The sequence below is a fragment of the Lutimonas sp. genome, from assembly GCF_051011215.1.
In the GTDB taxonomy this organism is placed as follows: domain Bacteria; phylum Bacteroidota; class Bacteroidia; order Flavobacteriales; family Flavobacteriaceae; genus Lutimonas.
Genome location: NZ_JBPCUJ010000136.1, coordinates 1 through 40971, shown reverse-complemented (window position 1 = coordinate 40971; position 40971 = coordinate 1). Strand labels below are relative to the sequence as shown.

The window sequence follows — 40971 nt, the reverse complement described above, 5'->3', positions numbered from 1 at the left end:
TCTTCATCCTGATCACAGTTCTTCAAAGTAGTCTGCTCGTTTATATCAGGAACTTCCAGAATGGTAGCAACAACAATCCTTCGCTCACCAGTAAGACAATTGTCCTGAGAAGCCAGGACAAAATAATCTTCTGAACTTATTAAATCCGGTGTATAGTTATTGCCGATATGAATCGGCACCTCACTCACTTCTGAGGCAAACCAAAGAATTTCGGCATCGCCAGGTTGATCCTCAATTGTGTTTGCAGTTGCTCTTAATTCTACCTGTCCAGGACCACATCTTACTCCTCCAAAAACACTATCGATGGCATTGGTGAAAATTCTGGAATATGCTGAAAAGTCTGGAGCATCATCAGGCCCTCCATATCCATATTCAACTATATACCCTTTAGGCTGATAATTGCCAGAAGGTTCTCCGGTATTGCTTAAATCATTCCAGGATCCCGGTATGCCAACACCCGGAGCCGTTACATGCGCATAGTCCTCATCACCAAGGTTATTTGGTTCATTATTATTCCAAAAAGCAAACGCACCATTCGGAGCAAATCCATTTTGGGCACCTAACCAAAACACATCACCTGCTTCCGGTCCGGTAACCCATTCCCAGGTTCCTTCTAAAACAGCATCACTACCCCCAATCCAGCCCGCCCCACCAGCTTGCTCACTTGATAGTTTGGCTTCTTCACTTGAAGTAATTGTTGCTAAATACCCTGGTAAGCCATAATAATTAAGGTTTTCTGCAGACACCTTGGCCTGCTGCCAGGTAATACCAACAGCATCTATAAATTCGTAATAATGCCCTGTTGATGGTAAAAAGTTCGCATCACCTATGGTAAAAGAAAAATATCTTTCTCCATTAAAATCCGCATCTCTATTCAGAAATACAACATCTTTTACAGCCGCAATAATGTCATTGATTTCTAAAGGTTCTGCGTTCTTACTTGTTAAGCTTAATTTCCCTGTGATGGCATTCCAGGTATCTCTAATATTGTCCTGTTCCGTGGCTAGTTGTAATACATCAGATCCTCTTACATATCCGGAAGAGACTTGAATATAAAAGGCGTCAATGACGGTATTGTCAGGATTAATTAAATCAAAATCCGTAACAACATTTATCTCCGATAAAGGACAGTAATACTGATCTCCTTCCGCATAAATCTCTGGCGGATTTGATCCGGTTTGGCCAAAACCTGGCAACGAAACCAGGACAAGGAAAAACATAATTGAGGTACGCAAGAGGGGTTGCATTTTCACAGCATTCTATAATAGCTGTTAAAAGTAGTAATTTGAATTAAAACCTCTATTAATATCCAGCAAATTATTATAGCAAAAAGAAAATGAACGAATGGCTGTCTTTATTTTAATCGGATACTTTTGATTTGTAACTCAAAAGTTTCATCGGCCTTATTTCCAATTAAAAAAGATACTTCAGCAAGTGTTTCCCCTTCAAAATTCGGAAGATTCACGTTCCTTCCTCTAAAACGAGCTTCTAAGACATCGAAAGGAATCACGATTTCTTGCCACTCTCCATTAGTTTTGAAAGACTGAACATAGGAATGTCTTTGACTTGCTTCAGATTTTGTTCTGAATTGATAATTCTTACCATCTCCTTTAATATGTAAAACAAAATGCGAATAAGAATCAATGTTTAATTTCTTTAGACCACCTCGAACCATCGCAAAACCACCATTATTGGCGGTGGATACCGCACCTTTAAAAAGAGCATTATTATCATGAATACTCATACTGCCTTCTGATAATCCCCCCATCACACCATCATTTACGACCCACCATTCTATCATATCACGCTGATCTTCATCAAAAAGCACCCGTTGACCATTTACAAGACTAGTCATAGCTATATATATTATAATTACATATTTCATTGTTCATTATACGCTCCAAAAAGATCATACAATTTATTAGTTCGGTACTCAAAAATTTCTTTCAATTTAGGTTTCACCATGGTATTATGAAAAATATTACTGATAAATGAAAATGGCAACTGGTAATGCACAATATCAACCATTTCTGTACCGTTTTTAATCTCTTTTATAAAGTGTTTGTGGTGCCACATGGCATAAGGACCGATTCTTTGCTCATCCACAAAGTATTCCTGGTTTTGAACATAGGTTATTTCTGTTACCCAGTTCATTTTAATACCCAGTAATGGAGATACTTTATACGAAATAATTTGTCCAGGATACATTTTATCATCAGCAGAGGACATAATTTCAAAACCCATATAATCAGGAGTAATTAGTTTCAAATTACCCGGATCGGATAAAAATTCCCAAGCTTCTGAGAGCCCGACAGGAATTTTAATAGTTGCGGAGAGCTGATAGATTTGCCCTTGTTTCTCGAATTTCATAGTTGTGTTTTACCAATCAAACGGCTTGGAACTATCTCAAATGCCTGAGAATTCTTTTTCCCGTTCAGTGAATTTGTAGTCAACCTATTCACAATCAGTATTTTTTTCCCTTCACGCTATTCCAATCAAAAACACCCCCAAGGAGGGTGCTTAAATTAATATCAAATAAATTTTGGGAATTTAAATCGCCGATTACCATTTAAATGGTAACATGCATTTTTAATCTTGACTCAACTTTTTTCTTAATCGCAGTCAATCTTTTCATAAGATCCATCAAATTTTGATCTTTATTCACTTTGTAAATCTCATTGAGATTTAATATGAGGGATTTAGCTTCTCTCGATGCTAAAATTCTGTCATTTGTTGATTTTAAAGAAAGTTTTCTACTTTCAAATTCTAGGGCTTGTGCTACAACTTCCATAATTCGGGGGGATTAAAAATTATACCTTGTTATTATTATTTCTTTTAATGTCGTTTTAATTCTGTCATCCTTTCAAAAAAAATGCCAAAATTTTCAACTTTGTGTAATAAAGATACAAGAATGTATAGAACTATTTCTTAAAAAATTGATTGTAATAACTTATGACTTAATAGAATTTATCTATATCAGATCCAAATCCCTCTTCAATCGAAGAGCCCACGCACTTTTCAGCGAATGGGCTCTTAACCAAATTAACAAAAAACTCTCAATTGATGATTCATATATATAGACTGATCAAAACAGGTAATGTTAACTAGAAACCAAGTATTTAACAATTATTTAACCATTCAAGGCACATGACACAAATTCCAATGATCATAGGAAAGATGCCCTAAATTGCTGCATCTATCAAAAATAAAAGTTAAGCTTACATTGATAAAAACTATAAATGTTTGAATTCGAACCTTTTTTCCAGGTCCTACATGCTAGTATTTGATTTAATATCCTTTAAAGGTATATATGTAGCGAATTCTCAAAATATCGGTTGACCTGGGGTCAGCGGTATTAATCTCTTTTTCATAGCGATAATAAACACCAATTTTTCCAGCTTTTTTGAATTTGTAATCCGTTCCGAAGGTAATTCTGAATTTATTAAATTCATTTTCTTCGTTCTTTTCAGAATGGTGAAAGATCTCTGCGGACAATTGAGGGTCCAGCTTCCATTTTTTAAAATCGTATTCAGTACCCACTTTCAACCTGATATATTGATCAGCAAAATCTCCATTCTCGTTAGAAACTCCCAATTCATCCTTGTTCTGATACCTCAACCGATATCCCAGAGCTAAGCGGTTAATTTTATGCTTATAACTGGCATCTGCATGAATTCTTCCATGATTCTCGTAGCCTTGAACGGCACCGGTATTATCATTTTTTCTAATAAAACGTAGGCCTAATCCCACATCAAAATTTTTAAAAATTTCATACCCCCCTGTTAATTCAGCAAAATAGCCATCAATTTCAGAAGAGTTCTCTTTAAGCCTCATCTGGAGTTCCATGCCAGTTTTCCAGCGTTTGGTCGGTTTATAGCGAAGTTCTGCGGATGTCCAGGATTCAAAATCTCTTCGGTCCTCCTGGGCCCAACTTACCTGTCCCCAAAAAATAAGTGCCAGGATAATGCCCCCTATCTGATTTGCATGATTCCTTTTCTGAGTTTGTCTATAAAGCTTACTTTTCATTATAATAGTATATAGTAATGAGCGCAACATCTTTTAAGAAATCTACTTTACCTACTTTGATCTTGTTAATTTTCAATCCCGTTCGTAGTTCCAGATCTGACATTAATTCATTATTTCTGTCTGGTTTAATATTTTCAATTTTCTCATAAATTATTTCTTTTGTCAACTCATGTCTCAAAAACATGACCCTTTCAATAATTGTCAAAGAAGTTGCAACAATTAAGTTTGCTCCGATTATTTCCGCATAACTCATTTTTTTGTTGGCCAGAGAGTTTATTACCGACACTCCAATGACTACAAAAAGATAGGTCATTTCCTTAATGGCAATCGGATCGGTTCGATACCTTATGATGCCAAATATAGCAAACAGCCCCAGCGCCATTCCAATGTCCAGTTCATATTTCTTTAGGGTAAAGCAAAGAAAGAACACAATGATGCTTATCATAAAATATGTAAACAAATAATCTTTTCGTTTACTGGTTTCATAATAGAGATACCTGATAATATAAATCAGAAAGACCATGTTTATGATAAACCTGAAGATCATTTTATAAAAATCATCATCAAAAAGCGGGATATTTAAAAAATCCATAGTTATGCGGTTATTTTGTTAATATTCAATAGTTTTTGTTTAAATCGATTGTACTTTATATCCTTATAGGTACTGATCATTCCAATGCAATACTTACTTATTCTATATGGCAAAACACCTCTTTGTTTAAGGTTTTTGAAAACGGGAGAATCTCTATTCAGCCTTTTTTGTTTTAACTCAATAATTACCAAATCCTTAAACTTTATATCGCCACCTTCCTTGTTAAATGATAAATTTAGATCGATCGTTACACGCTCTTTTAAGGCCTTGTTCACCAAAGTGATTCTTTTAAAATGATTCTTTACAGTAGGTTCAAGAAAGAATTCTTTGTTTAAAATCTTTTTTATAAACCTATCATGATCAAAACCTGTATCCAAGCTCATGCTATCGAGCGCTTTTCTTTTTTTGATCGTATTCCCTTTTGCATCTTTTTGTTTTATTTCAAAAAAGAAACTGTTGCTGTCTATATAATTTCTAATTCTTATTTTGACACGTCTTATTTTTCTATTGTGATGGTCTTTGTAAAATTTCCTTTCAGGCGTGTCATAATATTGAGATTCATACCGCATCATTCTTTGACCATCAATTTCTAAAACCTGATAAAAATTAGTAAGGCCAGATAAAAAAGAATCCAGTTTTGACTCATTCATAATGAATTTAGTATCCATTCTTTTTAACAGAGAAACACTGTCCATTTCCTCCAATGATATTGGATGAAACCTTTCTATAGAACTAAGTATTTTCATATGTCAATTCTGAATTTAATCACTTTAAATAATTCTTTTATGACCTTGCTAATTGATAACCATAAAACAGTCATATTATTGTTTAATTAAAGGGTTTTCATGCAATTAAAAATGTCTACATTATTATCACTATTTTCAATGAGTCATTTCTATAAAATCATCTTTTGGAGTTCAAATATGACAAAAAAATAGTATCCTAAAACAAGTATTCAGAAAAAAGCATAAAATATTCTTTCAAATCCCTTTGAAGGACTTGACAAACTTCCATCCTGAAATAAAAACAAGAATCGATAAGGATCCTCTTAAATGATTAATTAATCTGATGTAAGAGAAAATCATAAATGAATATTACCTATTTTTGCCTGATAAAAAATAAAATTGACATGAATGACACAATGAATGGCGTGAAGAAGATTTTACTAACAGCTTTATTGATGCTTAGTTTTTCTATCAATGCCCAGACTCTTTCAGAATTATATCAAAAGGTAAACCCCGCTGTAGTAGTTATACTTACAGAGCAAAAAGAACTCGTAAGCTCAGGCAAAACAACTCAAACGGTAACTGCTGGTGGATTAGGCTCCGGGTTTATGATTTCAGACACCCAAATAATAACTGCTGCCCACGTTGTGCAGGTAGCAGAAAAAGTAAATGTTCAATTTTTGGATGGTGAAACCATACCGGCTAAAGTGATTTCAGCGTATGCCACGGCAGATGTTGCCTTACTCGAATTAATCTGGCCAAAAAAAAATGCGGTTTCTTTAAAACTTGCAGATTCTAATTTGGCAAAAATTGGAGAAAAAGTATTTGTAGTTGGTGCTCCTTACGGACTGGGACATTCACTTTCTTCGGGTTATATCAGTGGTATTATAAAAGATAAACACAGCAAAAATCCATTTACCAATTCAGAATATATTCAAACCGATGCCGCAATTAACACTGGTAATTCAGGAGGCCCCATGATCAATATGAAAGGTGAAGTTATTGGTGTTGTAAGTAATATCCTAACACAGTCCGGAGGATTTCAGGGAATAGGATTTGCCTCTTCCTCGAATATTACAAAAGAATTATTGTTCGAGAAAAAAATTCTTTGGAATGGAACTGACCTCATCCCATTAACGGGTAAAATGGCTCAGATTTTTAATCTACCTCAAGAGAGTGGTTTGTTGGTTCAGCGTGTTGTTAAACTATCACCTTTCGGAGTCCTCGGCGTTGAAGATGGGGATATTGAAATGACAGTGAATGGAGAAAAGTTAATTGCAGGAGGAGATATCATCTTATCCATTAATGGCGTGAAATTTGAAAGTACAGATGAATCACTTTTAAACATTGCCAAGGTTATGGAAATTAAAGGCGAAAATCAACCCTTGGAAATAGTAGTATTCAGGGCCGGTAAAAAGGTAACATTAGGACGCAAATAAGCATCCTTATCAAGGATATCAAATAAAGAAGAGGTTTGTCACAACCTCTTTTTTATTGCCCTAAAAACAAGGTCACTTCTTCTGCGAACGTTTCCGTATTTTTCGTGTTATTATGATCTCCGGAAACAATTTTAAGTTGCGCTTCTGGAATAAGATCAGCCAACGCTTTTGGATCCCCGTTGTCTTTATCCTGATCCCCGGCGATCACCAGCGTTTTAACTTTTATTCTGCTTAATTCCTCTTCACTGGTAACTGGTTGAAATTCTTGCAGAAAACCCAACACTTTCAAATCTGCACCAATTGATTGTGCATATTCAATGGCGCCTTGAGTCATCTCATTTGGCGGTTCTTTTCCACTAAAGGCTTTTTCAAATAAAATACGTCTCGACCAATCCGGATTTGTAAAATCCTTGCCCATACCACCTAATACTGCTTTTGTAATTCTCGATTCATCGACCAGTAATTTGGATAATACAATGGCGCCTCTTGAATAGCCGATCGCCATATACGAACTTAGATTCAAATGATCTGCCAGGGCTTTTAAATCTTTAATTTCAGCATCATCTGCATAAAACGAAGCGACTTGAGGACGGTCTGAATTCCCATTACCTCTTAAATCCGGAATAATCACCCGATACCCTTTTTTTACTAATTCTTTTTTCAAAACAGCATTATTCCATGAATTTCCTGAAGAAATAAAACCATGAATCAGTAGTACAGCCTGACCAGAACCTGAATCTTCATATGCAATATTGGTTTGATCAAAACTTTTAAAGTATTCTTGAGCCTGACAATGTATACCCATAAACAGAAAATACACAGCGAATATCTTAATTTTCATTGTTCAATAATTTTTCCATTTGAAATTCGGGATGGGCACTATTTCTAAATCCTCTTTTTTTATAAAACTCATGTGCGTCATGCGTGCCAAGTTTAAAAGTTTCTATATCAATCAAATCTTTATGACTCAGGATGTAATCCAATAATTCCATGCCATACCCTAAGCCATTGAATTCTTCAAGAATAAAAACATCCATTAAATAAGCAAAAACGGAGCAGTCTGTCACAACCCGAGCAAAACCAATTTGTGATTTGTTTAAATAAACACCAAAGCATATTGAATTATCAATACTGATTTTAATTGTTTCAGAACTTCGTTTATTCGCCCAATAGGTTTTTTGCAGATAGTTAATGATTATATCGAGGTTTAATAAGTCCTTATCTGTACTTATAGTAATTTTATCCATTCCTATTGATTCTTTTACTTGCCGGGCAATTCCTTGCAACCTTCTTTTTTTCTCGTATCCATCAAATGCATTATTTTCCATTTCCCGGAAGCATCTTTTGCCAAATGGAATGCATCCACACCACAATGACTAAAATCACTCCCTAGGTAAAACGCATATTCGGTCCAGACCTGAGCAATTCCCATAGACAGTTCAATAGTTGTATCCCATATTTTTTCATCCCAAATTTTATCATGAGGGCTTCCGACCGCTTTTAAAAAAGGAGCAAGTGCACCTTTTTTTAAAACTAATTCACCATCCTTATCCGTATAGGATGTATACATCTGCACGTCTTTCCCAAATAGAGCTCCTACCTTTGCGCTATCTCCTTCTCTCATCCCATCAAACAAATCGATGATCACTTGTTTCACTTCCTTTTTTTCTTGCGTCAATAGCTCTTGTGCATATACATTTCCCAACAAGAATATTGCCATCACAGTAAATAATGCTTGTAACTGTTTCATTATCCTCAAATTATAGTTTAAATTAGTACTTGTTCAAAGTTAACCAAATATATACATGATAAAATTATTAATGGCAGTATGCTCTTTCTTGATATTTTCCAATGCACAACTGTACTGCCAAACACCTGAATATTTAAAAGAGAAATCTGAAAAAATTGAAGCGGGTTCTCCCTTTACAAAAATTATCAATCGTGAATTACCAGCTGATATCGTATACGAAGATGAGAGTATTATCGCGTTTGTTCCTTTAAGCAAACAAGCTAAGGTGCACTTATTGATTGTGCCTAAAAAGGAAATTGAAACACTGAATGAAGCTCGACAGGAAGATGCGTTATTGTTGGGCAACATGTTGTTGATTGCTGCTAAACTGGCAAAAGAGAATGGCATCGAAAATTCAGGATATCGCATCTCTTTAAACCTGAATGAAGATGCCGGTCAATCAGTTTTCCATATTCATATGCATCTATTGGGTGGCAATACCCTTGGTCCTATGGTTGATCGCATAGATTGATGTCATTAGGTATCCTTATAAACTTTAACACCTCACTTTATGATGAAATCAAAACTTATTTTAATAATTGTTTTTTTCTTATTACTTACAACAACCCAAAATGCGCAGACGGATCAACCTGTCAGTGAAGGCCCCTTTGATCAGTTAATTATAAGAGGAGTTACACTGATCAACGGCAACGGAGCTCCGCCAACCGGACCTGTAGATATCGTGGTTGAAAAGAATGTAATCAAAAAAATAAGAACTGTAGGCTACCCAGGTATTCCCATCAAGGATGAGAATCGTCCCCAATTAAAAAAGGGAGGAAAAGAATTGCATGCTGAAGGAATGTACCTGTTACCCGGTTTTATTGATATGCATGGTCATATCGGCGGCAAATCACAAGGTGCAGATCCTGACTATGTTTTTAAACTTTGGATGGCACATGGCATTACGACCATAAGAGAACCCAGTGGACGTGGGTTAGAGTTCACCTTAGCGCTAAAAGAACAGAGTCAGAAGAATGATATTATAGCGCCTCGAATAATCTCATATACTGCTTTTGGACATAAGAGTGAAAACTTCAACCCATTGAATGATCAGGAAATTAGCAGCCCGGAACTGGCCAGAAAATGGGTCAGAGCAAATGCAGAGGCTGGTGCCGACGGAATCAAATTTTTTGGTGCAGCGCCGGAAATCATGGAAGCGGCCCTTGATGAAAATAAAAAACTAGGATTAGGTTCAGCCTGTCATCATGCTCAGATGAGTGTAGCCCGCTGGAATGTTTTGCATTCTGCCCGGGCAGGATTAACTTCTATGGAACATTGGTATGGGCTACCTGAGGCTCTTTTTGAAGATAAAACAGTACAAAACTACCCCTTGGATTATAATTACAACAATGAACAAGATCGTTTTGAAGAAGCCGGAAAGTTATGGGAACAAGCAGCAGCTCCTTTTTCCGATCACTGGAATAATGTGATGAACGAACTCCTTAGCTTAGATTTCACGCTGGATCCTACCTTTAATATTTATGAAGCCAGCAGAGACTTACACAGAGCCAGAAGAGCTGAATGGCATGAAACCTATACCCTGCCAGAACTGTGGCAGTTTTATCAACCCAGTAAAATTTCACATGGATCTTATTGGCATTATTGGGGAACTGAACAAGAAATAGCCTGGAAAAAGAACTATCAATTATGGATGACTTTTGTTAATGAATATAAAAACAGAGGTGGCCGGGTAACCACAGGGTCCGATTCAGGTTTTATTTTCCAATTATATGGTTTTGCGTATATCAGAGAATTGGAATTACTCAGGGAAGCAGGTTTTCATCCTTTGGAGGTTATACGAGCTGCAACTTTAAATGGTGCTGAGGCTTTAAATATGGATCAAAAAATAGGTTCTGTTGAAATTGGAAAAATGGCTGATTTTGTAATCGTAGAAGAAAACCCGTTGGAAAATTTAAAAGTATTGTACGGAACCGGAGCAATAAAACTGACAGATGACAATGAGGTCGTGCGCGTTGGGGGTGTCTTATATACAATAAAAGATGGAATTATCTATCATTCGAAAGCGCTCTTAAACCAGGTTAAGATGATGGTTGATGAGGCGAAAACAAACACAGACTTTAAGATCCTACAACCAGGAATGAACCAATAAACGTTTCTCTTATTTTTTTTTAATGATTTTTTTTAATACCACTACTCTATTAGAAATTAAGCACTTATAGTTAAATATTTGTTAATATAGTACTTTGTTTAACATAGTACTGTAACAAAACATTAGTTTTAGGCGTCTATATAGTAGAAACCAATTAAAAACAATTTATTATGAAAACTTTTTTAAGCACCCCCACAGAATCCGAATCAAGAAAATATGTTACATTTTCAAACTTTCGCAATACGAAGAGAATCAAATGGTCAGAATATAGAAATTTTGCACATTAGATGAAATTAAGTATCACTATACAAACAACCTATCATGACAACAACTATTAATATTTCGACAACACAGGCCAGAGAGCATTTGTATTTTACGGATCATAAGTATACAAAGCGAGTCAAATGGTCAGAAAACAGACATTATGGATTATAGAGATTATATACCACCCTAGTAAAACCTATTCAACAATTTGAGTAGGTTTTTTTTTGTAATAAACTGAACATTTGATTTCTACTTTACTCATTTTAAAAGAATTACCTATCTTTAATATCAATTAACTTAATTCATTACCTATGTCTGACTCAAAAAAGAAACCTGAAATTGCCTTTTGGATCATTGGCATCATCGCATTGATATGGAACTTAATGGGTGTTGCTGCCTATCTCATGCAGGCATATATGACAGAAGAAGACCTACTAGCTTTACCCCTGGAAGAACAGGCATTGTACGCCGATATTCCCGCCTGGGTAACTGGAGCCTATGCATTGGCAGTATTTGGAGGTGCACTCGGTTGTATATTGTTATTGCTTCGCAAAAAATTGGCTACCGTTGTATTTATAATATCATTTGTAAGTATTGTGGCTCAAGCATCCTATAATATTTTTATGTCGAGCGCTTCTGAGGTTTATGGCCCTGCCGCATTTATCATGCCTGTCATGGTCATTATCATAGCCGCCTTTTTAATTTGGTATTCAAAAAAGAAAGAGTCACAAGGAATTTTAAGCTAGTATCCTTTAAAAAAAATCGCAAAAACTTATCCAATACTATGGATAAGTTTTTTTTTATTCTGCTATTTTAATCTAAAAAATTACATCCATTTTTATATTTTGCACAGCGATTAATTAGTTGAAATGAAAGTTTGTATTGCTGAAAAACCTAGCGTTGCAAGAGAGATTGCCAAAATCTTACAAGCCAATACCAAAAGAGATGGATATTTTGAAGGTAATGGCTATGCCGTTACTTATACATTTGGACATCTATGCACACTTTTTGAGCCAAACGATTATAAGCCATATTGGAAAAGATGGGATTTAAATAACCTGCCGATGCTTCCTGAGAAATTCAATATCAAAGTCAATTCTGATGCCGGAATTCAAAAGCAATTTGGAATTATAAAAGGCTTATTTGAAAAAGCGGATGTTGTCATTAATTGTGGTGATGCTGGTCAGGAAGGTGAATTGATTCAACGCTGGGTGATGATGGAGTCTGGTTATACGGGTAAATCACAACGACTTTGGATTTCTTCACTGACTGAAGAAGCCATTAAAGATGGATTTAAAAACCTTCAACCGGCAAGTGATTACGATCAGTTGTTTTATGCAGGTTATTCCCGAGCGATTGGGGATTGGCTCTTAGGAATGAATGCCACGAGATTATACACTTTAAAATACGGAAAAGACCGACAGGTATTATCGGTAGGGCGTGTACAGACTCCTACCCTTGCCATGGTGGTGGATCGCTATCGAAGCATACAAAATTTCAAACCTGAGCCCTATTGGGAATTGCAGACTAGCTATCGAGAAACCCTTTTCAGATATGAAGAAGGACGGTTTTTAAATCAAGAAGAAGGAGCTTCTATAGCTTCCAAAGTGAAAGAAGATGCATTTGAAATTACCAAAATTCAAAAAAAGAAAGGAAAGGAATATGCCCCAAAACTGTTTGACCTGACCGGTCTTCAGGTATACTGTAACACTAAGTTTGGATTCACTGCGGATCAAACTCTTAAAATTGCTCAGAAACTTTACGAGCAAAAACTTGTTACCTATCCACGAGTGGATACAAGCTTTTTACCGAATGATATGTATCCAAAAATTTCAGGAATACTAGGTAAACTATCTAAATATAAAGAACTAACATCCCCGTTATTGGGTAAAAAGATAAAAAAATCAGCCAAGGTTTTTAATGATAAAAAGGTAACCGATCATCACGCCATTGTTCCTACAGGGATTGAATCATATCTTTCTCAGGATCATCAAAAAGTGTATGATATAATTTGCAGAAGATTTATAGCCGCTTTCTATCCTGATTGTGATGTGGCCCATACCCATGTTCAAGGGGAGGCAGCTGCTATATCATTTAAAACAAGTGGAAAGCAAATTGTAAACATGGGATGGCGAATAGTTTTTGAAACTGTTACAACAGAGCCTGGAGCTGAAAAATCTTTGTTACCCGCTTTTGTTACAGGTGAAAAAGGTCCTCATGAGCCTTCTTTTTTAGAAAAAGAAACAAAACCTCCAAGTCAATATTCCGAGGCGAGTTTACTGAGATCCATGGAGACAGCCGGTAAAGACATTGATGATGACGCCATGCGCGACTTGATGAAAGAAAATGGAATTGGAAGACCATCGACCCGTGCCAGTATTATTGAGACCTTATTTCGAAGAAATTATATTGTCAGAAACAAAAAACAGATTCTGCCAACCGCCACCGGAATTGACCTGATAGATACCATTCAAAACGAATTATTGAAATCTGCTGAACTGACGGGAAGCTGGGAAGGGAAACTCAAAGAAATAGAAAAAGGAAGCTATAAGGCCGGCTCATTTATCAGACAGATGAAACAAATGGTTGATCAACTGGTATATGAAGTAAGGTCAGATAACAGCAGCAGAACCATCTCTTCCGTTTCAAATGAAACAAAACCAATTGCGAAAAAATCAAAAGTAGTTTCCAGGCAACTTGTTGGACAGATTTGCCCTGTGTGTAAAAAAGGGCAGCTGGTAAAAGGTTCAAATGCTTATGGTTGCAGTGAATTTAAAGAAGGCTGTACATTATTATTACCCTTTTCTTTTATGGAAAAGAAAATGTCTGAAAATCAGTATATTCGATTAATATCAAAAGGTGAAACCGTTCAATTGAAAGGTTTTTTGCAGTCCGGAAGTAAGGTGAATGGCAAATTGAAACTGAATGAGCTGGGGCAATTGGTTTTTATGGAAAAGGAGCTGAAACAAAAAGTTGAAAAAGAAAACGCTTGTCCAAAGTGTCAAAAAGGACGCCTCTTAAAGGGTAGCAAGGCCTATGGTTGTAGTGAATTTAAAAATGGCTGTGATTTTCTTTTTCCCTTCGATACCTTAAGAATGCTTGCCAATGGTCAGGAGTTAACAAAAACAAAGGCTTTGGAAATACTGTCTAACCCCAATAACTGGGCTAATTAATCTATTAAGGAAGCGCCGTTAAGATCAGTTGTTAAAACCTCGCTCATATAATCAAAATATGGACGCAGCGCCAGAAAGGAATCTTTAACTTCATTCAAAAAATTTGTATCCAACACTTGCTTGTCGGAGAATTTTCTAACTGCCACAAAGCCTTTTTTACGAATTAAGTCAATGGCAGGATCATCTTTTTGAAACCCTTTAGGAGCCGTTTTTAACTCATCTCCTACCAATTCACCATTAAAATATTTTTTGAAATTTTCTTCTGATAATATGGATCGGATTTCTTCATCTCCAAATTCGAATTCTTTTCTGATTCGAAACAGATCTTCTTTATTGGGTGCCCAAAAACCTCCTGCCAGAAAAGATTCTCCAGGTCTGATTCTCAGGTAATAACCGCCTCTTAACCTGTTTGTTTTCCTGCTAAAAGAGCCCGCAAAATGAGGATTATAAGGTGTTTTATCTTTAGAAAATCTAACATCTCTATAAATTCTGAATAACTTAAAATTGTCAATTTCATCCTCTTCTTCCAGTCCTTGACGAACTTGATCATAAAAAGACTTGGCCTCAAGTTGAAGGGCTTTAAATTCATTCTTGTGCTCTGAAAACCACTCCCTGTTATTGTTTTTTTTCAATAATTTTAAAAAGTCCAATATTTCTTTCATCAATACTTTATTTAAGTCGCTTAAAATTAAGGAATTATTTTAAAATCAATTTTGTTTTTGAAGCAGCCTTTCAAAGTCTTTATTTCTAAAAATGGAAACAAGACTGATCATAATCAAAATAGCGACCGTTACATATACAAAATTGGGAATGGGTACCGGATCACCCGTGGCATAAGAATGAAGACCTGTTAGATAATAATTCACGCCAAAAGAAGTCATTGCAATAGAAGAAAATGCAAAGGTACTTGCTATACTAAGTATCAGTTCGGAATTCAACTTAGGAATTAATCTCATATGAAGCACAATGGCATAAACAATAATACTAATAAGTGCCCATGTCTCTTTCGGATCCCAGGCCCAATAACGTCCCCAGGATTCATTGGCCCATACACCTCCCAAAAACGTTCCAATGCTCAGAATAAATAAACCAAGCGTCATGGACATTTCATTGATATAAGTGAGTTCTTTTATTTTAATATCCAACACTTTTGCGTTAGAAGGCCTTTTAAAAATAATCAAAACCTGCGCCATTATGCCTAACAAAGCAGATAAGGCAAGAGGTGCATAACTGCTAATGATTGTTGCCACATGAATCTTTAACCAGTAAGACTTTAATACTGGCATTAAATTGGTGATTTCAGGACTTAACCAATCAAGGTAACTAACAAACAGCAAGGTTCCTGTAAAAATACTTGCCAAGGGTAAGGTGAAATCAGATTTTCTGAAAAATACTAGTCCAAAAAACAACAATGACCAGGCGACAAACACAAGCATTTCATAGCCATTACTCCAGGGCGGATGACCCGCTATATACCACCGAAGAATGAGATTAAAGGAATGAATTAGAAAAACGATGAGTGTCAGTAAAATCAACAAGTTCATGAACATCTGCAAACCTTTGGATTTCATAAATATCTTTGTGATGGCTACCAATAATAAAAGCAGGCCTATGCAGAAATATGCCTGAAACAACCAGAAGTTCAAATTCAATTCATTATACCATAATTCGGCTGAAATCTGGCCCTCAGAGGGAATAATATCCGCCGCCAAAACATCTTGATACTTTTTTATGTATGCAAGTTTATCTTCCGCCTGAGACCAATCTCCGGTGGTTTTGGCCTCCTGGATATTTATAAAATATAAAGGAATAATCCCTTGAGCAAATCTGGCATCATCTTCATTAAAATCTGTGAAATCATGGTTGGGGTTGTACCAGGTTTTAGATGGGTCATCCTTTTTAGGGAAAATTTTCAAATAATTACCAGAGAGCACATTAAACAATAGATTAAATCGCTCATCAACCTTTAAAATCTCTTTGTCATATTCGCTGCGTTCCCCGGGCTTTTTCTCATTTGCCTTTAAAACTTCCTGTTCTAAAATATAATCCCGATTATCATCCAGTAACTGGTTGAAAGAAATTAGATTATTTTTATTTGTAGTCAGATTCTGAAACGTAACGCCACCTTTCTTTTTATCTATTTTGATCAGTGGGATTTCATACCATTTTCCAGGGTCCAAATGAATCGCTAAAAAAACTTGATTCGCATCCAGTTTCAACTCATCTCCTTTATAATAATTCTTTCTGGAAACCTTTCTCAGAAATTCTGAAGCCAGTGTGTTCAAAGGTTTTATTCTTCCATCCAGATCCTGTACCATTAATGTTCCAAAAAGAGCTGCATGAGATCTCTCTACTTTTTGAATACCCAATATACTATCAATAGGTAGCGGAACCTGTCCATTTTGAGCTTGTGACAAAAAGGAAAAACTAGAACATAAAATGACGAGTATGATTGTTTTTGACTTCAGTTTTGCCAGGCGTTTACTGATCAAATTAAATCTCGATCCTCTAGAAAAAAGAGTCAAAAACATACCTAACCCCATTAAAACATATCCTATATAGGTAATTACAGTCCCAGGCAGATCTTTATTAATTGCCAATACTGTTCCTTTTTCATCACTGTCATAGGATGCTTGAAAAAAACGATGTCCCTTATAATCCAACACATGATTCATATAGATACGAAAGTCTTCTTCTGTATCGCCATCAAGAATGGTTACTTCACTGGCATAGGATGACGGACTTGTTGAACCTGGATATTTTTCCATTTGAAAATCACGAAGCTTTAAACTGAAATCACTAGGAACAGCCAAAGCTCCATAGCCAAATTCAACCTCCTTGTCACCAATGGTAAGTCTTTTAAAAATCGGTAAATACCCGTGTTTATAAACCACGGCAACTTCTTGGTGATCCCCGTTTGATTCTAGATCAAATAGGATGATATCATCAATCCTTTCATCATTATCCTTTGGTTTCTTGGCTGCGGATTTCCATACCAAAGATCCATTTTTTTCATGTTTGACAGCTACAAAGGAAAAATCATGAAAACGATATAAGGTATTCATTTTCAAATCATACCATTGTTCAGCATCGAGCATGCCTGCGGTCTCGGTTGCCATGGTAAAAAAGTCGATCGACTCAGAAGATTTGATTCTTAAACTGTCATTGACCTCCCGTATCTCTATTCCGTTTGAAACTTCGCTCTGAAAACCAATTTTATGGGCATGTGTACCAATAGATGTAGCACTTCCCTTTGGAATATAGATAGATTCTCTGCCATTTCCGGCTGAGAGAACCAATTCTAAAAACGCCTGACCTTTTGCATCTTCTGAGCTGATTAATTGCTCTCTCGCATCTGCTATAAATTCTTTGAAAGCGATACTTAATTCAGTACCTCCAATATCCTGTTTGATACTAACATTATTATCTTTTATCGGCGAAAAATAAAGCTCTTTTTGTAATAGTTGATTTGGTTCTACACCTAGTTGGTTTATCTGCAGGTAATTCTTATCAGAAATCATGGTATTACTTGAAGCTCCTTCTCTAATCCTCATGATTCCTTCGAAGCCTGTATAACGACTCACTCCTGCTCCAATTAAAATAATGATAAAGGCCAGATGAAACAGCAACACCGGCCATTTTTGTTTGCGATATAACTTATACCTAAAAATATTGGCAATAAAATTACCCCCTAACAAAACCATCACCATTTCAAACCACCAGGCGTTGTATATGACGGTTCTTGCGGTTTGTGTTCCGAAATCATTCTCCACAAAAGTAGCCGTCGCCATTGCAGCCGCAAACACAAACAAGAGCGTTAGCGCCATTTTAGGTGAAAATAGAAATGCAAAAATTGATTTCATTCTTTATATACATTAAAAACCTCATAGATATATACCTATGAGGTTTGATAGTTATGTGTTGTAAAAATTATTCTGAACCAGCCGGGACAGCATCCATTTTGGCTTCTCTTGCCTTGGCCTCTTCCAGCCAAACTGGTATTACCTCTTTTTGAAACTTTTCTTTTTCGGCTTGTAACTTATCCATATCTAAGCCAACATATTTCTGGGCTTTCGCTTTGGTGCCAATATCCGGCATATCAATGGCCTTATTATGCCCCAACGAAGCCAATAATCGTGTCAATTTTATTCTGGCTTCCTGAACTTTAGTCATTCCTGTTGCATACACTCTGGCAATCTCTACAGGTGAATGAAAGGAACCACCATGAGAAGCTGCTCCATAATCCCATCTCCATTGTGCATGTCTGATATCCTGTAAAATCTCAGCCATTTGTTCTTCAGTTGCACCTAATTCCCAAGCTTTTTCAGCTTCCAAATGAGCCAGTACCAAATCATCTTCTAGCGCAAGTCTTGTTTCTGCCGATTTCTTTTGCCTTGAATATACATTTTCAATCAATTTATTTGTTTCCTGTCTGTGACATACCTGACAGGAATTCGCTACATTGTTTAAAGGCGACTGAATATGGTGATCAGTAAATTTCTGACCGCCCTCACTTTTATAAGGCATATGACAATCCGCACAGGAAACTCCTCTGTCCGCGTGAACTCCGGTGAGATAGGTTTCATACCCTGGGTGCTGTGCTTTTAGCATTGGAGCCTTACTTAAGGCATGGGTCCAGTCACTGAAATTAATGTCGTCATAATACTTCTCCATATCCTCAGCAGAAGTTCCGTTTTTCCATGGAAATACCAAATAAGGAATGCCTTCTTTTCCTGGAATATTTTTATTAAAATAGTACTCAACGTGACATTGTGCACAAACTAAAGATCTCATTTCCTGATGTGTTGCATGCGTAATATCTTCACCCATGGCCTCAAAAGCTTCGACCAGAGCAGGTCTTGAAATTTGAAGGCTCATGTCATTTGGATTATGACAATCCGCACACCCTATGTTATTTACTACTTCACTTCCTTTTGATGCCCATTTTCCTGAATAAAATTCGTCAATTCCCTTTTCATTCATTAACCTTGGTACATCAGGACTTTTACAGGCCCAGCACGTACTTGGCATTGGTCCGTCATTTGGTCCGGTCGGCCCACCTGTTCTTAAGGTATTCCTTAAATCATCGATCGCGTAATAATGTCCTCTTCCCTGGTTGTAATCCTTGGCGAAACCATATCCTGCCCAAAGAATTACCAAATTCGGATCTTCTTCCAAAAGGTCAATCATATGACTCCCGCCCTGATAAGAGGCAAAGTTTGTATCCAATGTTTGCAAATATGATTGGTATTCTTTTGGGAAATTCTTACCCCATACATCGTTTCGAGGTTCATTTTCGCTTATCTCTACCTTAGGCGTATAAGCAAACTTGGCTTCATTTTTTCTGTTTATTACGCTTGAAGCAAGCATTCCTAAAAGGAATACAACTACAGCGGTCACGATAAATAAGATCCAATTCTTCATATTAGTGATATTTTTATTTATTCATTTCATTTTGCAACCAACCTGGAATTACATCCTTTTCCGGATCCGTTGGTATAGGCGCGATTGTATATTTAGTACTTGCCAAACCATGTACCTTGCCGTGTGGCACCTCACGATGACAGTCCCAGCATTGCCTTTTAGTTCTGTTTTCTGCGTGATTATCTAGCCAGCTTGACAATTTTACATCGGTCACTTGATTGCTATGACATCTTATACAATTATTGTGTACCACTTCCTGCGACGCCTCTTTCATTTTAATCACCTGAGGTTCCTGACGAAGTGTAAAAACTGTAGCGTGGTATAACCCATCCTTTGCCTTAAAAAAATATTTATTAGCTATATTGTTATGAGGAACGTGGCAATCATTACAGGAAGTTGCCTCTCTGTGGGAACTGTGCATCCAGCTATTGTATTCTGAAGTCATTACGTGACAATTGACGCAGGTCTTTGGATCATCTCCCATATAAGAGATAACTTCTGATTCTTTGGCTAAAAAAGTGGAAAGTCCAACAATAGTACCAAATATAACAATGGCATACGGAAGCCAACGAGATTGATATGGAAGGAAATTAAAAGCCAATTATTTTAGTTAGTTTTGAAGTGTAAATATAATCAAATCCTTTAAAGCAAGGCAATTCAGATAATATTTATTTTGAATTTGTTCCTACTTCCATAAAACATTCGTTAATTTGTACCTTTAAACAGAAAACAGATACTTAAACGTATCTTTTTTATTTTAAATACAGGTAATTTAAAAGTTTAATTTACAAATTATTACATTACTCCAATTAATCAATTACATTATGAAAAAAATTCTTATATCCTTAATTTTAATTATTGGTACGGCGCATTTATCTGCACAAGAATTAACAGTTTCTGCTCAATTAAAGCCGCGTTTTGAAGCGAGACATGGTTTTGGTACTTTGGCCTCTCCTGATGACGAAGCTGCCCTTTTTGTTTCACAAAGAACACGTTTGAGCATCGATTTTGCCACTGAAAAATATGAGGTGTATATGGACATTCAAAATGTAGGTGTTTGGGGTGATGTCAGTACACTGTCTAAAAGTGATAAAAATGGCACCTCATTTCACCAGGCCTATGGTGTTTATCATTTTTCTGAGAAATTTGCCATTAAGTTAGGTAGACAGGAAATCGCTTACGATGACCAAAGAATTTTTGGTGCTGTTGACTGGGCACAGCAGGCAAGAAGCCATGATGCCTTATTATTCAGGTTTAAGCCAGGTAACAAGAGTAAATTAGATGTTGGTTTTGCATTAAATGCGAATGGAGAAACCAATTTTAAAGAAGATTATGCTGTCAACCAATACAAGAGTTTACAGTACGCCTGGTTCCACACTAATTTTACGGAGAATACCGGATTAAGTTTATTATTCTTAAACAATGGAATGCCCTATAATAAAGTAACAGGTACAGAGCCGGGAGGTGACCCAATTACAGAACAAAAAACAACTTATAGCCAGACTATAGGTGGACGATTCACCTATAAAAGAGATCGTTTTAACTTTAATGCAGCTACGTATTTTCAAGGAGGAAGCACTCCCTGGAGCGGATCTACAGGAACTCAGGATTTATCTGCTTATTATTTAGCAGCTGATGCGAGTTTTAAAGTAATTGATGTATTAAAATTAGGAGCAGGATTCGAAATACTATCAGGTAATGATCAAGATGGTGATATAACAAAAAATAATGCCTTTAACCCCTTTTATGGTACCAACCATAAATTCAATGGTTGGATGGATTATTTTTATGTTGGTAACCATGCCAACAATGTTGGTTTAGTTGATATCTTTGTGCCTATTGTCTTTAATCAGAATAAATTACAAATGAGATTGATCCCTCATTTCTTTTCTGCAGATGGCACAATCTTAGAACCAGGCTTTCAAAAAGCCGATTCGTATTTAGGTACGGAAATAGATTTTGATGTTAAGTATGAATTGGTGAAAAACGTGAATATTTTCGCTGGTTATTCACACATGTTTGCTACTGAATCAATGGAAATTATCAAAGGAGGAAGTAAAGATGAAACCAACAACTGGGGTTGGGTCATGATCACCTTTAAACCTACTTTTTTCAAAAAGAAATTTGACGAGCCAAAAGGATAGGTCATAAACCTTTTATAAAACAGGTTAATGAAAAGGAAGGTATTGATCATTGGATTGATGTGGCCTGAGCCCAATGCTACGGCTGCAGGGACCAGAATGATGCAATTGATTCGATTTTTCCTGGAGCATGATTTCGACATCAGTTTTGCTTCTTCGGCAGCAGTTACTGAATTATCTGCTGATCTAAAATCACTTGGTATTTCTTGTCTGTCAATTGAACTCAATAGTAGTAGCTTTGATGAACAGATCAAGAATCTGGCTCCTGAAATAGTTGTTTTTGACCGCTTTATCAGCGAGGAGCAATATGGCTGGCGAGTGCATGATTCCTGCCCCAAAGCCCTTAGAATACTCGATACGGAAGATATACATTTCTTGCGTAGAGCAAGAGAATTGGCTCTCAAAAACAAACAGAAGGACTGGAGAAGTTTCCTGTACAATGACACTGCAAAAAGAGAAGTTGCAAGTATGTACAGGTGTGATTTGTCTCTGGTGATTTCAGAATTTGAAATGAACCTTTTACGCAAGGAATTTAGGTTATCTCCTGCCCTGTTATTTTATCTGCCCTTTATTGATGAATCCTATGCTGATGTAAACTTTGAAAAGTATCCCAAATTTGAAGATAGAAAAAACTTTATGAGCCTTGGGAATTTCAAACATAAACCGAATGTTGATGCGGTGCGTTTTCTTCGTGAAAACATTTGGCCACAGATTAGAAAAAAGCTTCCTAAAAGTGACATCCATATATATGGTGCCTATGTGCCAGAAGGAATACGGCAATTGGAAAGTAAAAAATTAGGCTTTATTGTGAAAGGCTGGATTTCTGATAAGAGCGAAGCATATGTAAATTATAAGGTCTGCCTGGCTCCGCTGAGGTTTGGAGCTGGACAAAAAGGAAAGCTATTAGACGCGATGGTTTTTGGCACTCCAAGTGTCACTTCAAGCGTTGGTGCAGAAGGAATGTCGGTTGCTGAACAATGGAATGGCTATGTAACAGACAATGATCAGGAGTTTATTGAAAAGGCGGTTTCGCTGCATCAACATCAGGAATTATGGGAAGAAGCCCAATCGAAAGGCAGACAAATTTTAAACAACAACTTCAACAAATCTGTTTTTGAGAAAATGTTTGCTTTAAGAGTGAGAGAAATAACTGAAAATCTAGCATCTCATCGTACAGAGAATTTTATAGGAAGTATGCTTATGCATCATAGCATGCAAAGCACCAAGTACTTCTCAAAATGGATTGAGGTTAAAAACTATTTAACAATAAAATAATATAATAATAAACCCCAACCTGTCATTAATAACAAACCACCTACTGGTGTTATTGGGCCTAAAAATCGCATATTTAACTTTTTAGCCTTCCCATAACAAAGGGCATAAATACTTCCGGAAAACAATACGACTCCTATAATAAAACTAGAAGCGATCATTCTTTCTGTAAAGGATATAAAATCGAAATGGAATCCTAAAAACAGTAAAACAACGGCGTGCATAAGCTGGTATTTGACACCAGTCTCGAAACTATGTAACACTTCGGCCGGAAGAATTCGCTTTAATCTATGAGCACCAAAGGCTCCAAAAATAATTCCGAAAAAGCCAAATATCGCAGCGCATACTTTAACAATTAAAACCATCTGGATTTTTTTAAAATTAGAACATGAACTCTTTCCCATACGATGGATGTCAGGACCTATTCCAATTATTGTTTGATGTTAGAACGATAAAATCCAAGTAAAATTTTATGTTTCCTTACTTTAAATAAAAATCCCAAGGGAACTCCATCAAGATCTTAAAAATACCCAGAAATCAACAGCGGTCAGTTTCTTTCTTTTCTATAACAAAACCATTAACAAATCTTTAATATAATTAAGGTATTAATGTCATATTCGTTAAATATAAGTTAATCTGGTATAAAAATCGTAACAATCATCTTAATATGAGCGTCTATATAGTAGAAACCATCAAATTATTACATTATGAAATCAGATATAAACACATTCGCAACAGAAGACAGAAGGTATGTTCAATTTTCCAATTTTAAAAATGCCAAACGGATTAAATGGTCAGAACACAGACATTACAGATACTAAATCTTTTTAATCATGTAAAACCATTGAAATTTGAAAAACATACATCACCTCCAAACATAAAAAAACTTCTATAATGGAAGTTTTTTATTTGAAACCCTCATGATCCTCACACAGATCCTGAATATCTTCACGTATTTTTCTAATCCTCGTTTTTGAAAAACCATTTTTCTCTAATAACTCAGGAGCTTCGTATATTTCTTTACAGAGAACCACTCCTTCCTTCAAAAACTGCTGCTTCTCTCTTTTTGTTAAAGAAGTTAAAACAGTAATCGGGAAAAGTCTGGATTTATTGATCCTGTATTTCAGACTTTTCGTTTCGGGATAATCCCAACTCACAAGTTGCAAGCCGGCACATTTGGCATAATCCATGGCATCTGAGGTGAACCTCGTATTGGTAAATATCCATCCCTGATAGTCCGTAAAAGGCTTTGATGGGTCATACTCCAACTGACTTTTCACATCGTTAAAACGTGAATGAATATACAGAGGGATTTTTACATCATTGGCCTTGCCTTGAGAGTTATGGTATTTACATTCAACAATGTAGCATCGTTCCTCTTTACAGGCTAACACATCTACTTCATGAGTCACACAATTTCCTTTCATTACAATTCCCACATTGACATCATATCCGTCATGTTTAAAAATATGTCCGATATAATTCTCAAAAGGGAACCCTGATGGTCCCAATTCCATGATGGCTTTTTTAAGCTTATAACGTGATGCACTGGGGCGTCTTCTGCTTTTCAAAAGTTTAAAAGCCTTGTCATAGATTATTTTGGTTGAAATACCATGAAATAATTCTTTTTCAATTTCATCCGTTATCTGTTGAACCAAATTATGATCTGCATTTGCATTCTTTAAGGATCTTCTGAGTTTGTTCACATCAAAATCAACCAATTCACCGGAAAACTTCTTAACTTTTATTGATTTATTCATAAGTCTAATATAACAAGTTATTTTCTTATTAAGCCGAATCGTTGTACTTTTGCACTTGTTAAAATTGCCTCAGCACATGAACAATCTGTCTCATTTTTTTTATCAATATTTTATAGAACTTGGTCTGTCAGACCTGGCGTCTAAATATTTGAATCTGATCGTTTTATTGATAGCTATGTTATTGATTATTTTGATAACAGATTTTGTTATCAGAAAATTTCTATTGAATTTATTCATTAAGTTTTCAGAAAAAACAAAAACACATTTTGATGACTATGTAGTCAACAATAAGGTTCCTCGAAATGTGGCCCATATCATTCCATTATTAATTGCCCTGGAACTGGCTCCTATTGTTTTTGTGGATTTTAAATATTTAGAAGTCTTTGTTGCCAAAGGACTACAAGTATTTAGTATTTTACTGACTATCTGGATTATTCGGAGTTTCATTAAGGCCTTACGAGACTATTTAAATACGAAAGAACGTTCAAAGGACAAACCGATCAACAGTTATGTGCAAGTCATTCTAATTGTAGTTTGGTCCATTGGGTTGCTTTCAGCATTTGCCATAGTTACCGGAATTCCATTCTTTAAATTTATTACGACGCTGGGTGCAGCTTCTGCTGTTATATTACTGATCTTCAGAGACACCATCATGGGTTTTGTCGCCAGTTTACAGGTTTCTATCAATGATATGGTACAGAACGGAGATTGGATCAGTTTTGAAAAATTTGGTGCCGATGGAAATGTTACAGAAATCAATCTGGCAACTGTTAAAGTCCAGAATTTTGACAAAACCATCACCACTATACCCACCTATGCCCTTATTTCTGATTCTTTTAAAAACTGGAGAGGAATGGAAGATTCAGGAGGTCGAAGAATTAAGCGAGCTGTTATAATAAAACAAAGCAGCATTTCGTATTTAAGCGACTCCAAAGTAAAAGAATTGATGAAGATTGATTTGATAACGGATTATTTACAAAAAAGAGATAACGACATCAAGGCTTATAATGAGAAAAATAATATCAATAAAGACCTGTTAATTAATGGTAGAAACCTTACCAATATTGGTGTTTATAGAAAATTTGTTGAAAGCTATATAGAGAATCACTCCGCCATCAATAAGGACATGATGATTATGACAAGGCAACTTGCCCCTACTACACAAGGCATTCCTATTGAGATTTATGCCTTCAGCAAAGACAAGCGCTGGCAAAACTATGAATACATCATGGCAGATATATTCGATTATATCATTGCGGCAGTTCCCTATTTTGATCTCGAAATATATGAGCAGGTAACTGATTTAAATACTGCTTCTAACAATTAAAGCCTATTGAGGCACTGTTATTGAGTTTACGATAAAATCAGCCACCTGGCTGGTGCCCTTCTGTTTGATCATTTCAAACTCATCGTTTCCTGCGTTAATAAAGTCTTTCATCAAAGGAGATGCCACATGAGGAAAAACACTTAATGCAAATATGTTAATCATCAATTGTTTTGGATTAATGTCTCTGATGAGTCCTTCCTCTATTTCTTTCTCAATTTGAGCGTAAAAATTCGTCGGATCAGGCATTCTGAGGTTTACAATAAATTCTTTGGCAAAATCAGTTTTAGAATTCAGCTTTCGAATTAAACCCAATGGCAGAAACTTGTAATCATTGATAAAAGAAACATAATTATTGGTAAAATGCCTTACTTTTTCAATGATCGGCATTTCTCCATCCATGATATCCTGGAGCTGAGGAGAAATTCGACCATACAATTCAAGGAAAACATATTTAAAAATATCATCCTTACTTTCAAAATAAGTTTTGAGTTCTTTTTTACTGATTCCGGCTTCTTTTGCAATAGAGCTCATACTTGTGCCTTTGAATCCATTACTTTGGAATTCAGCAATAGCAGCATCTATAGCTTTTAGCTGGTTTGGGGGAAAATTGTTCATATGTATAAAGATTTACTAGATAAATGTAAAAAATAATTCATAACTCACAAAAAAAATGCCTGTTCTATCATTTTTCAACATGTTCTAATAGCTTTTGATTCCTGTAAGATACCTGTCATTCTTTTCATAGACCACTTTATTTGCTAACTCTATCTTGTCCTGATATTCCATCCCAGGACTTACTTCAATTTTTTGGAATAAATAGAAATTCTTTCCTTCCCTCAACATTTTAAACAAATAGTACTGATCATCCGACCTCACAACCGCTGTTTTAGAAATAAACACAGAAGCCCTATCTTCTTTCACTATTTCGGCCTGCACAAACATTCCTGGAATAAAATCAGTATCGTCCTCTTGCTCAATATGCACATGTGCCGTAACCGTTCTGTCCGCTCCAATAGACTTGCCGATCAGGTGTACTTCACCGGCATAACTCCTTTCAGAGGATTCCGGCAATCTGAAAATAACCTTTTGTCCTTTTTTCACCTCCAAAGCATCTTTCTCGAATATCTTTAATTCTAAATGCACATGTTCGGTATTTACGATTTCCATAATAGGATCAGAAGTTGACACATACGAGCCTGTTTTGACATTTATTTCAGTTATATCCCCTGAAATAGGAGCATAAATATTTGACTTTTCAGTGAAATTCCCATTTTCAACCGCATCCGTACTTATATTCAATAGTTCCAGCTTCTTTTTCAGCCCGGTATAAATGGCTGATACCCTTTTAAAATCGCTTTGGGCTTTTAAGTAAGACTTTTCTGAGCTGATTTTCTCGTTGTACAGAGTTAATTGACGTTGGTAATTTGATTCTAAAAAAACCAATTCCTGCATGGTTTCAAGGTACTTTTGTTGCAATTCTAAAAATTCAATATTCTCAATGCTGACAAGAAAATCACCTTTCTCTACCTGATCTCCAATTAACAATTGAGAGTTCTTGATATAGCCACCCACTTTGGCACTAATTACGGCCCTTCCATTTGGTGGAACTTCGATCATCCCAGTAGATGTAATAGTCGACCCTGTACTTTCTTGTACCGGATGAGTGAATCCAAGCTTGTTTTCTTCAAAAATTGTTTTTGAAATGCGAAGCGTGTCGGAGCGAAGGTTTATTGAAAATTCTTCGATGCGGTCTTCTGTCATTTTTTGTTTCTCCTCGCCACAAGCAGCGAATAACAATAATGAGACCAATACGAATATGTAGTTTTTTAATGTATTCATGATTTGCAGTTTAAAGTGACAAATAATTTAGCTCAATGATTTTTTGGTTATAAAAATTTAGATTCTCCAGATAGTCAAGTAAGATCTGTAATGAGTTTTCTATGCTTTGTATGTATTGAAAAAAGTTAATTTCTCCTGATTCATAACTCTTTTTTGCTGTCCAGAAAATTTCCTCAGACAAATGTTTCCCATCCTCTTGATAGTATTCAAGGGCTTCTTCATACTTTTTTAATTCAGCATAAAGCGTAGCTTGTTTTGCTTCTAATCGAATTCTGAAATCCTTGGCCTGTTCGTCAATGATATCTATAGCAAGCTTGGAAGCTTTGATACTGGCACTGTTACCAGTAAAAAGTATTGGAATCTTCAATCCTATCTGATAACCGTTCAATGTCCCGTCTAAACCAGTGTTGGATCCTTGAAAATAATTAAGCGTTATATCTGGCAGGAGACTTTGGGCGGCAACATTTTTTCTGGCCATTACATATTCTTTTTTTGAATCATAATATTCAACACCAGGATTCGATTCTAATCCCATCTGGTTGATAACAAGTTTTGATAATTTAACTTTGGATATCAGTAATGGCGCATTGGATTGAACCAATTTTTGTAATTCCAGCGTTGATTTTTCAACCTCCTGCTCGGATTGAAGGAATAAAGTATGCAATTGTTTTTGTTTGGCCTGTGCGGTTATTTTTTCCAGATAATTCGTCTCCCCTGTTTCGAAGCGTCTTTTGGCCGCATGCGCAAATGTGAGGTAAAAGCTATCTAACTTTCTTAATACCTGCCTTTCTTCTAAATGATATTGCAATTGATAGTATTCGGAATACAACGCTTTTTGCAAGCGCCTTTTTTGAATATTGAAACTTTTGCTTTCAACAAGTTTGTTTGCCTGATTCACTTTTTTGTCTGCAAAGTAACGCGAAGGGAATAGAAAATCCTGTTCAATACCAAATACCTTTAAGGGTAAATTATTATAGGCTATGTTGTTTTCATCATAATGATAATAGAGCTCTGTTTTATCAAAAGTAAAAGCCTCATTCAGTTTGACCTTGGCTTCTTCTACCTTCAGGGTTTGGGCTTTTAAACCGGCATTATTTTCAATCGCCTCAACATAGATCTCATCTAAACTGAGTCCTTCCTGCTGATTTTCCTGGGCATTCAGCTGTATAGAAAGCAATACCAACAGGCCGCCAATGACTGTTTTTTTCATTTTTGTTTTTTTAAGTTTTAATCTTTCTTCAAAGAGATAATACAATACAGGCAGCACCAATAGGGTCAAGAAGGTTGAGGATACCAATCCACCGATTACTACCGTCGCAAGTGGCCTTTGAACTTCAGCTCCGGCACCTGTAGAAATAGCCATTGGGAGAAAGCCTAATGCGGCTGCCAGAGCGGTTAAAATCACCGGTCTGAGTCGCTCTGTAGTTCCTTTAATGATTCTTTCCCGGATGGATAGGGAGGTTGATTTTTTTAATTCTTTGAAATGCTCGATCAAAACTATTCCGTTAAGAACTGCAATCCCGAAAAGTGCAATAAATCCGACACCTGCCGAAATGCTAAATGGCATGCCCCTGAACCATAGGGACAAAATACCTCCCACGGCGGCCAAGGGAATTGCCGAATAAATCATTAATGATTCACTTACCGATCCAAAGGCAAAGAAGAGCATCAAGAATATGAGCCCCATGGCAATTGGAACAGCTACTTTTAATCGTGATTTTGCTCTTTGCAGGTTTTCAAATTGACCTCCATAGGCGATGGAATAGCCCGTAGGCAAATCAATCGATGCTTCAATTCTGGCCTGCACATCTTCAATAACCGATTGTAAATCTCTGTTTCTGACATTAATAGCCACTACAGCCCTTCGCTTGGTATCATCTCTTGATATTTTTGCAGGACCTTCTGTGTAACGAATAGTTGCCAGCTCTTTTAATGGAATTTTATATCCAAGAGGAGAATCGACAAATAATTGATCAATGTCCACTATACCAGTCCTATGCGCTTCATCAAGACGAACTGCGAGGTCAAATCTTTTTTCTCCCTCAAATACCGTTCCTGCCACAGCTCCCGCAAAGCTCATGGAAATCAAATCATTAACCGCTTGAATATTGAGTCCGTATCTTGCAATCTTATGGCGGTTAAAATCTATTTTCACCTGTGGCAACCCTTCAATCTTCTCTACTGTGATATCTGATGCTCCTTCAACGGACATAGATAAATCTTTTATTTCATGCGCCTTTTCAGACAATATACGAAGGTCCTCACCGAATATTTTGACGGCAATATCCGATTTTACACCTGTGATCAACTCATTAAATCTCATCTCAATGGGTTGGGTGAATTCAATTTCCATATCCGGAAAAACGGCCAATGCAAGTTTGATCTGATCAGCAAGTTCGTCCTTGGTTTTTGCATTTACCCATTCGCTTTTGGGTATGAGCTTTATAATCACATCACTTTCTTCCATAGACATAGGATCTGTTGGAATCTCAGCAGCACCAATTCTACTCACTACCTGATCAATTTCAATAAATTTATCCAGTAATAATTGCTCCATTTCAGTCGTAATTTCAATGGTTCTTTTTAAGGAAGTTCCTGTTGTGAGAACCGGTTGAATTACAAAATCTCCCTCGTCAAGTGTCGGTACAAATTCACCTCCCATTGTTGAAAAAAGCCCAAAGGTACCTAGCAGCAAGGCCAGAGAAACAAACAATACGGTTTTTCTAAAGTGTAATACCCAATTAATGATCGGAGTATAAAAGGTCGTCAGATAGTTCATTAACCTGTAGCTTATTCCCTTATGATCACGTTGAGGGCGTAAAAAAATGGAAGACATCACAGGTATATAGGTCAAACCAAAAATCATGGCACCTATTAAAGCGAAACTAAAAGTCAGGGCCATTGGACGAAACATTTTTCCTTCTACCCCTGTCAAGGTAAGAATCGGTATAAATACGATTAAAATAATCAGCTGTCCGAAAATGGCTGAATTCATCATTTTAGAAGCTCCCTGAGCACATAATTCTTTTACCTTTTCCTTTCTGTCTTGTGTTTTTAATTTCAACAGACTTTCTCTTCCGGATGTCAATTTAAATGTGATAAACTCTACAATGATAACAGAACCGTCAATAATGATTCCAAAATCAATGGCACCCAGACTCATCAGGTTGGCATCCACATGAAATAAGTGCATCATAGAAATGGCAAATAAGAGGGTCATAGGGATCATCGAAGCAATGACAAGCCCCGACCTGATGTTCCCTAGAAATAAGACAACTACAAAAACAACAATTAGACAACCTAGTATGAGGTTCTCAGCCACCGTATAAGAGGTTTTATTGATCAGCTCACTTCGTTCCAGAAAAGGGTTGATATAGACTCCTTCGGGCAAGGTGTCGGCTATTTCTGCTACCCTGCTTTTTACATCATCAATAACTTTCTTTGAGTTCCCTCCTTTAATCATCATGATCTGCCCCAGCACCTTCTCACCTTCTCCATTGCCAGTGATCGCTCCGAATCGCGTAGCTGAACCAAATCCAACAGACGCCACATCTCTTATATAAACAGGAAGGCCGTTTATATTCTTTACAACAATGTTATTAATGTCTTCAAAATCTGATATCAAGCCTTCACCTCTAATAAAATAGGCTTTGTCTTGCTTTTCTATATAGCCTCCTCCGGCTATGGAATTATTCGTTTGCAAGGCAGTAAAAACTTCTCCGGCAGTAATATTCATGGCATGAAGTTTTGCTGTATTGATAGCGACTTCGTATTGTTTTAAGTAACCACCCCAGGTATTTACCTCAATGACACCCGGTATTCCAGTCAGCTGGCGCTTAACTATCCAATCCTGAATTGTTCTAAGATCCGTTACTGAATATTGATTTTCGTATCCTGGTTTTACATCCAGAATGTATTGATAGATTTCACCCAGACCTGTCGTAATCGGACCCATTTCGGGTTGTCCAAAGCCTTCTGGAATTTTCTCCGCAGCAGATAGTATTTTTTCAGATATTAATTGGCGCGGTAAATAGGTTCCCATGGCATCTTCAAAAACAATGGTAACCACCGATAACCCAAATTTTGAGACTGATCGAATTTCTTCTACTCCAGGCAGATTGGCCATTTCCAGTTCAATTGGATAAGTAATAAACTGTTCAATATCCTGAGTGGAAAGATTCCTTGACGTAGTAATCACCTGCACCTGGTTATTGGTCACATCAGGAACGGCCCCGATATGTACCTTGGTCAAAGAGTAGAGTCCAAAACCTATCACAAGAAAAGTAAAGATAAATACGCTGAGTCTGTTGTTCAGACTGAAATTGATAATTTTAGTAAGCATGATTCAATTATTAGATAAATAAATCGGTCAAAAAGAGATTATTTATTCAGATAGAGAATAAACAACTCTTTAAAAACAGTACTAATCAGTTGAATTATGCCTTCCGTGGAGGCTGAAAAACATCGGAATTCTGTAGGAATGTATACGAATTTTGATGGAAAAAATGCTTTGCTGCGGCAAGAGCCTCTGCGTGTAATATCAGGGATATTTTTTCTAATGAAATGACAAATATCTGAACTGAATCAAGGCATCTATTATGATTAAATGGCAATTTATGATGCTCCTCAGCGTCTTTAGGTTCATCCTCATGATCGGATTTCTCATCTCCATAGTGCTTGGAAATAAAGGCAAACAGGTTGTCTCCATATTCCTGCTGATGAAACTCAATATGAGAAACCAAGGCAGAGATTTTACCTACATCCTCATAATGAAGATTAAAGCTCTGTGCCAATATAAACAGGGCTAATACTATGGAACTGCATTTTGTTATCATACAAATTGGAAAATCACGATAGGTAGAATCTCCAGAATACCAATCAAAAGTAAGATTTTAATCGAAAAAAAATGCTGATAAATATCAACTTAGGTACTTGTAAAAAACAGTTTTAACTACCTGAAAAGCATACTGATTTTTACACGAAGTTGGCGTTTATAATCTTCTTCCAGCCATTTTAGGTAATTTTTAGAGCTTTTTAAAATACAAAAAGAATATTGCTTTATTCTATATTCTATTTCATCGTTCAATTCTCTGGACAAGATATGGGCATCAAAAACATCTTCACTGTTTTCTGCACAAATCTTGGCATGCTGTGCTATGGATTTTTCAAGTACAACTTTTGATTTCTGTGCTGATTTTACGGCCTCATCATATTCTTTTTTTACATCAAAAGCAAAATCAGTCGATTTAGAAAACATGGCTTTGACGGCATCAGGCATTTCATACTTGAAATTTCTTTCTATCTCGTCATCGCTAATCAAGTTCTCCAAGAAATAGGACGGGTTCTTAAAAATCAGTTGCCAATCCACATCTTCGGTCCAAAGACCAAATCTTGAAACATTGTTCCCAAGATCCAGAACAGAAAATTCTTTTTTATCATTGATCACCCGAGAGCCTCTTCCAATCATTTGAAAATACAAGGCAAGAGACTTGGTCGCCCTGTTTATAATGATGGATTCAATAGTGGGCTCATCAAAACCAGTGGTCAAGATACCAACCGATGTAAGTATCGCATCCGGTGTGTTTTTAAACCAGCTTAACACGGCTTTACGCTCCTCTTTTGTATTGGTATTGTCTATATAATTCACGTTATAGCCTGCCCTTTTAAACACTTCATATACATGTCTTGAGGTATGTATACCGTTATTGAAAATCAAGGTTTTCTTGCCTTTTCCAGTGGCTTCGTAAGCAGCAACCAGTTTTGACTGCATTTCACTTTTCGTATACAGCTCCTCAGATGATTTTACTGTATAGTCTCCATTGGCACCAATTTTAAGCGTACTTAGATTCACATTATAACTGAAGGTAGTTGCCTGAGCCAAAAATCCTTTTTCAATCAAGGAGGTGATTTTTTCACCAACGATAAGATCTTTATATATCTCATGCATGGGTAAATTGATGTTTGAACTCAATGGCGTGGCGGTTACGCCCAGAATAAAGCACTTCTCAAAATGCTTAAAGAGCTTTCTAAAAGAATTATAATGTGCTTCATCGACAATAACAAGACCGATATCATCCAAATCTGCTTTCTCTTCCTTGATCCTGTTGTTCAAGGTCTCAACCATAGCGACAAAACAAGAATATTTGTCTTCATTGGTCACTTCCTTAACACTACTATCAATTACTTTGTTGTTGACACCAAATTCGGTAAGCATATTGGAAGTTTGCTTACTCAGTTCAATTCTATGGGTAAGAATCAGTACTTTGTGTTTATTCTTTTTTATATAGCGACGTGCAATTTCAGAGAAGATGACTGTTTTTCCACCCCCGGTTGGAAGCTGATAGAGTAAATTATACTCTGTGGGATTCTCATTAATTCTTTCGAATATCTTGTCTATGGCACCATGTTGGTAATCATATAATTTTTTACCAATAATTTTTTCTTCCTTGTCAAGTCTTGTGAGCACCATATATCGTAATAAATAAACCTTGCAAAAATACTCATTTAAGTAGCTTCTTGGGCAATTCTTTCGATTATTTTTTTTTCTTCAACAGTGATTTTTGCTATACGTCTGATACCTATTTATTTAGCGAATTCATTCGGGTATAAAAAAAGCCACTCCTGTAAAAGAGTGGCTATCTTATTCTGAAAGAATAGGATTATATATTCTCGGCTAACCAGTCACCCACTTCCGAAGTTCCATGTGAAGTTCCTCCTTCCGAAAGATCTTCTGTTACGATCCCTTCAGCCAGGGATTTATTCACAACAGCTCTGATCGCAGCACCTTCTTCATGTAAGCCAAAACCTGTTTCAAACATCATAGCGGCTGACAACACAGTTGCCAAAGGATTGGCAATATTCTTTCCGGCTGCCTGAGGATATGAACCATGAATCGGTTCAAATAAAGAAACATCAGCTCCTACCGAAGCAGAAGGCATGAGCCCCATTGAGCCTGAAATTACTGAAGCCTCATCGGTAAGAATATCACCAAAAAGGTTTTCTGTGATCAGCACATCATAAGAATTTGGCCATTGGACCAATCGCATGGCAACAGCATCCACAAATTCATAAGAAACTTCAACCTCTGGATAGTCTTTTTCCATAGCCTGTACTGTTTCTCTCCACAATCTGGATGTCTCCAAAACATTGGCCTTGTCTACACAGCATAACTTTTTCCCTCTGCTCATGGCCATTTCAAAGCCTTTTTTCGCTAGTCGCTGTACTTCTGCTCTCGAATAAACACAATGATCAAAAGCAGTGTTCCCAGCATCTTCTCTTCCCTTTTTTCCAAAATAAATACCACCGGTCAATTCTCTGAGAAAAACCAGATCAGTACCTTCGATTCTTTCTTTTTTCAAAGGGGATTTATCTATCAATGAAGGAAAAGTAAAAGTAGGTCTTACATTGGCAAATAAGCCCAGTTCTTTTCTCATTTTAAGCAAACCCTGTTCAGGACGGACTTTTGCTGAAGGATCATTATCGAACCTTGGATGGCCAATGGCTCCAAACAATACCGCATCTGAAGAGGCACATATATCGTGTGTTTCCTGCGGATAAGGGTCTCCTACCGCGTCGATGGCTGCAGCTCCTGTAAGAGCCGGATGCCAACTAATTTCATGATTGAATTTTTTTGCCACAGCATCTGATACTTTTACGGCCTGCTCGATCACTTCCGGACCAATACCGTCACCTGCTAGAAGGGCTATTTTTAATTTCATAAGATTTTTATTAGTCTAAATTATATTCAACATTTTTTGAGTGGCAATAATCGCTGATACCGTTTGATCAGAGTCAAGCCCTCTTGTTTTAAAAATTTTCTCGTCTTGTTTCCAAGTGATCACGGTTTCACAAAGGGCGTCTGAATTAGAACCTGGAGGAATTCGAACAGCATAATCAGTAAGAATCGGTAATTTCATTCCCTTTCCCGCATAAATTTTACCCAAGGTATTCATAAACGCATCAAACTGACCATCTCCCTGTGCATTCTCCTGTATAGAAGTACCGTCTATTTTCACCGAAACTGTGGTGGAAGGTCTCAAGCCTTTGGAATGGGTTAAAACATACGATTCAACCACTACGCGCTCTTCTACCGTATTACTATCAAGAACATCAGAAATAATATAAGGAAGGTCTTCTTTCGTTACCACTTCCTTTTTATCTCCCAATTCAATAATTCGTTTGGTCACTTTAGAAATATCTTCATCACTTAAGTGTAAACCAAGTTCCTGCAAATTTTTCTGAATATTCGCTTTACCAGAAGTTTTACCGAGGGCATATTGTCTTTTTCTTCCAAATCTCTCCGGCAATAGATCATTAAAGTAAAGATTATTCTTGTTGTCACCATCTGCATGTATTCCAGCAGTTTGTGTAAAAACATTATCTCCCAAAACCGGTTTGTTTTCAGGAATTCTAAAACCAGAAAAAGTCTCCACAAGTTTACTGACTTTAAAGAGAGAATCTTCTTTTACCGAAATATCAATCTCAGGTAAAAAATCATTGATAACCGCCACAGCACTGGCCAAAGGAGCATTTCCTGCTCTTTCTCCCATACCGTTTACGGTAAGGTGTAATCCGTCAGCACCCGCTTTTACAGCTTCAAGTACATTCGCTACTCCCAGATCATAATCATTATGTGCATGGAAATCCACATGTAACTGTGGATACCGTCTTTTTACTTTGTCAACAAATTCAAAAGATTCTGTAGGACTTAATACACCCAGCGTATCGGGTAGTAATAACCTTTTAATGGGCTGGGTTGCCAGAAAATCAAGAAACTGAAACACATATTCCTGAGAGTTTCTCATACCATTGCTCCAATCTTCTAAGTAAACATTTGTGGCGATACCTCGATCCAATCCACTTTGGATACTTTCAGAAATCGCCTTAAAATGTTCTTCGGGTGTCTTTTTTAACTGATGTGTTAAATGATTCAATGAACCCTTGGTCAGTAAATTCTGAACCTTGGCTCCGGTTTCCTCCATCCAGTCCAGTGATAATCCGCCATCAACAAAGGAAAGTACTTCCACTTTATCAATAAAACCGGCTTCAGTGGCCCAGGTTGTAATATCCTTCACAGCATTGAATTCGCCCTCAGAAACCCTTGTTGAAGCAATTTCAATTCTGTCTACCTTAAGTTCCTCTAATAATAATTTTGCAATCGTTAATTTTTCAGAGGCCGAAAAAGATACGCCATTTGACTGCTCCCCATCTCTGAGGGTCGTATCCATGATTTCGATTTTACGTCTTTCTGACATGCAGCTATCTGTTAAAAAGGTCTTTGATCCGCAAATTCCACGATCTCGTCCTTCATGTTTTGCAAGTAATCAATATCGTCAAAGCCATTCAGCATATTTTCTTTTTTATACCCATTGATGTCAAAAGACTCTTTAGATCCAGTACTTAACAAACTAACTTCCTGCTTTTCCAGATCAACTAATAATTCTGTATTGGCATCCTTTTCGATTTCAGCAAATATTTCCGCTAAAAAAGATTCGCTCACCTGAACAGGTAACACACCTACATTCAGGCAGTTATTTTTAAATATGTCCGCAAAAAAACTTGAAATCACGCATCTGAATCCAAAATCATATACCGACCAGGCAGCATGCTCTCTTGACGAACCTGATCCAAAATTTCTTCCTCCTACCAGTATTTTGCCACTGTAAATAGATTTATTCAGTACAAAATCTTCTTTTGGACTTCCATCTGAATTATACCTCCAATCTCTAAATAAATTATCTCCAAATCCTTTCCTTTCCGTTGCTTTTAAAAACCGCGCAGGAATAATCTGATCGGTATCAACATTCTCTATCGGTAAAGGATAAGCGCTACTTTTTAAAACTGTAAATTTATCGTAAGCCATTTTTTCGTTTTATTTTCTTTTTGAAATAATTATAATAATTCTCTTGGGTCAGTCACTTTTCCTGTTACTGCTGCAGCAGCTGCCATTAACGGACTTGCCAATAAAGTTCTGGAACCTGGCCCCTGTCTTCCTTCAAAATTCCTGTTCGAAGTACTAACAGCGTATTTACCGGCAGGAACTTTGTCATCATTCATGGCCAGACAAGCTGAACAACCTGGTTGACGCAACTCAAATCCTGCTTCTTCTAAAATTTCAAGAATACCTTCCTCTTTAATCTGATCTTCAACTATATGAGATCCTGGAACCAGCCATGCCGTAACATTATCAGCCTTTTTCCTGCCTTTTACAATTGATGCAAAGGCCCTGAAATCTTCAATTCTTCCGTTGGTACAACTACCAAGAAAAACATAGTCAATCTTCTTTTCAATCATGGCTTCACCTTCATTAAAGCCCATGTAGTTTAAAGACTTATCAAAACTTGCCTTTCCTCCACTGATACTTTGGGCTAAGGGAATATCTTTTGAAATTCCGATTCCCATTCCTGGATTTGTCCCAAAAGTGATCATTGGCTCAATCTCAGCTGCATCATAATTGAACTCTTTATCAAATGCTGCTCCTTCATCTGTCTTTAAGGTCTTCCAATAAGCCATCGCTTCTTCCCAATCTGCTCCTTTTGGTGCATACTGTCTCCCTTCAATATAGTCATACGTAGTCTGGTCTGGTGCAATCATTCCACCTCTCGCTCCCATCTCAATACTCAGGTTACAAACCGTCATTCTGCCTTCCATGCTCATTTTCTCAAAAACATCACCTGAATATTCTACAAAATAACCTGTTGCTCCTGAGGTGGTTAACTGTGAAATAATAAACAATGCCACATCCTTTGGTCCAACTGCTTTTCCAAGAGTTCCATTGATATTAATTCTCATTTTCTTAGGCTTTGGCTGCATAATACATTGCGTAGACAAGACCATTTCTACCTCAGAGGTACCTATTCCAAAGGCAATCGCTCCAAAAGCACCATGTGTTGACGTATGTGAATCACCACATACAATTGTCGAACCAGGAAGTGTAATTCCATGTTCCGGTCCTACAACGTGCACGATTCCATTGTTTTGATCTCCCAAGCCCCAATGACTGATGCCCCATTTGTTGGCATTTCTTTCAAGGGTCTCCAGTTGATTCGCAGACAGTGGATCTTTTACCGGTAAATGCTGATCAATTGTTGGCGTATTGTGATCTGCAGTAGCAAAGGTTCTGTTCGGATAAATAACATCGATACCTCTGTTTTCCAATCCTAGAAACGCAACAGGACTTGTTACTTCATGAATGAAGTGACGATCGATAAAAAAAACATCCGGACCATCTTTGATGCTTCTAACCACATGTGCATCCCAAACCTTATCAAATAATGTTTTACTCATAATATTTTAAAATCTATTTTATCAAATTTATCAAGATAGATGCAAATTTATTTTTTTCAATGAATCTTTCCGATGTTCATCTCTATATTTTTACAATGTTCAAAGCTATTTATTGACATTATGCCTGCAAAAAATAACGCCCAACTTTTTTATCCTACCAAGGCCATTGCGATTAATTAAAATTAAAACTGATTTAATTAGTAATTTTATAATTATGGGTATAAATATTAGCTATTCTTCATCCTATTGGAAATAACCGCTTTATCCTAAAGAGTGGATAAATACAAATTAGATCACAAGAAATACGATTTTTAAGAATTAAATTATTGTATTTTTAAACCTTATTTTCTACCAAACTTATAATTTAGAACAGTCTATGAAAAAATCAACACTAGTCTTTTTTGCCATTTTCTGTGCCAACATAATGTATGCACAAACAAGACCTCCGGAAAATGAAAATCAACAAAGACAACGCGCTCTATTGATTCATAATAATGTGATCACAATAGATACACATAATGATATTAATGTTGGGAACTTTTCTCAGGAAAGAAATTACACTCAAAATCTGGACACACAAGTAAATTTGCCTAAAATGATCGCAGGCGGGCTTGATGTTTCCTGGCTTATCGTATATACCGGGCAAGGAAAGCTCGATAAAAAAGGTTATGAAAAAGCCTATAAAAATGCCATCGCAAAGTTTGATGCCATTCATAGATTAACAGAAGTTTATGCTCCTGACCAGATCGAATTGGCCCTGAATAGCGAGGATGTCAAAAGAATTCACCAGCAAGGCAAGAAAGTTGCCATGATTGGTGTGGAAAATGCCTATCCCATTGGGGAGGATATGACCAGAATTGAAGAATTCTATAAAAAAGGGGCACGCTACATGTCTTTGGCGCATAATGGCCATTCTCAATTTAGTGATTCTCATACTGGAGAAAGAGATAGTATATGGTTGCATAACGGGCTCTCAGAAGTAGGAAAAGAGGCGATTAAAGAAATGAATAGACTGGGGATTATGATTGATTTATCCCATCCCTCAAAAGAAGCTAATATTCAAATGATACAATTATCCAAAGCCCCTGTTATTGCTTCTCATTCTTCGGCAAGAGGTCGTTGCGATGTCAGCAGGAATTTAGATGATGAGGTCTTACAAATGATTAAAAATAACGGAGGCGTTGTTCAGACGGTTGCACTCGCTGATTATGTTGACAAAGAAAAGGTAACTCGTAACAATGAGGCAAGCAGGCCACTGTATGAGCAAGTAGCAAAAGAACTGGATATACCCTATTTAACGATGGATGAAATAAGTGTGCTGCAAGGAGAAGAACTGCAAACTGCCTATAAGAATTATGATAACATTATGAAAAATGCCAGCAGCCGGAAACATCAGATCAATAAAGAATACCCGCTGGTAAATATCCAGGATTTTGTAGACCATATAGACTATATGGTAGCTTTGATTGGGATTGACCATGTTGGTATTAGCTCTGATTTTGATGGAGGAGGCGGTATTGAAGGTTGGAATGATGCCGGTGAAACTTTTAATATTACCTACGAGCTGGTTAAAAGAGGTTATACAGAAAAAGAAATTGCAAAACTTTGGGGCTTAAATTTATTGAGAGTTTTAGATGAGGTCCAAAAAGTTGCAGAAAACATGAAATAGAAGGCTCTATTCAGGCATGGAATCCAAATATTTGGATTTTAAATAAATTATCGTATCTTTCTGATAACTAATCCCCTATGCTATGTATAAAACTACTTTTCAAAAAATTGCTATTTTATTTAATCGATCTTTAAC

General features: G+C 36.6%; 34 protein-coding genes. 9 read left to right on the top strand and 25 right to left on the bottom strand.

All coding sequences use genetic code 11. The features are described 5' to 3' along the window. The 7 genes from ACR2MV_RS13390 to ACR2MV_RS13360 all read right to left on the bottom strand — a co-directional run. Positions 1-1220 (bottom strand): C-type lectin domain-containing protein (locus ACR2MV_RS13390; RefSeq protein ID WP_434022460.1); only part of this gene is annotated, 1220 nt, incomplete at its 3' end. 134 nt (positions 1221-1354) lie between these two features. Further along, positions 1355-1855 (bottom strand): CIA30 family protein, encoded by a 501-nt coding sequence (locus tag ACR2MV_RS13385; protein WP_434022459.1) that lies wholly within the window; start codon positions 1853-1855, stop codon positions 1355-1357. Positions 1856-1881: 26 nt separating this feature from the next. After that, the gene (locus tag ACR2MV_RS13380; protein ID WP_434022458.1) at positions 1882-2370 is read right to left on the bottom strand and encodes an SRPBCC family protein; all 489 of its coding nucleotides are present in this window, start codon (positions 2368-2370) and stop codon (positions 1882-1884) included. Between the two features lie 199 nt (positions 2371-2569). Continuing rightward, on the bottom strand, positions 2570-2791 hold the full coding sequence (locus tag ACR2MV_RS13375) for a hypothetical protein (RefSeq protein ID WP_434022457.1): 222 nt from the start codon (positions 2789-2791) through the stop codon (positions 2570-2572). Between the two features lie 497 nt (positions 2792-3288). Next, positions 3289-4026, bottom strand: a complete 738-nt coding sequence (locus ACR2MV_RS13370; protein ID WP_434022455.1) for a DUF2490 domain-containing protein — start codon at positions 4024-4026, stop codon at positions 3289-3291. Continuing rightward, entirely contained in the window at positions 4016-4618 is a 603-nt protein-coding gene (locus ACR2MV_RS13365; RefSeq protein WP_434022453.1) for a DUF4956 domain-containing protein, read from the bottom strand. The genes ACR2MV_RS13370 and ACR2MV_RS13365 overlap by 11 nt, the downstream gene beginning before the upstream one ends. A 2-nt stretch (positions 4619-4620) precedes the next feature. Next, on the bottom strand, positions 4621-5364 hold the full coding sequence (locus ACR2MV_RS13360; protein WP_434022452.1) for a polyphosphate polymerase domain-containing protein: 744 nt from the start codon (positions 5362-5364) through the stop codon (positions 4621-4623). 383 nt (positions 5365-5747) lie between these two features. Between ACR2MV_RS13360 and ACR2MV_RS13355 the strand changes: the two genes are divergently transcribed. After that, positions 5748-6782, top strand: coding sequence for a S1C family serine protease (locus ACR2MV_RS13355; protein ID WP_434022451.1), 1035 nt, complete (start codon positions 5748-5750; stop codon positions 6780-6782). Positions 6783-6834: 52 nt separating this feature from the next. Here the strand turns inward: ACR2MV_RS13355 and ACR2MV_RS13350 are convergent, their stop codons facing one another. Genes ACR2MV_RS13350 through ACR2MV_RS13340 form a run of 3 tightly spaced genes read right to left on the bottom strand, consistent with a single transcriptional unit; the run spans position 6835 to position 8532 of the window. Next, positions 6835-7623, bottom strand: coding sequence for an alpha/beta fold hydrolase (locus ACR2MV_RS13350; protein WP_434022449.1), 789 nt, complete (start codon positions 7621-7623; stop codon positions 6835-6837). Then, positions 7613-8110: a GNAT family N-acetyltransferase gene (locus ACR2MV_RS13345; protein ID WP_434022448.1), complete on the bottom strand. Its 498-nt coding sequence runs from the start codon at positions 8108-8110 to the stop codon at positions 7613-7615. The genes ACR2MV_RS13350 and ACR2MV_RS13345 overlap by 11 nt, the downstream gene beginning before the upstream one ends. After that, a complete protein-coding gene (locus ACR2MV_RS13340; RefSeq protein WP_434022446.1) occupies positions 8044-8532 on the bottom strand; it encodes a nuclear transport factor 2 family protein in 489 nt (162 codons plus the stop codon). Before ACR2MV_RS13340 ends, ACR2MV_RS13345 begins: the two co-directional genes overlap by 67 nt. Before the next feature lie 55 nt (positions 8533-8587). Between ACR2MV_RS13340 and ACR2MV_RS13335 the strand changes: the two genes are divergently transcribed. The 4 genes from ACR2MV_RS13335 (at position 8588) to ACR2MV_RS13320 (ending at position 14118) form a co-directional block, all read left to right on the top strand. Further along, a complete protein-coding gene (locus ACR2MV_RS13335) occupies positions 8588-9043 on the top strand; it encodes a histidine triad nucleotide-binding protein (protein ID WP_434022445.1) in 456 nt (151 codons plus the stop codon). Positions 9044-9082: 39 nt separating this feature from the next. After that, entirely contained in the window at positions 9083-10681 is a 1599-nt protein-coding gene (locus ACR2MV_RS13330) for an amidohydrolase family protein (protein WP_434022443.1), read from the top strand. Positions 10682-11256: 575 nt separating this feature from the next. Next, complete coding sequence (locus tag ACR2MV_RS13325; RefSeq protein ID WP_434022441.1) at positions 11257-11691, top strand: hypothetical protein; 435 nt, start codon at positions 11257-11259, stop codon at positions 11689-11691. Between the two features lie 123 nt (positions 11692-11814). Then, positions 11815-14118 carry a DNA topoisomerase 3 gene (locus ACR2MV_RS13320; protein ID WP_434022439.1) on the top strand — a complete coding sequence of 768 codons (2304 nt, stop codon included), beginning with the start codon at positions 11815-11817 and terminating at the stop codon, positions 14116-14118. Here ACR2MV_RS13320 and ACR2MV_RS13315 read toward each other — a convergent pair. From ACR2MV_RS13315 to nrfH, 4 genes are all read right to left on the bottom strand, one after another. Continuing rightward, positions 14115-14780 (bottom strand): DUF2461 domain-containing protein, encoded by a 666-nt coding sequence (locus ACR2MV_RS13315; protein WP_434022437.1) that lies wholly within the window; start codon positions 14778-14780, stop codon positions 14115-14117. The genes ACR2MV_RS13320 and ACR2MV_RS13315 overlap by 4 nt on opposite strands. Before the next feature lie 45 nt (positions 14781-14825). Next, positions 14826-17981 carry a cytochrome c biogenesis protein CcsA gene (gene ccsA / locus ACR2MV_RS13310; RefSeq protein ID WP_434022436.1) on the bottom strand — a complete coding sequence of 1052 codons (3156 nt, stop codon included), beginning with the start codon at positions 17979-17981 and terminating at the stop codon, positions 14826-14828. A gap of 67 nt (positions 17982-18048) precedes the next feature. Then, a complete protein-coding gene (nrfA, locus tag ACR2MV_RS13305) occupies positions 18049-19542 on the bottom strand; it encodes an ammonia-forming cytochrome c nitrite reductase (RefSeq protein WP_434022434.1) in 1494 nt (497 codons plus the stop codon). 13 nt (positions 19543-19555) lie between these two features. Then, positions 19556-20143 carry a cytochrome c nitrite reductase small subunit gene (nrfH, locus tag ACR2MV_RS13300; RefSeq protein WP_434022433.1) on the bottom strand — a complete coding sequence of 196 codons (588 nt, stop codon included), beginning with the start codon at positions 20141-20143 and terminating at the stop codon, positions 19556-19558. A gap of 223 nt (positions 20144-20366) precedes the next feature. Between nrfH and ACR2MV_RS13295 the strand changes: the two genes are divergently transcribed. Then, the gene (locus tag ACR2MV_RS13295; protein WP_434022431.1) at positions 20367-21686 is read left to right on the top strand and encodes an alginate export family protein; all 1320 of its coding nucleotides are present in this window, start codon (positions 20367-20369) and stop codon (positions 21684-21686) included. Between the two features lie 27 nt (positions 21687-21713). Further along, positions 21714-22958: a glycosyltransferase gene (locus tag ACR2MV_RS13290; protein WP_434022430.1), complete on the top strand. Its 1245-nt coding sequence runs from the start codon at positions 21714-21716 to the stop codon at positions 22956-22958. Here ACR2MV_RS13290 and ACR2MV_RS13285 read toward each other — a convergent pair. Next, positions 22940-23320, bottom strand: coding sequence for a DUF423 domain-containing protein (locus ACR2MV_RS13285; protein ID WP_434022428.1), 381 nt, complete (start codon positions 23318-23320; stop codon positions 22940-22942). The two genes, ACR2MV_RS13290 and ACR2MV_RS13285, sit on opposite strands and share 19 nt — an antisense overlap. Before the next feature lie 540 nt (positions 23321-23860). After that, positions 23861-24715: an ATP cone domain-containing protein gene (locus ACR2MV_RS13280; RefSeq protein WP_434022426.1), complete on the bottom strand. Its 855-nt coding sequence runs from the start codon at positions 24713-24715 to the stop codon at positions 23861-23863. A gap of 76 nt (positions 24716-24791) precedes the next feature. Between ACR2MV_RS13280 and ACR2MV_RS13275 the strand changes: the two genes are divergently transcribed. Then, entirely contained in the window at positions 24792-26042 is a 1251-nt protein-coding gene (locus ACR2MV_RS13275) for a mechanosensitive ion channel family protein (RefSeq protein ID WP_434022424.1), read from the top strand. A 3-nt stretch (positions 26043-26045) separates the two neighbouring features. Here the strand turns inward: ACR2MV_RS13275 and ACR2MV_RS13270 are convergent, their stop codons facing one another. The 9 genes from ACR2MV_RS13270 to leuC all read right to left on the bottom strand — a co-directional run bounded on the left by ACR2MV_RS13270 (position 26046) and on the right by leuC (position 39167). Next, on the bottom strand, positions 26046-26657 hold the full coding sequence (locus ACR2MV_RS13270; protein WP_434022422.1) for a TetR/AcrR family transcriptional regulator: 612 nt from the start codon (positions 26655-26657) through the stop codon (positions 26046-26048). A gap of 84 nt (positions 26658-26741) precedes the next feature. Beyond that, the gene (locus tag ACR2MV_RS13265; protein WP_434022421.1) at positions 26742-27881 is read right to left on the bottom strand and encodes an efflux RND transporter periplasmic adaptor subunit; all 1140 of its coding nucleotides are present in this window, start codon (positions 27879-27881) and stop codon (positions 26742-26744) included. Positions 27882-27891: 10 nt separating this feature from the next. Next, positions 27892-32223 carry a CusA/CzcA family heavy metal efflux RND transporter gene (locus ACR2MV_RS13260; RefSeq protein WP_434022420.1) on the bottom strand — a complete coding sequence of 1444 codons (4332 nt, stop codon included), beginning with the start codon at positions 32221-32223 and terminating at the stop codon, positions 27892-27894. 94 nt (positions 32224-32317) lie between these two features. After that, positions 32318-32716, bottom strand: a complete 399-nt coding sequence (locus ACR2MV_RS13255) for a hypothetical protein (protein WP_434022419.1) — start codon at positions 32714-32716, stop codon at positions 32318-32320. Between the two features lie 116 nt (positions 32717-32832). Continuing rightward, positions 32833-34350 carry a DEAD/DEAH box helicase gene (locus ACR2MV_RS13250; RefSeq protein ID WP_434022417.1) on the bottom strand — a complete coding sequence of 506 codons (1518 nt, stop codon included), beginning with the start codon at positions 34348-34350 and terminating at the stop codon, positions 32833-32835. Between the two features lie 190 nt (positions 34351-34540). Further along, positions 34541-35599, bottom strand: a complete 1059-nt coding sequence (gene leuB / locus ACR2MV_RS13245; RefSeq protein ID WP_434022415.1) for a 3-isopropylmalate dehydrogenase — start codon at positions 35597-35599, stop codon at positions 34541-34543. A 15-nt stretch (positions 35600-35614) separates the two neighbouring features. Next, positions 35615-37108 carry an alpha-isopropylmalate synthase regulatory domain-containing protein gene (locus tag ACR2MV_RS13240; RefSeq protein ID WP_434022414.1) on the bottom strand — a complete coding sequence of 498 codons (1494 nt, stop codon included), beginning with the start codon at positions 37106-37108 and terminating at the stop codon, positions 35615-35617. A gap of 38 nt (positions 37109-37146) precedes the next feature. Next, complete coding sequence (gene leuD / locus ACR2MV_RS13235) at positions 37147-37743, bottom strand: 3-isopropylmalate dehydratase small subunit (RefSeq protein ID WP_434022412.1); 597 nt, start codon at positions 37741-37743, stop codon at positions 37147-37149. Positions 37744-37772: 29 nt separating this feature from the next. Continuing rightward, positions 37773-39167 carry a 3-isopropylmalate dehydratase large subunit gene (gene leuC / locus ACR2MV_RS13230; protein WP_434022410.1) on the bottom strand — a complete coding sequence of 465 codons (1395 nt, stop codon included), beginning with the start codon at positions 39165-39167 and terminating at the stop codon, positions 37773-37775. A gap of 376 nt (positions 39168-39543) precedes the next feature. Here leuC and ACR2MV_RS13225 point away from each other — a divergent pair, with 376 nt between their 5' ends. Continuing rightward, a complete protein-coding gene (locus ACR2MV_RS13225; protein ID WP_434022409.1) occupies positions 39544-40836 on the top strand; it encodes a dipeptidase in 1293 nt (430 codons plus the stop codon). The last annotated feature ends 135 nt before the right edge of the window (positions 40837-40971 follow it).

Excerpts from the sequence above, each read along its gene's own strand:
- ACR2MV_RS13385 (WP_434022459.1), bottom strand. The coding sequence starts at position 1,855 with ATGACTAGTCTTGTAAATGGTCAACGGGTGCTTTTTGATGAAGATCAG.
- ACR2MV_RS13380 (WP_434022458.1), bottom strand. The coding sequence starts at position 2,370 with ATGAAATTCGAGAAACAAGGGCAAATCTATCAGCTCTCCGCAACTATT.
- ACR2MV_RS13375 (WP_434022457.1), bottom strand. The coding sequence starts at position 2,791 with ATGGAAGTTGTAGCACAAGCCCTAGAATTTGAAAGTAGAAAACTTTCT.
- ACR2MV_RS13370 (WP_434022455.1), bottom strand. The coding sequence starts at position 4,026 with ATGAAAAGTAAGCTTTATAGACAAACTCAGAAAAGGAATCATGCAAAT.
- ACR2MV_RS13365 (WP_434022453.1), bottom strand. The coding sequence starts at position 4,618 with ATGGATTTTTTAAATATCCCGCTTTTTGATGATGATTTTTATAAAATG.
- ACR2MV_RS13360 (WP_434022452.1), bottom strand. The coding sequence starts at position 5,364 with ATGAAAATACTTAGTTCTATAGAAAGGTTTCATCCAATATCATTGGAG.
- ACR2MV_RS13355 (WP_434022451.1), top strand. The coding sequence starts at position 5,748 with ATGAATGACACAATGAATGGCGTGAAGAAGATTTTACTAACAGCTTTA.
- ACR2MV_RS13350 (WP_434022449.1), bottom strand. The coding sequence starts at position 7,623 with ATGAAAATTAAGATATTCGCTGTGTATTTTCTGTTTATGGGTATACAT.
- ACR2MV_RS13345 (WP_434022448.1), bottom strand. The coding sequence starts at position 8,110 with ATGGAAAATAATGCATTTGATGGATACGAGAAAAAAAGAAGGTTGCAA.
- ACR2MV_RS13340 (WP_434022446.1), bottom strand. The coding sequence starts at position 8,532 with ATGAAACAGTTACAAGCATTATTTACTGTGATGGCAATATTCTTGTTG.
- ACR2MV_RS13335 (WP_434022445.1), top strand. The coding sequence starts at position 8,588 with ATGATAAAATTATTAATGGCAGTATGCTCTTTCTTGATATTTTCCAAT.
- ACR2MV_RS13330 (WP_434022443.1), top strand. The coding sequence starts at position 9,083 with ATGATGAAATCAAAACTTATTTTAATAATTGTTTTTTTCTTATTACTT.
- ACR2MV_RS13325 (WP_434022441.1), top strand. The coding sequence starts at position 11,257 with ATGTCTGACTCAAAAAAGAAACCTGAAATTGCCTTTTGGATCATTGGC.
- ACR2MV_RS13320 (WP_434022439.1), top strand. The coding sequence starts at position 11,815 with ATGAAAGTTTGTATTGCTGAAAAACCTAGCGTTGCAAGAGAGATTGCC.
- ACR2MV_RS13315 (WP_434022437.1), bottom strand. The coding sequence starts at position 14,780 with ATGAAAGAAATATTGGACTTTTTAAAATTATTGAAAAAAAACAATAAC.
- ccsA (WP_434022436.1), bottom strand. The coding sequence starts at position 17,981 with ATGAAATCAATTTTTGCATTTCTATTTTCACCTAAAATGGCGCTAACG.
- nrfA (WP_434022434.1), bottom strand. The coding sequence starts at position 19,542 with ATGAAGAATTGGATCTTATTTATCGTGACCGCTGTAGTTGTATTCCTT.
- ACR2MV_RS13295 (WP_434022431.1), top strand. The coding sequence starts at position 20,367 with ATGAAAAAAATTCTTATATCCTTAATTTTAATTATTGGTACGGCGCAT.
- ACR2MV_RS13290 (WP_434022430.1), top strand. The coding sequence starts at position 21,714 with ATGAAAAGGAAGGTATTGATCATTGGATTGATGTGGCCTGAGCCCAAT.
- ACR2MV_RS13285 (WP_434022428.1), bottom strand. The coding sequence starts at position 23,320 with ATGGTTTTAATTGTTAAAGTATGCGCTGCGATATTTGGCTTTTTCGGA.
- ACR2MV_RS13280 (WP_434022426.1), bottom strand. The coding sequence starts at position 24,715 with ATGAATAAATCAATAAAAGTTAAGAAGTTTTCCGGTGAATTGGTTGAT.
- ACR2MV_RS13275 (WP_434022424.1), top strand. The coding sequence starts at position 24,792 with ATGAACAATCTGTCTCATTTTTTTTATCAATATTTTATAGAACTTGGT.
- ACR2MV_RS13270 (WP_434022422.1), bottom strand. The coding sequence starts at position 26,657 with ATGAACAATTTTCCCCCAAACCAGCTAAAAGCTATAGATGCTGCTATT.
- ACR2MV_RS13265 (WP_434022421.1), bottom strand. The coding sequence starts at position 27,881 with ATGAATACATTAAAAAACTACATATTCGTATTGGTCTCATTATTGTTA.
- ACR2MV_RS13260 (WP_434022420.1), bottom strand. The coding sequence starts at position 32,223 with ATGCTTACTAAAATTATCAATTTCAGTCTGAACAACAGACTCAGCGTA.
- ACR2MV_RS13255 (WP_434022419.1), bottom strand. The coding sequence starts at position 32,716 with ATGATAACAAAATGCAGTTCCATAGTATTAGCCCTGTTTATATTGGCA.
- ACR2MV_RS13250 (WP_434022417.1), bottom strand. The coding sequence starts at position 34,350 with ATGGTGCTCACAAGACTTGACAAGGAAGAAAAAATTATTGGTAAAAAA.
- leuB (WP_434022415.1), bottom strand. The coding sequence starts at position 35,599 with ATGAAATTAAAAATAGCCCTTCTAGCAGGTGACGGTATTGGTCCGGAA.
- ACR2MV_RS13240 (WP_434022414.1), bottom strand. The coding sequence starts at position 37,108 with ATGGATACGACCCTCAGAGATGGGGAGCAGTCAAATGGCGTATCTTTT.
- leuD (WP_434022412.1), bottom strand. The coding sequence starts at position 37,743 with ATGGCTTACGATAAATTTACAGTTTTAAAAAGTAGCGCTTATCCTTTA.
- leuC (WP_434022410.1), bottom strand. The coding sequence starts at position 39,167 with ATGAGTAAAACATTATTTGATAAGGTTTGGGATGCACATGTGGTTAGA.
- ACR2MV_RS13225 (WP_434022409.1), top strand. The coding sequence starts at position 39,544 with ATGAAAAAATCAACACTAGTCTTTTTTGCCATTTTCTGTGCCAACATA.